Source organism: Streptomyces sp. NPDC006265 (assembly GCF_040613555.1).
GTDB lineage: Bacteria > Actinomycetota > Actinomycetes > Streptomycetales > Streptomycetaceae > Streptomyces.
Genome location: NZ_JBEXSH010000001.1, coordinates 1 through 55698, shown reverse-complemented (window position 1 = coordinate 55698; position 55698 = coordinate 1). Strand labels below are relative to the sequence as shown.

Sequence of the window (55698 nt, the reverse complement as noted above, 5' to 3'; positions counted from 1 at the left end):
CCTGATGCCCGGCGGATACCTCACTCAGCTCGCTGCGCGGGCAACGCTCCAGTACCTGGCGTGCTCGTCCAGCGCCTCCCTCGTGCCGTCTACCACCCTGCTCAGGGCGTACATGATCAAGCTGTACCAGCAGCAGGGCCTATCGGGCTTGGCTGGCTACCTGCCGGTCGGGTTCCTGAACTCCTTCGCGACCCAGGCCAAGGCGGACACCAGCGGCACCTGGCTGACCGGGCTGACCAGTGGCCGCACGGACGGCACAGGGTCGATGTATCTGGCCCTGTTGACCAGCGATCCGGGGCGGCAGGCGACGAATGCCGACATGGCCGCCGTGGAGATCACGGCTACGGGCTACAGCCGTCAGGCCCTGCCCTTCTCGCTGGCTACATCCCCAGCCGGCGGAGGTTCGGGCGTCAGCAACACTGCTCCGGTCTTCTTCGGTCCCTTCACGGCTAACGGCGGAATGGGGGCGGTGGCGACTCACGCAGCTCTGGTCACTGTCCCGACCGGTACGAGTGGGGGCGTGATCGCGGTCTGGCAGCTGGATGAGCCCGTTTCCGCAGCGCAGAACGAGAACCTGATGCTGAGCACTTCGGGCTTGGCAGTGGGGCTGGACGCATGGCAGAGCTGACCCGAATCCTCACCCGGATGCGGTCCGAACTCGGCGACTTCGGAAGCGCCTTCCGCGACGTACTCGCCGGCACAGGCGAGTTGACCGACTACGACCTCAGCTCGGTCAACGTGACACTCTCGCGCGCAAGCCTCCTCAACGGCGCCGTCCTCACCGACCTGGACGCCGGCACCGACTACCAGGTCGACGGCCGTGAGGGGCGCATCACCCTTCTCGGCGAGCACGCCCCCCTCCCACTGGGCCAAACGCTGATTGTCGAGGGATCGGCCGCCGGCATGTTCACCGACGAGGAACTGACCCAGCACCTGCGGGACGCCGTCCTCCAGCATTGCCACAACCGTCACGTGACCGTGCGCTACCGCTCGGCCCACGGCTTCATACGTTACGCAGACGAGCCCCTGACGCTGGAGAACCTGCCGGATGTAGAGGAGCTGCCAATGGTGCTCCTTGCCGTGATCAACGCGCTCTGGGCGCTCGCTACCGACGCCTCCTCCGACGTCGATATCTCCACGGGCGAAGGCACTCACGTCAACCGCGGGCAGCGCTACACCCAGGTTCTGCACCAGATCTCGGTCATGACGGACCGGTACGAGGAACTGTGTCGACAGCTCAACATCGGCCTCTTCCGTATCGAGATGGCCACCCTGCGCCGGGTATCCCGTACCACCGGAAAGTTCGTGCCCATCTACGTGGATCGCGAGTACGACGACAACGCCTACCCCGAGCGCGTCCTGCCGCAGATCGACAAGCACGACGTTGACCCGTCCGGCATCCCGAACCCCACCTACAACGGGTGGGCCGCGTGAGCCGCGCCGACTGGAAGCGCGGTCGCTTCAGCGCCATCGAAGAAACCGAGCGCATCGACCAGGGGCTACGGGCCTGGCAGCGCCACGCGGGAGACGTCATCGCCTGGTGGCGCTTCAGCCACTCACGCTCCGCCGTCAACGACATCTACGACGAAGGGGACGAGGGCGGTCTGGCCTACGACGGGCCGTGGTCGGTCCCCTGCCTGCACGCCACCCACGTCGAGATGGGCGACCAGGAAGGCGACCGCGGCTTCTACACCGTCGACACGCTGGAGATCAGCGCCAGCTTCGCCCAGGTGCAGACGGCCGGCCTAACCCAGGCCGACATCCACAACGACCGCTACCTGCGGGACCGCATCGCCTACGACGGCCGGCTCTACCGCATCACCCAAATGTCCATCCTCGGGCAGATCCGCAGGCAGGACGTGATCGTGTCCATCACCGCCGTCGAGGTCAAGCCTGACGAGCTGACTGCGGACAGCGTCTTCGCCCAGTACATCCCCGCGCCAGGGGCCGGCAAGCGCTGAGCGGGACAGCACAGCAAGGAGCACCATGGTTGCCTACGCACGCCCCGACGCCTACGTCGAAGAGAGCCTGTCCACTTACGCCGAGCCCACCGGCACTCTGGCCGGTACGGACACGCTCACGGTCGAGCAGGCCGACGCGCGCTACGTCCCGATCGGTCGGCCGATCAGTCTGTCCATACCGCTCACGAGCGTTCCAGCGTTCTCCGTCCAGGTAGACAGCGACGCCACCGCCCGTCTTTCGATCACTCCTGACGCACTGATCGGCTTCGGCTCTGGAGCAGACGCGGCAGACGTGACCGTTCAACGTCTCGGGCCGGGAACACTTGGTGTCGGTGGTGCACTGGCCGTATCCAACGGTGCCCATATCACGGGGGACTTGGACGTCAGCGGGACGCTGAGTGTTGGGACGCTGAGCGTTGGGACCGGCGGCTCCCTGACCGCCCTCGGCTGGTTCAACGTACGGGATTACGGAGCCAAGGGGGACGGGGCAGCGGATGACCGGGCAGCCATCCAGGCAGCCATCAACGCTGCGTCGGCGGCGGGCGGGGGGACCGTCTACATTCCCGTGGGCACATACCTGCTTGGCGGGACGCTGAGCATCCCCGCAGGTGAAGGTCTCCAGATCATCGGCTCAGGCTGGAAGTCATCCCTCAAGGTCAAGGACGGGGCGAACAGCTACGCCCTCACTTTCCCCGGTGCCGATACGCGGATCAGCGTCCGCGATCTGACGATCGACGGTAACTGCACGGGACAGACCGCCGCTTCAGGAGGCATCTACGGCGCCGGGGCGGTTGCCTGCCACTTCGAGTACCTCCACTTCACCGCCTGCCGGGACGACGCTCTGTATCTCGGACCGCAGGCCGGTGGAGCATTCGGTCACAACAACAGGATCATCGGCTGTCTGTTCGACCAGTCCATGGCTGCAACCGGCCCCGGTCGCGGCATCCACATGGACAGCAGCGATGAAAATCAGGTTCTGGGTTGCGACTTTGAATACCTCGGCGGCGCCGGGGGTTCCGGAGCGACTGCCGCGGCGATGATTCTCGACCAGGCAGGTACGCAGTTCATCTCGGACTGCAACTTCGTGAACGGAGCCAACAACGCGGTCGGTGTCAGGGTCCAGGACGCTAAGTCCACGAAGATCATCGGCTGCAACTTCGACGGCCTTGCCGGCACCGCGATCTTCCTTGCAGCGCAGCGGTGCATCGTCGCGAGCAACACCATCTTCTCGCCGGGCATCGCAGGTACAGCGGGGCAGGCGTCCGGCATCCAGCTTGAGTACGGCACCGCTGACAACATCATCACCGATAACGTCATCACGTCCGCACCGGCCGCAGGCGTGTCACGAGGCGCCGTCCGTGAGGCGGCAGACGGCGGTTCTGGCCGCAACAACATCAGCCTCAACACCATCGTCACGGATGGCGCCTGGTCGTACGGTGCACTCGATCTCAGCGGAACGGGTTCGCAGGTTTTCGGGAACATCGGCGGCGGCGCCGGCTCGACGCTGCCCGGAGACCTGGCGGCGAGCGGTCACCTCATTGCGAACGTGGCTGGAAAGGGTGTCAGGGTCAAAGAAGGCGCCAACGCGACGATGGGGACGGTCACCCTTAACGGCACAACGGCGGTGACCATCGTCAACGGGTCGGTTACCGCGAACACCCGCATCTTCCTGACGATTCAGACGCCTGGCGGTACGCCCGCCTCCTCGTACGTCTCGGGCCGTACACCCGGCACGAACTTCCAGGTCAAGTCCACCGGGGCTGGCGATACGTCGATCGTCGCATGGCTGCTGGTAGAGCCCGCTTAAAATGGCTGGCCCATTCTCATGCCGTGTGGAACTCGCGTCAGGGGCTGTAACAGGTTTTCGTAATTCCTGTCATTCTGATCGCGGAGGAGCCATGACGTATTGATCGGAAGGCCAGCAATGCCCTGGATAGCGAATGAGGACGCTGCCATCAAAGCGAAGCTACAGGGCATAGTTGTCAACGACACAAACGCCCCTGTGGATGGCCTCCCGGTCGACGTTCGCTTTCGGCTTCCCGAAAATGAACTGGCGACCGCCACCTTCCCGCTCATCGTGATCGAACGCACGCGCGTCGAACCTGATCACCAAGCGGAACACCGAGGAACTGTCCAACTCGTCTACACACCTGAAGGCTACGACAGTGCCTCCTCCTACCTGGCGACCGACCCCATCCCGTACGTGTTCGAGTACCAGGTCACCGTCTACGCACGAAAGCAGCGGCACGCAGCGAACATCGTCCAAATGCTTTCCACAAGGGACTATCTACACCCGCGCTGGGCCTACCTGGAAGTACCTCAGGACGGAACAGTCCGGCGTCTCGAAGTCGCCGGCGGACCCGAATTCAACGAGGGTCGCGACTCGCAGGGAAAGCGTCTGTGGCAAGTCGATTACCTGCTCCATGTGAGCGCGGAGTTGCTCGACGAGATCGGCGTAATCCAGCCCGTTCAGACGGTCGAACTCACTACTCATCCCCTCGGCCAGTAGGCCCTGAAGGAGCTTCTCTCTATGGCGACTTTCCTGCGCCCCGGCATCTACGTGGACGAGACACTGGATGCAATAGCCAACCCGGTCTCCACCAATCCCGGTGAGGCCATCGCCGCGTTCGTCGGCGCCCATAACTTCGGTCCGGCCGTGCCCACGCTGATCACGTCCTGGTCCCAGTTCCAGCTCGTCTATGGCGGCTGGGGCACCGGCACCGACCTGCTGCCCTACGCGGTGTACTCCTTCTTCAACAACGGCGGGGCGAGGACGTACATCTGCCGGGCCATCCCGTCCGACTCGATCGCCGCGGCCGTCACGCTCAACGACCGCCAGAGCACTCCCGAGCCAGTCCTCACTCTCACGGCCAAGGCAGCTGGTGCGTTCGGCAACGAGGTCTACATCAGCGTCACCGACGCCAACACCGGCTCCGGTCGCTTCAACCTGCACGTCAAGGTCGGCGGCACCACCGACGCCTACATCGCCGACCGGTACAACGACGTCAGTCTCGACCCGGCGGATTCTCGCAACCTGGTCGCGATGATCAACTCACCGGTCAACGGATCCGCGTTCATCACCGCCGCCTACGTGGCCGCCGACGCCTACAGCGCGTCCATCAGCCCGGCCGTGCAGACCAACACGCCGCTGACGGGCGGCATCGACGGAACCGCCACCCCCGACTTGGTCGCCGCCACCAAGCAGCTTGAGGCGACCGGTGAGATCGTCAACATCAACCTGCCAGGCATCACCGACACCACGATCCTCAACAGCGTGATCACGTGGGCAGAGGACTACGGCTACGCCTTCGTCGTCGTGGACGTACCGCAGACCCCGTCCCTCGACGCGGCCACGGCTGTCACCAACTACGCCAAGCTCAGCCCGGCCGCCAGCTCCAGCACCAGCCCGCCGCCGCTGAAGTCCAGCTCGTATGTCGGCGTCTACGGTCCTTGGCTGGTCTCCGCCGACCCGGCCTCGGTCGCGGCCGGCGCCACCCGCATCCTGCCGCCCGGCGGCGCCGTATTGGGGCAGTTCGCCAAGACGGACACTCTCTACGGACCGCACCAATCGGCGGCCGGCACTCTCAGCCGCATAGGCGGCGTCTACTCCGCCGAGCTGCGTTTCACCAACGCCCAACTCGACAACCTCAACGCCTGGGGCATCAACATCGTGAGGCAGATTCCCCAGGCCGGCCTTTGCATCATGGGCGCGCGGACGCTCAAGAGTGGCTACCCCGACCGGTACGTCGCCGTTCGCCGGTTGCTCACCTACACCCGCAAGATCCTCGTCGATCTCACCCGCAGCGCTGTCTTCGCCCCCAACACCCCCGAGCTGTGGCATTCCATCGCTGCCACCATCACTCAGCAGCTCACCGCCCAGGCCCAGGCGGGCATGTTCGCCAGCGCGACCCCGGACGCGGCGTTCCAGGTGATCTGCGACGAGTCGAACAACACCTCGACCACGGTCGACAACGGTGAGGTGCACATCGACGTCGGAGTAGCCGTGGCACGGCCGGCCGAGTACATCGCGATCCACATCAGCCAGTACGACGGCGGCGCCACGGTGACCGAGGCCGCATAAGCAAGCCGAGGCCGGAACTTGGTCCGGCGCCCGCAATCCGCTGAATCACCACTCGGTCCCGACACGGTGCACTACCCGGCACTCCTCGTGCTACGGGAGTAGTGAATGGCAACCCTCAAGACGGTGTCGCAGAGCCAGAGCCTGGCCACGCGACAGACCGACCCATTGAGGTCGTTCAAGTTCCACGTTCAGATCAGCCAGGTCGGCAAGCTCTCTGCTGCCTATCCGAAGCTCGGCTTCATGAGCGTTTCGGGTCTCTCCGTGACCACGGACGTCATCGCCTACAGGGCTGGCGGGATGAACACGACCACTCAGAAGATGCCTCGAATTGACTGGGCCCTCACTGCGTAAGTAGTGAGTGAAAATCCCGAGAATTGCTGGAACGTCCTGATAGACCTCAGCGCCACAGCGTGGGGCGAAAGCCCGAGTGCGACGGCTCGAAAAGACTGAGGGTAGGGAAAATCAGCAGCCGAGCCCGCCTGGGAAACCGACGGGAAGGTTCAGAGACTATGTACGGGACACCCCTCAGGGGTGAAGATAGAGTCCGAACTGCGGTGAGAATCGCAGAGGCTGGCAGAAATGACCAGCCCGCTCCGGGAAACCGGAGAGGTAACAGAACTGGGTCAGAGCGACTTCAGCCCCGTAACCCTCTCCAAGGGAATGATGCCGGGCGACCAGAACCTCGTGAACTGGATGTACCAGCTCTTCGACGTCATGCAGGGCAACGGCTCCGGCAGCGATACCGGCACCGAATTCCGGGCGACGATCGACATCATGCTGATCGACCATCCGGTCACCAAGAACAAGGCCGCAGTGAAGGCGGTTTGGCGGCTGTACAACGCCTGGCCCACGTCGGTTGCCTTTGGTGACCTCGACGCCGGCAGCAATACATTCGCCGTTTCTCAGCTCACATTCGCGCACGAGGGCTGGGACTTCAAGATCGCCGATTCCTACGGCCCGAACAGCTACGCGCAAATCAAGTAATCCGCGATACGAGGAAACAACTCATGACCGAAATGCAGTACGACTGGACCTTCGACTCTCCCGCTGGTGGCCGGCAGGTCGACGTTCTCGGCGACACCGAGGCCGCGACCGCCGCCGTCCAGTCTCTTCTCACCGGCTCCACCGGGGAGCCGCCGGCCATCCCGGTACCCGCGGACTGCTTGGTGACCCTCCCCGCCGGCCTGTACCGGGACGACCAGATCATCACCGAAGCTGAGGTCCGTGAACTGACCGGTGCCGACGAGGAGGCGCTGGCCCGCGTCCGGTCCAATCCTCTGCGGATGCTGGAGACGCTCCTGGAGCTGGGCACCGTGCGCGTCGGTGATGTGCCGGCCACCTCCGACGTGCTCCCGCAGCTCCTGCTCGGTGACCGCGACGCCCTCGTCGTCGCCATCCGCCGCATAACGTTCGGCGACGAGATGGAGTTCTCCGGGATCGTCTGTGACCACTGCGGCGACGACTTCGCGGCGACCATCTCTCTCGGCGACCTCAAGTCCCAGACCGCAACATCCAGCCGGCTAACGGTCCCACTCCGCAAGGGCGGCTGCGCCATCGTCCGATACCCGACCGGCGCCGACCAGGCGGCCATGCTCGCCGACCCCAAGGCCACCGACGCCGAGCACAACTCCGTCCTCCTGTCGCGGTGCCTGATCGAGGTGCGCGACACGCAGGGCAACGTGACGCCCGGCAGCGCGAACCTGGTCAAGTCCCTCGGCATCGGCGACCTCCGCAGCATCCTCAGGCAACTCGCCGCAGCCCAGCCCGGCCCCCGCCTGCTGCAAACCACGATCGAGCACGAGGCGTGCGGTGGGGAGGTTCCGCTGCCGCTTTCGGTGGCGGACCTGTTTCGCGATTTCTGACGCCCGAGCTGCGCGGGCTGACTACACGACGCTCGCCTACGCCCACCCCGAGTGGCAACTCAGCGAGATCAAGCACCTGACCGTCCAGGAGCGCGAGTACTGGCGCGACCTGGCGGTCTGGGTCAAGGAACGAAGGGAGGCGGCGGCTGCCAGTGGCTGAAGACGAGATCAACCGGGGAGAGCCCAACTTCGGGGGCCGCCTCCTCGGCACCAACGGAATGCAGCGCGCAGCCGACAAGGTCGAGCGCGACATAGACAAGCTCGGCGCCAACGTCGCTGCCCTCAACCGCGCCCTCCAAGGCGCCATCAACTCGGCCACCCGAGGGGCGGCATTCCGGGGAATGCCCACGCAGGCATTCCCGGCGGCGAACCAGATCGCCCGTATCAACCCGGCCCCGATCTCCCACCCGCCAGCCAACACCGTCACTGCGGCCGGGGGAACCTTCACCCACCCCACGACAGGCCGGGTTTACTCAGGTCCCCTCGCCGAGCGACTTGCGTCCCGGTACCAGGCACAGGTGGAGGCCAACCAGAGCCTGTCAGCGGCGCGGGTGGTCCGGCAGGAGATGTTCAGCCAGCAGGCGAGGGCAGCCGCTCAGAGCTGGGGCTATCAGGACTACGGCCTATCGCAGCACATGTCCGCCACGCTGGCAGCGGCTCAGGCTCGGGAGGCTGGCCGACAGCAGCGCGCGAAGATGCGCGCCCAGATGCAGCAGCATTCCGCACAGCAACGCGCTGATCGCCAGCAGATGCTGCACCAGCAGGGCCTCGACGCACAGCAGAACTTCGCAGCCACCTACGGCGCGCAGGCGAACCAGCAATACCAGCAGAATATGTCCGCGTCGCAGGCTGCTGCTCAGGCTCGCGCGGCGGCGCGGCAGACTCGTCAGCAGAGCCGTGCCCCAGGCATCAACCCGGCCCTACTCGCGCGCGTGACACCTCAACGGGTGCAGCAGGCCCGGCAGGCGAACGCCGACGCCTACTACGGCAGCCTGTTCGACGATGCGATACACCAGCAGGACATCGCCAACAACGCGACCTGGGGTCTACGCGTCGGCCAGAGGATGTGGGCCTACAACCGCGTCACGGGTCTTTCCATCGCCAGGGTTGCCGGCAGCGGTGTCTACGCCTCGCGCAACGGCACGCTCATCAATATGGGACGGCAGCAGCGGAGCTACAGCACACCCCCGGCGGGCGGCTTCCCCAACCGCGTGTCCTTTGACGACCGCGGTTCCGTCACTCTGGGCGGCTCCGGCAACCCCTCCGCGACCGTGCCAGCCGACGAGAGCAGCAACGCAACAGACAACACACCTGCCGCCAAGCTCGGCAAGGGGGCGGTCAACGCCGTCTACCAGCAGGCCGTCAAATACGGCGACCGTATGAAGCCGCAGATGGAGGAGATGGACCGGTACACCAACTGGGCTTCCATCGCCTCTGGTGGCGCACCTTCCGGCTACGACAAGTGGGGCTGGAAGAACAAGATCCGCGACAACAGCTACGGCATGGTCGTCGCGAAGTCCACGGAAGACGCGAGTAACGCGAACTTCCTGCTGGACAAGAACTTCGGCCTGACGTACGGCACAACAGCCCAGACCGCCGCCCGCGGTAGCGCCTTCGGTGCCTCCTACGTCGCCGGCTTGGACGCTGAGACTGGCGCCAAGCTGTACTCCAGCCTCTACAACCCGCAGGCTTCACTGGCCGCACAGCGGCTGGGCTACGGCCGCACCATCGGCTCGGGCGGCAAGGCCGTCGGCATCGGAACGCTCGCCGACAGCGTCATGAAGCGCACTTTCGGGACGACTTCGATCTCGGCCAAGAAGTTCGCGGCTGCCACCGCCAGCGGCCAGGCGCTCGACTACAACATCGACCAGCTCGGGCAGGCGTCCGGCTGGGACGCCGACACGATCGACAACCTCAAGGAGTACATGAGGGGCCGCAACACCCTCTTGAAGAACTCCGGAATGACCTCAGGTGCGGCCGACAAGCTCATCGCGCAGGCGTCCCAGACCGGCAGCAAGGGTGACGCAGGCCGAAAGAAGCTCACCAAGTACGGCGTCTCGGAGAGCCTGGGGCAGACGAGGAAGACGTTCGAGGCTCAGGAGCGGCAGCATGACGCCGTCATGGGCGACTCGTTCGCCCACAACTTGGAGACCGCCACCAAGGCTGTGCAGAAGTTCGAGGGGGCCATCAACAGCGTCCTCGAACTGCCGGGTGTTAAGCAGGTTGTTGGCGCGTCTGGCGCATGGGCAACAGCCACCAAGAAGCCGGTAAACCAGATCAAGAGCCTGTGGAACTTCGGCAAGAGCCTTCTGCCCATCAACGTCGGTGGCGGAGCTTCGGCGAGCACTGGATCCACAGGCGGTGGTAGCGACAAGCCGACTGCGGCCACCGCCGGCCACGTTGCCGGTGGCAACGCGTCCCAGGCGATTCAGGCCGCGATCGGCCAGGTCGGCGTCCCCTATGTGTGGGGCGCTGAAGACCCCAAGCACGGCTTCGACTGCTCCGGTCTGACCTCCTGGGCCTACCGACAGGCCGGCATCAATCTTCCGCGTACCTCACAGCAGCAGATGAAGGTCGGCGTCGAGGTCGACAGGCAGCACATTCAGCCGGGCGACCTGCTCTTCCCCGAGCCGGGTCACGTGATGATGGCCATCGGGGGCGGCAAGCTCGTCGAGGCACCGCGCACCGGTCTGGATGTGCGCGTGCGCTCCTTCACCCTGGGCGAGATCAAGGAAGTCCGCCGCGTTGCCAGTTCGGTGGGTGCCTTGTCCAGCTACAACACGGACACCAAGCAGACGGACGACGAGGCCGGTGCCGGTAACGCCGGCTGGCACGGCGGCAGTGGTACCAGCGTTAGCCAGAACGAGGTTGACGCCCTCGCCGCCGCCTTTGCCGGCGGCGCTGGCTACTCCATGGGAGCGCGCACCAGCGGCACAGGGGGGTCAGCCAATGCCGACAGCGCCACCGCCGTAGCCAGCGCGCCCTCGAACCCCAAGGGCAACGTCGCGCTGGGCAAGAAGCTCGCGGCAAAGCGCGGCTGGACGGGCAAGGAATGGAACGCCCTCTACGAACTCTGGCAGCACGAGTCGAACTGGAACGAAAGGGCAGACAACCCGACGTCGGACGCGTATGGCATCCCGCAGTCGCTGCCCGGATCGAAGATGGCGTCCAAGGGCAAGGACTGGAGGACCAACCCCGCCACGCAGATCGAGTGGGGCTTGGACTACATCGCCGGCCGGCCGGACTACGGCAAGCCGTCCAAGGCTTGGGCACTGTGGCAGAAGCGCAACCCACACTGGTACGCCTCGGGTGCCTGGGAGATTCCTGCGGACCTGGACGCTCGCGTCCACAAGGGCGAGATGATCATTCCGGCTGCCAAGGCCGAAACGATCCGCCAGGCGCTCATCAAGGACTCTGTCAACGTCGTTTCGCCAGCCGGGGCCGCAGCCTCGGTCGCTTCCGGCAGTACTCGCGCTGGAGGCGGGGTCTCCCTGTCCTTCGCCCAGGGCGCCATTCAGGTCAACGTCAACGGTTCGATGTCGGAACGCGCTGCGTCCGATGCCGCCAAGAAGGTCGTCGACTACATCGCCGCGGACAACAGGATCAAGCAGTTGGGGGTTGGCGTCTGATGGCAGTCAAGGGAAACCCGAAGTTCGACAGCCGCATGACGTCCATTCCGCGGCTGGGAATTCAGCGCGGCGCGCAGACGTATTGGCGTGGAGCTATTGTGCGCGATACGCAACTCGTGGGCCCTTCAACCGGCACTGGATACCGCGTGGACTTCCTGTTCAACCCGGCCACGATCAGTATCAGTCACAGTGCCAGTCCAATGCTCACCGCGGACCAGCGCTCGACAGACGGAAACTACGTCGGAACATCTGGAATCGGTCAGCTCTCGTTCAGCTTGCTCTACGACCGTACGTACGAACTCACAGGCGGTTTCGGGAAGAGCGGTGTATCCACCGAAAGCGCAGAAGCTCGCGGTGTCCTCGCCGATGTGGACGCGCTCTACTACGTCACGGGCGTGTACGACGACACAGCAAAGGGCGCGAACGCTAAGCAGATCCAACCGATGCAGTCGAACCCCTGCACGTTCTACTTCGGCGGGCCAACGTCGAATGCGGCACTTTCGTACTACGGGTACGTATCGACCCTGAACATCGAATACACACATTTCACGAGCCAGATGGTTCCACAGCGCTGTGCAGTAGTTGTGGCGGTAGAGCTCATGCTCAAGGAGGGCTCATGATTTCGGCGAATTCACGGCACACCTCCAGCGCGACGGCCATCGTTACCGGAAGTGACGGGAAATCCCGTAATGTGATTCTCCCAGGAAGCTCAGGCGTGCTTTCCGTGACCGTGCGAATTTATACTTGGGCGGAGGGTGATCGGGCAGATCTGTTGGCTTATCGCAACTATGGGGACGCCTCCCAATGGTGGCGTATAGCGGACGTCAATCCGCAGATCATGGACTGGACGGAAGTCCCGACCGGAACGAGGATTAGGATCCCGAGTGTCTAGCAAGCAGCCGCTGCTCTCCCTGGAGACACCCGTCCTGACGGGGCGGAAGTGGGTGACGGACACCGTCATCAGGCAGGGAGAGGCGCTGCACGAAGTCGCCCAGATAACCGTCATCCACGAGGTCGCGCGCGGCTCCGCAAGCGGATCCGGATGGGCACTCGACGCCGCAGGCGTTCTGCCAGAGGGCGCACCTATTGCCCTCCGGTACGGAAACGCGTCGGTCACGAAGGTGTTCCACGGGTACGTGACGGCAGTGTCTGTGCATGGCGACGCGCTACCCCAGACAGCCGCCAGGACCATACAGGTGCCCGTCGTCTACACCTGCGTTGGCCCAACGTCGCTGATGCAGTCCCAGACCAACCGCATCTGGTCGTCAGCCACCGCCTCGTACATGGCTCGGACACTTGTGCGCGGGGCTGGGCTCCGGCCTCAGGTCCAGCGTGAGAGTCGCCTGTTCGACACCGTCCCGCAGCAGGCCACTTCGGACTTCACGTTCCTGCGGAACCTCGCCGACGAGGTTGGCTACCGACTCGCCCTGACCGGCGTCACCGTCGCCTTCACCGATCCCCTCGTCTCCCTACGCGAGAGTGGCGAGGAACGCCCGACCTTGCTATTCGCCAAGGGCAGCACTGACACAGTGAAGACCTGGGAGTCCACCGCGGGTCAACTCGATCCGCTCGGAGGGGTCCGAGCTCGTCGGGAGGGATATTCCTTCAACCGGGCCACAGGCGCCCTCGTTCGCGTCGTGTCCTCCGACACCCAGGACGCACCAGTTACCCAGTACAGCACCGGTAAGCCGTTCGCATCGCAGGCCGAGGCTGCCGAGATCCTGAGCGCGGAGACGCGCAAGGACACTCTGTGGGTGCACGCCAAGGCCACGGTCCTCGGGGATGCGCGGCTGCGCACAGGTACTGAGGTGGAGATGGACGGCGGCGCCCTCGGTCCCTCGGAAGGCGGTATCTGGATGATCCGCTCGGCGGTCCACCGCATATCCATCGCCCCCACCCGGCCAGCCAGCAGCGTCTACTGGACCGACGTCGAACTGGGGCGCAACCGAGTCGACGGCCTCGATCTGGTCGCCAAGTTGAACGTGGTCGACGCGGTCCAGGACGGAACTTCGCTGATCGACGGGCGCTGGCGCGCTCAACACGTAGGAGGGGTGTGACCGTGGCGCTGACCGCATCGAGCAGCGACGTTTACGCTGCCGTCATCACACATGCCCAGGACCCGCAGAATCTGGGGCGAGTACGTCTGCGCATTCCGCAGGTCTCAGGCGACTCCGTCACCGGCTGGGCCTACCCCACGGGGCCCGTCAGCAGGCAGTCAGCCGTTGGGGAGCGGGTCTGGGCAGCGTTCGATGGCGGCGGGACACGACTGGTGTACTGGACGGCTGAGCCCGGACTGGTTACGGGGGCTCAAATCGCCACAGGCGCCATCACTGGGGCGCACCTCGCCAATGGCGCTCTCGATGGTCTGACCGTCTCGGCGGACAACCCACTCCGCAGCAGCGACACCTGGGAAAATCCATCCCTCACCGCCGGCTGGGCTACCACGACCTCCTTCGGAGGAGTCACAGGAGTCCAGCCCCTTCAGTACCGGCGGGACGCCGACGGCAACCTTCACCTGTGTGGCGCCGTCATGCTCACCACCTCTGATGCTTCAGCATCGGCGTTCGAGGTGCCGGACGGCTACTACAACCCCAACTACCGCGTCGGTTATCCGGTCGTGGAGATGAAGGCTGACGGCACCTTCGCCACCGGCTGGGGCTACGTCAACGCCGCTGGAGTTGTGCACTTCGACAAGCCCGCTGGGTTCACCCGCAACGTGGGAGACGCCTTCTATGTGAACGCGCGGGTACACCTCGGCATCATCACCTAAGGACGGGGTCCCTTGGCCGACACATACTCCAACTACGCCGACCTCGCCGCGCATAAAACCATCGGCACGGACTACCTCATCTCCTCGCGCGCCGTCACCGGGGCACGAGGCGCTCACCTTGCCATCCACGGCGGCGCGATCGAGCCCCCCACCACCCAGCTCGCCGACTACTGTTCCTCCACTACCAACTCGTCCTTCTACTCATTCCAGGGCACCATGAGCAGCGGCAACTCGACGTTGCACATCCGCAGCACCCGCTTCGACGAGCCGACTGTCTTCCAGGTCCTGCGAACTGCGGAGTGGACCGTCTCCTGGCACGGCACCAGCGGCAGCGACCCCGTGACCTACCTCGGGGGCCTCGACACCGAACTCGGGGCCGCAGTCGAGGCTCGACTCACCGCAGCTGGCTTCACCGTCTCCGCACCGCCCCAGGCGATCGACGGCAACGACCCGCTAAACATCGCCAACCGCAACCTCCGCAGCCAGGGGGTACAACTCGAACTGAGCCGAGGACTGCGGGAGAGCTTTTACCTCGGCGCCGACTTGACACTGACTTCGATCGCCGACGCCTCCCGACGTACCGGTGTCTTCTATGCCTACGCAACTGCGGTAATGGCGGCCATAGCCCAGACGTGGCCACAGGGTCGTGCCGAAAGCGGGGCGACTCGTCAGCCAGTGGCTGGCACTGAGACCGTCACCAGCGTCGCGGGCTACCCCGGCGCCGGCACCGTCCAGATGCGCCTCCCTTTCCAACTCGACGCCATGGGCAGGGTGGCCGTCCTCACCGCCCCCGACAAGATGCTCGTCCAACGTACTCGTGCCGTGGTTGCCACAGTTCCCGGCGAGTACGTCGGCGAGCCGGCATTCGGTTCCGGCATCTCCGACGCGCTGTTCCGGCCCAGCGATCCGATCGCTCCCGCCATCATCAGCGACGCGGTACGCACGGCCATGGCGCGGTGGGAGCCCGACGCCGTCATCACCGCCATCAACCCTGTCGTCAACGACGACCAAGAGGGCATCGTGGATGTCGAGGTCGACGTTGCCCTCAGCAACACACCAGCCGTCGAGGCGGAGCAAACGGAGAGCGTCCGCATCATGCCCGGCGGACGTGTGCTCGGTGGCGCCCTCTAACACTCAGGCTTCGCCGCCTCATAAACTGACCTCCATACGGTGCACGAATTGGGACCCCTTCCGCTGTCCCATTTCAGGAGTAACGCACCGTGGCGGATCTGACTTCCAGCGCGCCGGCTATCGACTACACCTCGAAGGACTTTGAGGGCTTCCGGCAGTCCATGCTCGACCATGCCGCACGTGTCTACCCAGAGTGGTCCGGACGCAACACGGCGGACTTCGGTGTCCTGCTGGTGAACCTATTCGCCTACATGGGCGACATCCTGAGTTACTACCAGGATGCCGCGGCGAAGGAAGCGTTCCTCGAAACCGCGACCCAGCGGTCGTCAGTGCTCGCCCACGCGGCCACCCTTGGCTACACGCCGGCCGCAGCGGATTCAGCAACCGGAACGGTCACTTTCGTCACCGAGGCCACCCAGACAACCGATGTCATCATCCCTACCGGGACGCAGGTGACGACTGCGTTCATCACTTCCCTCGACGCACCACTGACGTTCGAGTTGGACGAAGCCGTCACAGTGCCAGCACAGGGTGGCAGCGTTACAGCCCGTGTCACAGAGGGCGCCACCGCGGGCTCTCAGAGCCTCACAATGAACGCCGGCACAGCGACCGAGACGCTCATCCTCGTCGACAGTCTGGGCACCTCAACGGGCACGGAAAATCAGGCACTCAGCCTGCCCTCCTCCCCGGCGTTGGTCGACAGCGTCCGTGTCTTCGTCGGCAGTGAGCCGCCTGTGGAGTGGCACGTCACCGAGAATCTTCTGACCGCGGGCCCTACCGACCATGTCTTCACCCTCAGCAGCTCCGACACGGGCGTGGTCACCATCACGTTCGGGGACGGCACCCTTGGAGCCATCCCCGACCTCGACGTACCCATCTCCGCCGCATACCGCGTTGGTGGGGGCGCACGTGGCAACATCGACGCCAACCAGATCATCGACATCTCGGTCGGCATAGCCGGCGTTTACATCGCCAGCTCCTCCGCCATGACGGGCGGCAGAGAAGTCGAAAGCACCGAGTCCATCCGTACGAACGCACCCAAGGCGTTTCGTGCACAGGACCGAGCGGTCACCCTGAGGGACTTCGAGGACCTGGCGCTGGCCGTCCCCGGCAACGCCAAGGCGAAGGCAGTCGGCGCCCATTACAGCTCCATCACCATCGCCGTCGTCGGAGCGGACAACGCCGTCCCCTCCGACGACCAGTTGACCGCCACGGCCCGCTACGTCCAGGACCGCACCCTGACGGGGGTCTACGTCGATGTCGTCCCCGGCACGCTGGTCGGCGTCAACATCGGCCTCAGCGCCGCCCCAGTGGTTCTCGGCATCTACAGCAACTTCCGGGCCTCGGAGGTCGTCCTCGCCGCGCAGAAAGCCTTGCAGGACCTGCTGTCCAGCCAGCGCAGCACTTTCGGACAGCGAATCCCGGCCTCCAAAATCTACGCCCTTCTCGACGCGATCCCCGGAGTGGAGTACGTGACCATCCCGCTCCTGGCCCGAGCCGATGGGCAACAGACCGGCGCCCAGGACATCATCTGCCGCGACTGGGAGATCCCTGTGGCCGGTCAGATCTACATCACCGCAGACGGCGGCCAGTGAGGACACCATGAGCAACGTCTACCCCAATGCGATTCGGACTTTCCCGACCCACCAAGACGGTCGGGACTTCGTGCTTGCTGCCGACGTCAACGAAATCCAGGACGAGCTGACGGGCGTCGAAACGGCCATCGGAACCAAGCCGCAGGTCTACACCAACGCCGCGGGCAAGCGCTTCGAGTACAAGGACGTCTCAGCCCGGCTCGACACCATGCAGCGCAACGGTGACGCCACCAGCGCCACGGTCAGCACACTGGTCGATGCCTCGAAGACGGGTTGGGCACTGCCCGTCTCCAGCTTCCGGGGAACTGGAACATCGATCCGTCCCACCGATGACCAGGTCCACCCCAACGACCCCAAGTCGGACTGGCATCCGGTCACCTGGAACCTGCCGCTCACGGACCCGCTCAAGCTATGCAAGAACAGTCCGCTGATCTCCTGCCCTCAGACCGGTTGGTGGATCATCGTCATCCGAGTGCTCGGGCAGATCGCCTCCGGGCCTACGAGCCTGGACCACTTCATGTGGTCGTCCATTCACCTGGAGGATCACGACAACTCGGTGGCCACGGCCTCCTCCACGTTGCCGCGTGGCACCAAGGGATACCACCGACACTCCCTCACCTACGCCGGCGAATGGTTTCAGGGTGAGCGACTTTCGCTGAACATCCGCCATGGCGACAGCCTGCGCGTTGACAACCGCAGCAAGTTCCCCAACCCGATACCCAACGTCACCGTCTGGGGCTGGGCAGGGCTGACGTACATCAGGGCGCTCCCCACAGGCTACGACGCCAGTCGCGTGGCCTGGGACATCGATCCCGTCTGACCGATCGACCAGCGAGGAGCACCCTGTGGCCACGTACGGCTACGACTACTACGGCAAGTCGCTCTATGGCGCGGACACCGCAGTCCAATACAGCGTCGAGCCCGTCACCGCGACGTCTGTCGCTCCGGGCCACATCCAGCTCACCTGGAGTGCCGCGTCCCAGAACGCGTGGAGCAGCCTGCGAATCGTCCGCAATGCCTTCGGCGTGCCCGCACATGGTGAGGACGGCACCACCATCGCGGAAATCCCTCAGAGCGCACCTGCACGGACTTGGAACGACATAGGACTGCCACCGGGGCGGGTCTTCTACTACGGCATCTTTCTCGGCGTGACGGACTGGTCGAGTACCACCACCTACACGACCGGCGACGTCGCCAACTACAACGGCATCAACTATGCGGCCGTCGCCAGTAGCACGGGCATCACGCCGGGAAGCAGCAGCGACTACTGGCAGCACGCCACCCTCGCGGAGCCGTGGGTACGGGCCGGCGCCACCGCAGGCTTGTCCGTCGCTGATCACGGCTACACCCTGCGGCTCTACCAGTCGATCCCACGGCCGTACCGCCTCGACACCAGTGAAGTCACCGGATACGAGGACGGCGTAACCAACCCCGACCTCTACAAGTTCCTGACCATCTTCGGCCACGAGCTCAACACCGTCTCCACCGAGATGCGGATCCTGCAAGACCTGCGCAGCATTGCGACGGCCCCAAACAGTTCCGTCAGTAGCCTTGCCCACCAGTTCGGCGTGACGACGGAGGTGAGCGACGAGCCCATCCGGCGCCGGTTGCACACCAGCAAAGCTGTCCGGCTGGCCAGAGAGCGGGGAACTGAGGACGGGATCGCCGACCTCATCAACACGCTCACCGGCTGGGACGTTGAAATCGGCGACAGCAGCAACCTGATGCTCAACCAGGATCAGGCGAACTGGGCCAATCCCAAGTACCCAGACTGGGACAAGGACCTCACCTACCAGGGTGGCGAGATCGTCGACCACGAGGGAGCCCTGTGGGCGGCCACCAAGTCGGTCAGCGCCTCGACCCGAGCCGACACCATGACGGTCGCCGCCAGCTCCGGCACCGTAACCAAGAACCCGCCCGGCACCTCCACCTCGACCGGTACGTGGATGTACAGCATCACCCCGTACCTGGTGCTCAGTGGAACGGTGAACAGCTACGTGACCGTCAACTTCACGGTCGGCGCAGACGGCACCTATGACCTGTCAGTCACCGGGATCGACGGCACGTCGTACGGACAGACCAAGTACTACATCGACAGCGCCGAAAGCAGCATCGGCACGGTCGACCACTACCTGGGAACATGGGCCGGCAAGCCGCGCGTGTGGCCCTCCACTCGGTATCTAGGCCGCTACACCCTTACGGCCGGCACACACACCTTCATGATCAAGGTCGTCGGCAAGAACGCCGCGGCCACCGGCTACAACGCTGGATTCAACTTCCTCACCCTTACCGGCACGGCCGACCCCTCACGAGGCCAGGAGCCCGTCGCTGCCAGCGGCTGGTGGACCAAGGTCACCGAGGCGTCCCGCATCGACGTCGGCAGCACCCTGACCAACCCCGTCACGCTGTCCCCGTCGACCTGGAGCCTGGTCAACCTCTCGACAGGCGCCTACCCAGCCGGCCTGAGCGTGGCCGCTGGCCTCGCCGCCGTGACCGGTACCACCACAGACAACAACGCCGGCACGATCACCAACCAGGGCACCGCGGCGGCCAATCTGGGCGTTCGCTCGATCGGCACCCCCGTGGCCAGGACCTGGTCGTCGAGCACCATCTACGTTCTCGACAACCTCGTCCGGGACTCCGGCGGAACGGTCTGGCGGGCGCTCGGCAAAAACCAGAACGTCCGGCCCGGCACCGATCGCAACACGTGGGAAATCGCCGACACCCAGGGCAACAGCCCCCTGCCGATGACGGACATGGTGCGCCAGTGGGGCGTCCCGCTGAAGCGGATTCCCCAATGGAGCCCGCAGGTCGGCTACGTAGCCGGCGACCGAGTCGCCTACAACAACTTCGCCTACGTGGCCCGCGTCGACTGCCAGAACAAGAAGCCGGACGGCGACGCCGCAGACAACACCTACTGGTCATTCGCCGGCTCGGCGCAACAGAGCTGGACCGTATCCGCATACACCAAGCTGCTCGCTGGGACCACCAGCAGCACTGCACGCGCCTATGTCGACTGGTACGACGCCCAGGGCCACCTGATCACGACCATCTCGGACGGCTCCCCGTACTCCCAGGGATTCTTCCAGCGCTTCAACGAACCGAACTCCAGCCTCAACGGAGACCGCAGCTACTCCACCAACTGGTCAGACACCAGCGCTTGGACCACGAGCGGGACCTGGGTCGTCTCCGACGGCATGCTGTCTCCGATCACGCCGAGCACCACGCCATACAAGGTGTGGGCACTGACCTCGATCCCGTGGGGCACGCCCATCGGCGATCTGCGCTTCTACCTGACCTTCATGAGCAGGCCGCGCCTCGGCACGGGAGCGGAGCACGGAGTCATCTTCCGCTCGGACAGCGCAGCCACCAGTTTCTGGATGGCCTCGCGCACCCGGCTGACGAAGACGGTCAACGGCACCGTCACCGTCATGGCGACCTGGCCAGAGATCCCGGACGGCGGTCGCATCTACGTCCACCACGCCGCCAGCCTCATTGAGGTCTACCAGTACACCGCTCCTGGTGTCGCGCCCAAGAAGCTCGCCTCGGTCGCCCAGGCCACCCCGGACGGCGCCCTCTTCGGCCTTCTCGAAAGGAGCCTGTGATGGCCCCAGCCCTGTCCAGCCAGCCGATTCAGGCGACCACTTCGACCACGGGCAGCGACCCCGTCACCCAGTACTCCACCCACATCAGCGGTACAGCCACCAGCGAATCCAGCGGTAGGGCGAGCATCACCACCCTCAAGCCGGCCGGCGGCTTCGCCGACCTCGGCGTCGCCAACCCGTCCTCGGTAGACCCAGGAATGTCCTGGGTCGGCGGTTCGGACATGCCGTCCACCCTGAACACAAGCTGGCAGCGGATGAGCATCACGGCAACTGCGCCCATCGACTACAACCGCGGTGAGGCCGGGAAGCTCTGGAACGGGGCCGCCTACGCGAGCGTCGGATTGCGCTACGACAACCTGTCGGCCTCCAGCATCGTCGCCTTCGACCGGGTCCAGTTCGGGAAGGCCCCCTCGGGCAACCTGCTGGACCGCTCGGCCGCTTTCCACGACGACCACATGTGCTACGAGTCGTACAACGGCACCATCGCCACCCGCACTCGGGAACGGGCCATGGTCGGCGACTTCTCCGCCAAGTCGACCATCCTCTACATTCCCAGCAGCTCAACAGGCTGGGCGCTGGACCCGCACACCGATGCCCTCGCCCCGCTGAAGGCCGGCGGTGGAAGGATCACCGCCCGCGTCTCGGTGTCCACTGACGTCTCCCGAACCTGGCGCGTTTGGGTGCGCTGCTACGACGCCAACTACAGCCTGGTCTACGACGGGCTGTCCTCGGCACCCGACAACACGAGCCAGCCAAACGGCATCTGGTCCACCGCCCAGCTCAGCGTCACCGCACCCAGCACGGCTCGGTACGTGTGCGTAACTCCGTTCGTGTACTACGGGAATTCCGCGCCGCAGATCGGCTGGTACTTCTACTCCGACGCGCACTACATTTCCTACGAATCCCGAGATCCGGCCTACCGAGTACCTGACTGGCAGGCCCCGAGAAATCTGAACATCCGGGTCAAGCCCAAACGCGTCAACCTCGTCAGCAACCCTGGATTCAATTCCGCAGGCTCGCGCTGGGGATATCACGGCGCATCTGGGGTCACGAACACATTCGCCAGGGACAGTGCCACGGGAAGAACTAAAGCGGGCTCGCTGAAGTTCCAGTGTCCCAATGGGGGCACGCCCCCTTCGCAGGTAGGTATTGCCACACTCGGTGGCATCAATCCCAGCAGCAAGGGCGGAGACCTGCTGAAGACGGGAGTGCCCCACACGATCTCGGCGTGGGTCAACGTTCCATCAGGCTATCCGCCCGTCAGCGTTGCTGCCTGGGATCCACTGGCGGCTGTGTTCCGCTATGGCCCTGACACCGACTGGGTCAAGGCAAACCGCCCCGAGCTGGTCGACGGTGACTGGGTGCGCGTCTACTACACGTGGACCCCGCCGGCTACCAGCACCCGCCAGATCTATGCCGGCGTCCTGGTTCCCAAGGCGGCATACCTGGCCAGCAGCAACGGAATCGCTTTCTGGATGGATGACGTACTGGTGGAAGAGGGCACGGAACTGGGCGACTACTTCGACGGATCCGACCCTTCCGCCGATTACCTGTGGCAGGGAACTGCCGATTCTTCGAAAAGTCTTTACTTTCCCGGAAGAGCGCGCCACGCGCAGCGCCTAACGGAAGTTCTCCGGGACAATGTTCCGTGGGGCACAACGTTCAGTCTCCTCTTCTCCTAGAAATTCCGGAGTGTCAATGGACAAGGTAAATCTCGTCAACCTCATGGTCGGCGGTGTTCTTCCGCTGCTGGTCGCTTTCGTCTCGAAGGAGACCTGGGCCGGCTGGGTCAAGGGCGCCATCCTCGCCGCGCTGTCCGCGGTCGGAGGTCTGGGCACCGAGTACGTGTCGGAACCCTCGGCCTTCGACCTGAACATCGCCGGCTGGAGTGCTGCGACGGCCTTCGTGTTCGGTGTCGCCGCGCACTACGGCATCTACAAGGGCACCACGCTTCAGGAGCTGCTCGCCAAGGCCCTCTACAAGGCGCCGATCCCGGCGGGCGCCGACGGCTGATTCACCGCACGCTCCTCCGAGCCCGTCCCGCATCCGGGGCGGGCTCGATCCATGTTGGCCAACTTGTTGTTCAACTTGTACGTTAAGATGTTCCACAAGTCATGATCTTCGGCGCGTCCGCCCGGACGGCGCGACGTGCCCGTACAAGGAGCACACTTGGCCACCATTCACATCGCTGTCGCCGGGGCCGGTCCCGTCGAGCGGGGCACCATCGACGAACTCCTCGACGACTGGCTCGGGATCGACGCCAACGGCAAACCCACCACCGACGAAGAAGTTGCCCTCGTCATCCCAGCCGCCGCCGAGCACGTCACCCCCGCGGTAAAGGCCGTCTACAACTGGTCCGGGAACGTCGACCCCGAGATCCCATACACCGCAGTCGTCGCCCAGACCCTTGACAAGGCGTCCAAGGTCATCCGCGACAACGCTGAGAGCGCAGTCGCCGCACGAGACGAAGACGTCTACACCGTCCTCGGCCGCACCCTCGCCGAGCGCGACGGAGACCGGTACCTGCTCGTGGCCGGCGACGAGGGCGACGACGAACTGAGCGACCTGGTCGGCTACGCACTCGACGAGGACATCACCGTCCTCGACCTGCGCGACGCGCTGAAGCAGATCACCCCGCCGGAGGCCGAGGAATCGGACGAGACCGACGCCGCTGAGGACTCCCAGGAGGAGGCGGAGCCGGAGGCCGACGAGGAGCCGTGCAAGGGCGGCACCCAGACCCTCGTCCCCCTCCCCGAGCAGCCGTCGGCCGCCGAACCGGAGGAGACGCTGGAAGAGGACGTCGCTGCGGCGCACCGGGAGACCACGGTCGCCGCGCCCGTCGGTACGGGGGACGTGGTCGACGTCCTGGAGGCGATCGTCAAGCACCTCCGCCTGATCGACGAGTCCAACGCCGCCGCCAACCTCGCCGAGGTCCGCTACCGCCCCATCACCGCGCTGGCCATGAAGGGGCTGGAGAAGGCCAAACTCACGGCCGTGCGCGGGGCCGAGCCGACCAACGCGGCGCCGGACGGCGATCCGGCCGCCCCGGAGGCGGAGAAGCCGGCGAAGGGCTCCTCCGGCAGGGTCCGCAAGGAGTGGCTCAACCCCAAGACCAACGAGTGGGAGCCCCTGCGCGGCCGGCCGCGCAAGAACGTCGAGATCCGCGAAGTCGCGGCCTGACCCAGCCAGCCAGCGGGGCGGTGCCAGCCGCCCCGCTTTCCCACGTCCACTTCCTGCGAGGTGACCAGATGAGCCACGACGACTACCCGGACGGGACGCTCCAGGGCTGGGCCAACACCCCCGTGAGCATCCCGCGTGAGGTCGCCACCACCACGCGCATCTCCTGCGGAGCGCGCGGCCTGTACGTCTACCTGCTGACCCGCGAGGACGGAGCGGAGATGACGCCCGCGGCCGTCGCAGGAGAGCTGAACGAGAGCCTGCCCAAGGTCAACGGCTGGTGGGTCGAGCTGAAGTCCGCCGGCCTGATCACCTCTGCGGGTGGCCGGTGACCCAGGATCAGCAGCAGGACCGTCTCAAGGCCCACGAGCTGTGGGTGCAGACCCCGCACGTCTTCATCCTCGACCACAGCATCTCCGACGCCGCGTTCCGGCTCGGCTGCCTGCTGGCCAAGTACGCCGGCAGGAACGGGTGCGCCTTCCCCAAGCAGGAGACGTTGGCGAAGGACCTCGGGTGGTCCCTGCGTACCGTCTCCCGGCGCGTCACCGAGCTGCGCGAGAGCGGCTGGCTGCGCACCGAGCGGCGCTGGCCTGGGGGCCCTTGCAACTACTACCTGGCCAGCCCCGAGGAGATGGGTTACGCCAAATCTGGCGTAGGGGTCACGCCAAAAGTGGCGCAACAAGAAGGAGATTCAAAGAATCTCCTTCCTTCGGAAGGGCCGAACGCTCCGCGCACGGCGCCGCGTAAGCCGTCCCGGCGAGCCGAGGAGCAGCGGCGGGCGGCCGAGGAGGACGCGTACGACCCGGCCAAGGCAATGGGCCTGTGGGACGACGAGAGCGACCCGGAGCAGCCCCGCGTGGCTTGGGGTGCCGGCCGGCGCGAGAGGACGGGCGGGAGGCGCCAGCCCGGCCCTGACACCGGTCCTGGCCTCGCCCGGCACTGGCGGGAGACCGTCGGCGCCCAGCCGTGGGCCTTCGGTATCGAGAGCAACCTCAAGGCGCTGGCCAGCCACTTCGTGAAGCTGAAGGCCGCCGGCCTGACGCCCGAGGAGCTGCGCGACATGAGCGCGCTGTACGCCGCCACGGAGGGCCTGCGTAACCCGCGTGCGCTCGCCTGGCAGGACTTCATCGGCAAGCGTGCGCTGCTGATCGACATGGTCCGCAAGGCGCGCGAAGCGACGGCCATGCAGGAGCGGCCGGATGAGGTCTACGACGGCTGGGACAAGTCGGCCGACGTGAAGCCGGCTGACGACTGGAGCTGGTGACGAACAACTTGTTATTCAAGTTGTTCCACAAGATGTGATTCAATGAGGTCCTCGCACCACCCCTGAGGAGGAGGACCGTGCAGACCGCCGAGGCACCGGCCAGGGACATGAGCCTGGTCTGGAAGACCGCCAAGATTCCCGTGCAGCACTGGGGCCTGGGCATCGACTCACTGACCCGGCTTCAACCCCGCGTCCGCCAGACCGTCGAGGACTTCGTCGCCACTTGGCGGGAGCGACACATCCCGGCCGACGCGACGATGGCCGACATCCCGGAAGACCGCAGCCGGATCGGCAAGGGGTTGCTTCTCTTCGGCAACGCCGGCACGGGCAAGACGACCACGGCGTGCGCGGTACTCGCGGCCATCCGCCAGCAGTACCCCGGCGCCGCCGGCCGCATCCTGTTCGTTCCGTTCGCCGACTACGTCCAGGCCCTGATCGAGCACCGCAACTGGCGCGACCTCTACCAGGCGACCGGCGACGAGTTCGCCCGCGAGAAGTTCATGGCCCTTCAGAAGATCCTGGACAAGGTCCTCACCTGGCCTCTGGTCGTCCTCGACGACATGGGCAAGGAACACCACACCGCCTCCGGCTACGCGGCCGACGTATTCGACGCCCTGATCCGCGGCCGCTACCGCAATGCCCTGCCGACGATCCTCACCAGCAACAACAAGCCCGGCGACTGGGACAAGGTCTACAACGCCTCCATGCAGAGCTTCCTGTCAGAGGCGTGCGAGGTCGTGCCCATGACTGGAGAGGACCTCCGCCGTGCATAAGCACGTGGTCATGTTCAGCAGCGGCGCTGGCTCCTGGGCAGCGGCCCGGCGCGTCGTCGAACAGCACGGCAACGAGAACCTCTACCTGGTCTTCTCCGACGTCAAGGGCAACAACTCCAGCCCGCACGCCGGCGAAGACAAGGACAACTACCGCTTCCTGCGACAATCCGCATGGGACCTCGGCGGTCAGCTCGTCTGGCTGACCGAAGGCCGCGACATCTGGCAGGTCTTCCGGGACGACCGCTTCCTCGGCAACACCCGCCTGGCCAATTGCTCCAAGTTCCTCAAGCAGCGGCCGGCGCGTGAGTGGCTCGACGCCAACTGCGACCCAGAAGAGACCACGGTCTACGTCGGCATCGACTGGAGCGAGGCGCACCGCCTTCCGGCCATCGTGCGCTCCTACCAGCCCTACGCGGCCGTTGCCCCGCTCTGCGAGCCGCCCTACCTGGACAAGGACGAAATCCTGGAGCAGCTCCGGGAGCGCGGGATCAAGCCGCCCCGGCTCTACGACATGAACTTCGCTCACGCCAACTGCGGAGGCTTCTGCGTCCGTTCCGGCCAGGCCCAGTTCAAGAACCTCCTGAAGGTCATGCCCGAGCGCTACGCCTACCACGAGCAGCAAGAGCAGGACCTTCGGAACTACCTCGGCAAGGACGTCGCGATCCTCCGGGACCGGCGAGGCGGCACGACCAAGCCCCTGACGCTCCAGGAGTTCCGCGAGCGCGTCGAGACCGCGCAGATCAACGTCGATCCGTACGACATCGGCGGCTGCGGCTGCTTCGTCGAGGAAGAGAGCGCCGCGTGACACACGCCTGCACCTACGAGCACAGCTTCGAACTGCCGGCCTGGCTGCCGCGCCGCCAGGTGCGCCACATCGAACGCTCCGGCCTCGCGGTGATCCTCACCCAGATGCGCCTGGACGGCGTCGAGCCGGACTGGTCGACCTTCCGACTTCACGTCGAGTGGCCGAGACGCACCGGAAAGACGGTCCTGATCAACACCATCATCGCGGCCCTGAAGGGGGAAAACCAGTGACGACGGCGGTCCTGTCGCACGAGCACAAGCTGCTGTGCAAGGTCATCCAGACCGGTGACATCACGTCGGTCCTCAACGCCAAGATCAAGCCTCGGCACATCACCAACGGTGAGATCCGGCGCGTGTTCGAGGACATGATCGCCTTCAACGCCGAGTACGGCATGACGCCCACACTCGACGCGGTCCTCGCTGACCACCCCACCTTCGAGGTATCCCAGGTCGACGAGCCGCTCGACTACCTCATCGACCGCATCCGCGACCGTCGCCGCACCGCTCTGACCGAGCGCGGTCTCAACGCGGCCGTCGAGGCGCTGGTGTCCCAGGGCGACACCGACCACGCGCTCGACATCGTGCGCGCCCTGATCAGCAAGGTCGCCGAAGACACCCCCATCGGCAACGACTTCAACTGGGCGAAGACTGTTGACGACCGACTCGCCACCTACCGCTCCTACGCCGAGCGGGAGGAAGGGGAGCTGATAGGTCTTCCGACCGGATTCCCGTCGCTCGACAGGCTCACCCTCGGCCTCCAGGCCGGCCAGATGGTCACCCTTACCGGTCTGGAGAAGAGCAACAAGACCACGACCCTTCTGGCCATCACCCGAGCCATGCACGCCGTCGGTGCCCGCCCGCTGCTCTTCTCCTTCGAAATGTCCGCCATGGAAATCTCCGAGCGACTGGACGCCTTCCTCGCCGGCATCAGCCAGCGCAAGCTCCGAGCCGGCGAACTCAACGAACTGGAGTGGAAGAAGCTGGAGAAGGCGCTGAAGAAGCTGGAAGGGATGGGCGACTACATCATCGCCGAGGACCCCTCAGCCCGAATGACCCTCGACAACGTCCAGGCCAAGATCGACGAGTACAAGCCCGACGCGGTCATCATCGACGGCGCCTACTTCTTCGTGGACTCCGTAAGCGGCGAGCAGCAGACCCCGCTCGCCATGACCAACATCAGCCGTGGCATCAAGAGGATGGCAGCTCGTAACGGCCTGCCGTTCGTCGTCACCACGCAGGCACTTCGCAGCAAGCTCGGCGCCAACGGCCTCAACTCCGGCTCCATGGGCTACACGTCCGCCTTCGCGCAGGACGCCACCCTCGCGCTCGGCGTCGAGCAGACCGACGACCCCATGTTCTACAAGCTCAAGGTCTTGGCCGGCCGCAACGTCCCCAAGGACGAGTGGTTCGTCAAGCTCGACTGGGACGCCGGCTCCCTAATCGAGCAGGACGGCGACCCCTTCGGCGAGGAGGTGGACGACGATGTCCCGGCGTACGCGGGCTGGTAACAACGACATCTTCGACGCTCCCATCCCTGGCGACGTCCTCTCGGCACTAGGCAAGCTGGGCATCGAGATCGTGGGGGAGGACTCGGAGAACTGGCGGATCCCCTGCCCGGCACATGAACGCCGGAAGGGGAAGGAAGACCAGAACCCTTCCTGCTACGTGCACAAGGACACGGGCGTCTTCCTGTGCTTCTCCTGCGACTTCCGCGGGCCCTTCGTCCGCCTGGTCGCCGAGGTTCGTGAGAAGGGGGAAGACGACGCCGGGCAGTGGGTGAGCGAACAGGGGGTCATCGACCGTGCCGTGCGTCTCCTGGCCGGCGAGACCTACGCCAAGAAGCGCGAGATCGAGGAGATCGGCGAGTCGCACCTGGCCCTGTTCACCGAGCCGCCGGACAAGTCCCTGGCGTCCAAGGGCATCACCGCTGAAGCAGCCCGCCGCTTTGAGATCCTCTGGGACCCCCAGCGGAAGTACTGGATCTTCCCAGTCCGCGACCAGCACGGAAAGCTCCTGGGGTGGCAGGAGAAGAGCAAGGGGTACTTCCGGAACTATCCAGACGGCATGCAGAAGGGCGACTCGCTCTTCGGCCTCCAGGCCCTCGACGGTGAAGAAGGCGTGCTCGTCGAGTCGCCCATCGACACCGCAGTGCTCTGGACCGCCGGCATCCCCGGAGGACTCGCGAGCTATGGCGCCATCCTCACGCCCCGTCAGTTCCGCATCATCGGCGGTCGCCTCAGCCGCCTGGTCGACGCTCACGACAACGACCACGACGGCAAGCGAGAGCGTCGCACGGTCTTCAACCACTTCCACGGCACCGGCCTGCTGGTCAGGTACTTCGACTACGGCGACCTGGCCGTCAAAGACCCCGGCGAGATGACACCCGAGCAGAACAGGGCCGCGTACGAGGGCTCCTACCACCCGATGATGCGCCGCCTGTCCAGCTTCGGGAGGCGCTGATGTTCACCGGATTGCTGCACCCCTACCAAGCCGACGACGTCGACCGCATCGTCGAGCGCGGATCCATGCTCGCCGCCTACGGCATGGGCACCGGCAAGACCGTGATGGCCATCGCCGCGGCCGAGATGCTCATGGACACCGACAAGCACATCACGTGCATGGTCGTCGTGCCGGCCGCCCTGAAGTGGCAGTGGGCTGAGCGCATCGCCCAGTTCACCGACGTCGACACCAAGAAGCGCGCCGTGGGCAAGGCACACATCGTCGTGCCGGCCGACCACCACTGCACTGTGATCGACGGAACACCGGAACAGAAGAAGCGCCAGTTCGCGTACATCAGGGAACACCAGCCGGACTACGTCGTCACCGCCTACGAGAACCTCGTCCACGACTGGACGGACATGCGGAAGATCAAGCCCGGCATCGTCGTCGCCGACGAGGCGTCCCTGATCAAGACCTTCAACGCCGAGCGCACCCGGAAGATCAAGCGCATCAAGTCCGAGCACCGCATCGGCCTGACCGGAACGGTCATGGACAACGGCAACCCGGAAGAGCTGTTCAGCATCTTCGAGTGGGTCGATCGGGAAGTGCTGGGGCCCTGGGAGTACTTCGACCCCGCCTTCATCGTCCGCAGCAAGGGGAAGGGAAGGACAGGCTTCCCCGTGGCATACAAGAACCTTCCCCTTCTGCACCAGAAGGCATCCACCGCCATGGTCCGGAAGACCCGTGAGGACCCCGACGTAGCGAAGTACATGCCGAAGGTCGAGCGCAGCAGCGTGCTCGTCGACCTGGACCAGGTCACCGCGAGGGTCTATCGACGCATCGCCAAAGACACCCTGTTCGAGCTGTCCAAGGCGGCTGGCCATGGCTCTGGCAGCATCGACCTGGCCGCGCTGTACTCAGGCAAGGCCAAGCCCACCGAGGACACCGCGCAGGGGCGCGTGATGGGTCGCCTGCTGTCCCTGCACATGCTGGTGAACCACCCCGGCCTCATCCGCGACAGCGCCGCGCGCTACGTGGCCGGCAAGGGCGGCAGCAGGTACTGCCTCAGCCTTGTGGACTCGGGGGCGCTCGACGGCCTGGACCACTCACCCAAGCTGGAGGAACTGACCCGCCTTCTGCGGAAGGAACTGATGCGGGACGGCGAACTGAAGATCGTCGTCTTCTCGTTCTTCAAGGGGATGCTCAAGCTGATCGCCGAGGCGATGTCGCAGTACCGGTCGGTGATGTTCACGGGAGACCACAGCACCATCAAGAAGGCAGAAGCCAAGGCGCTCTTCTCCTACCAGGAAGACGTACGGCTCTTCCTGGCTTCCGGTGCCGGCGGGTACGGGCTCGACCTTCCGGAAGCCCGCATCCTGATCAACTACGACCAGCGAGACTCGGCCGGCGCGCAGGACCAGCAAGACACCCGCCACGTCCGCGCCTCAAGCCGGCACGAGACGGTCCAGGTGATCGACTTCATGGCGACCGACACGGTGGAGGAACGGCGCAGCCAGCGCCGCCAGTTCAAGACCCGCACCACCTCGGCCATCCTCGACGGCCGTGGGGCCGACGCAGACGGCCGGGTGGTCAACGACGTGGAGACGCTCCGGGAGAACCTGGAGCGATCACTGCGTCAGCTTTCGCCGGCTGCCTGACCCTGCGCCTCCAGGGCAGCCAGAGCCCGCTGGTACCACTCGTCGGGCACCAATGCGGCCACACGCTTGCCGTGCCGGGTGATGACGGTGACCTGCCCGTCCTGCACGGCGGCGTCGATGTGGTCACGCAGATTGTCGCGCGCCTGCTGCACGCCAACGGTCTCGGTCTTCCCCATGTCGGTAGCGTACCGGTCTGGCAGTTCTGTAAGGTCTGTAAGGTCTGGTAGTCGATCAGCCTTCAGACGACACATTCACGCACACGAAAGACGGCCCTGGGCGCGCACCCAGAGCCGTCGAGTCAGGAGATCAGACCTCCCATGCGAAACCCTATCCGTCGCAAGTGGGCTGCCGCGAGCAAGCCGACAAAGCCAGCCGCGGACCACACCGGCCGCATCCCCGGTGAGCGCTTCACCGTCTACTTCGTCATGACCGGTGCCGTGGCCGCCATCCTCCTGGCCTTCGGCTTCGACTTCGGTAACGTGTGGGCGCTCGCCGACCGTCTCGGTGTGCCGGCCGAGGTGCAGCCTCTGACCGCGCCGGCCGTGACCATCAGCTACCTGGCCCTCATGGTCGGCCAGCAGTACCTCGCCCTGCGAGGCTGGACTCACCGGGAGCTGCTCAAGCCCCGCCTCTGGCTGCTGCTGATCGGCGTCATGACCTACGCCCTCAACTGCGGTGACGCCCTCCTCGGTGGCGCCTACGGGGAGGCTGCCTTCGACGCCGTCATGCCGACTCTGCTGCTGATGTGGGGCGAACTGGCTCCCTGGATGATGCGCCAGGTCCACACGGCTCGCGAACGCGCCGCCGCGGTGCTCGGGCCCACCGTGCCGGCCGCGCCCGAGGGTGGGATCTCCGTGGACGACCTCCAGCGGATGGTCGAGGAGCTCCAGGGCGAGTTGTGGGCCAAGGACTTCGAGCAGGGCCCCCGTTCGAAGCGGGGGCGGCGCGAGTCGAAGCTGCGGCCCACCGCTCGCGAGTTCATCTGGAAGTGGCTGGACGACGGCAAGACCTACGAGAACCACCCCGCCGCCGCGTGGCACAAGGCGCTGGTGGCCGAGATGGGGGAGGAGGACTCGCCGACCGTCGAGCGCTGCCGGCAGATCATGCGGGATGAGTTCCCGAAGGTCCAGGAGAAGTGGGTCGCCACGCAGGACGCGAAGGCCCATGCCGACGAGCGGTTCGAGGAGATCGAGGAGTCCCTCGCCGGCTGACGCACAGTGGAAGTGGGAGCCCCGGTGGTGTGACGGCCGCCGGGGCTCTCTGCTGCCGTGATCAGACTGTGGCACAACTTGTTGTTCAACTTGTTCCTCAAGTGTTAGTCTGTGATCAGTCGCCAGGGCGAGTCCAGATCTGCGGCGGTCTGCTTTACCGCGCAGTCGGCAGCCCTGGCGACTGTTCCCTACACGTACTTGAGGAGACGGCGTGGAGTTCTCTGACGCCCCAGCAGAGTCGGTTCTGACCGCGAACACGCCGGAATCCGCATTCGAACGCAAGGCAGCCCAGTGGGCGGTCATCAAGAGCCGCGTCGACACGCAGACCAGCCTGCTGAACAAGCTGCGCGACGACATGTCGCTGGACCTGCGCGAATTCGGGATCCAGGACGACAAGGGCAGCTACATCATCGAGCTGCCACGCCCGCTTCGCGTCGGCGACAAGCAGTTCAAGGGCATGAAGCTGGAGCGCTACACGACCCAGGGCCTGGACGAAGACGCTGCCGAGGACATCGCCCGTGACCTCGACACGGCCGCCGTCGAGGGCGGAAACGATGCCGTCCTGTACGACCGACTCTTCCCCATGGTCCGTCAGTTCGACCCCCAGGAGGCATACGTCCTCTACCAGGAGGGACTCCTGGCGGAAGAGCACCTGGAGCGAATCTTCCCGGAGAAGGAAGCCTTCCGCTTCAAGCGGGTGGACGCATGAGGGACTGGGACAGCGAGTTCGCCGGCATCGCCGGCCAACCGCCGACGCACTTCTACCCCGGATCCACCCGCCGCATCTCACGCCGGCCCGTACGCACGCAGACCGACCTACGGACCACAGCGCAGGACGTCTACGAGGACCCGGACCGGTGGGACGCCAAGCCCCAGGTCAAGCCCTTCAACGGCGGCTACAAGGAGTTCTTCGGCATCGGAGCGGTCGCCAAGGCCCTGCGGCGCGACTCCGTGACCCTCCGGAAGTGGGAGGCCGGCGGCGTCATCCCCAAGGCCACCTACGTCATCAGCGGGAAGACCGCGAACGGCAACCGCCGCCTCTACACCCGAGAGCAGATCGAGGTCATGGTCCGCATCGCGGGAGAGGAAGGGCTGTTCGACGGCGACCCCCGCGGCATCCGCATCACCGACACCCGGTTCACCGAGCGGGTGAAGGAAGCGTTCGAGGCGCTCAGGCAGAAGGAGGCGGCGGCGTGAAGCCGGTCGTAGTGGAGTACGAGAAGACGGTCACGGAACGCTTCAACCTCGGCTCCTACGAGCACATCGAGGTCACCGCCCGGGTCAAGTCGACCGACCCGCGGGTGCTGGATGACGCCATCGACGAACTCCTGCGACGCGAGCGCGAGATGGCCGCGGACATCACCACCGAGAAGAACTCCTTCGCGCTCATCCACCCCGCCACCACCGACGACGAGGACTGATATGGCCCGAGGCAACATCGACGACATCTTCGACGAGGAGAAATCCCCCTCCCGCCAGCCCGGACCCAGCCGGCGAAGCGCGCTCGACGAGGACGACGCCCCGAAGACGCGACGCGGTCGAAGGGCTCAGGGCCGCGACGTGTTCGACGAGGATGACGCCCCCCGCAAGGGACGAGAACGCACCAACTCCGCCCGGAAGCAGCAGGGCGCGGCATCCGGCTGGGGCGCCTTCGACGAGGTGGCCGGCAGCGGCGGCCAGGACTTCGAGGCCAAGAACGAGATGCGGCTGGAGATCACCAAGGATCCCAAGCTCATCAAGCTCATGCAGCCGGAGCCCTTCGACTCCTACGAGTACCACTACGTCAAGGAGATCACCTCCGGCAAGCGGTCCTTCCGGGGCCTGGCACCCAAGGACGACTGCCCGCTCTGCGACGACCTCGACCACTACGGCCGCAAGGTCGCCGCCTTCAACGTGGCCCTCTGGGACGAGGACGACGAGAAGTGGGTCCACAAGGTCTGGGAGGTCGGCGTCCGCGCCGCACGCACCCTCCAGACCATCGCCAAGGATCCCAAGAAGGTCGGCAAGGAACACGTCGGCGACCTCACCTCCCCGCAGCTCTACCTCGCGGTCCACAAGACCGGCAAGGGGACCAAGACGGAGTACCACGTCGAGTCGGTCAAGTCGCGCGACGTTGAGCCCGACTGGGACGCCGACGAGTTGAGCGACGAGGACGTCAACCGTCTCTCCGAGTCCCTCTACAACGACGCTTGGGAGCGCCACTGCACCCGCGCCGAGCTGGAGGCCGTGGTGGACAAGATCCTCAACGGCGTGGACGAGGACGACGAGGACGACGACTAGACCACCTGAATAGGCCGCTCCCCACCTGTACCCTTCCCTCTCCTCCAGGTGGGGAGCGGCCACCCCGCTCGTGAAGGAACATGCATGCCGATTCTCGGCCTGTGCGCGGGATTCGGCGGCCTGGAAATCGCGGTCGAGGAGCTGACGGGCGAGCGTGTCGCCTACATGGCAGAGATCGACCGCTACGCCGCGCAGATCCTGGCGCACCACCACCCCGACATTCCCAACCTCGGGGACATCACCACCATCGACTGGACCGAACTCATCGGCCTGGTCGACGTCATCTGCGCGGGCTTCCCGTGCACCGACATATCCAACGCAGGACACAGGAAGGGCATCGATGGCGAGAAGTCGCGCGTCTGGTACAACGTCGCCGAAGCCATTCGCGTACTTCGACCGCGACTCGTCTTCTTGGAGAACGTCTCCGCCATCGCCCGACGAGGACTCGACCGAGTACTCGGGGACCTGGCCGCGATCGGGTACGACGCGCGGTGGATGTGCTTTCGAGCTTCCGAAGTTGGAGCAGCCCACCACCGAGATCGGTGGTTCTGCGTCGCCTTCCCTTCTGCCGACGCCCCTGGCGCGGGACTGGAAGGCGGGGACGGGCAGCCCGCACGGGAAGATGAGCCGGCCGCTGAGCGAGGTGGCTCTTCTCCTTCCAGCCGAGCCCCTGCCAGCCCGGATGCTTCCGACGCCGACGGCATCGAACCCCAACGACGGCGAGTCCTTGGCCTCGTGGGAGGAACGCCGGCAGAAGAACCTGGCCAAGAAGATCAACGGCAACGGTCAGGGGATGCCGTTGGGGATTGCGGTGAAGCTCCTGCCGACCCCGAGGGCCAGCGATGGTCCGAAGGGGGCGCCGAACCAACGGGACAGCGCGGGAAACTACACGCACTTGCCGGCGGCCGTAGTGCATCTGCTGCCGACACCTATCGCTGGGGACAGCAAGAACACGGGAAACCTCAAGCAGGACGGGACACCCTACGGGAACCGTCCCCGCCCCACGCTCACGGATGCTGTACGCCACCTCCTCCCGACGCCCACAGCGTCCGACGGCAAGGGCGGCGCGGGACACGCCCCCAGCTCGACTGGGGCGATGAACCTGCGCACCCTCGTCACTCACCTTCCGAATGGTGGGGAGAGTACGCGCCGGCAATCCACCGCTGGGAGTCCATCATCGGCGTCCCGGCGCCGTACCCGACCGAAGTTGGGCCCAGAGGCGGACGCCGCCTGACCGCGGTATTCGCCGAGTGGCTGATGGGCATCCCCGGCCGCGTCACCTTTGTTCCCGGTATCAGCCGCTCCCAGCAGCTCCACAAGGTGGGTAACGGCGTCGTGCCTCACCAGGCGTACACCGCGTACCGCCTGATCCTCCTTGAGCTGTTGCTCACCGAACGGCTCCAACTCGCCGCCTGATCTGGAAGGACCACGAGACGTGCGCGACGTCATCCTGACGATGGCAGACCTCGAAGAGGCTGTCGCGTACTTCTCGCGGTACGACGAGTTCGTCATCGACATCGAGACCGTTGGCGACCACCGAGGCGTCCCGGTAGCCAACGAGATCCTGTGGGTGGCGCTGGCCACCTACGGCCGCGCGGTAGTCATCCCGATGGGCCACCCCAACGGCGACCGCCTCATCTCGAAGGCGACCTGGCGCAAGAACAAGGTGAGCGGGGAGCGGGAGACCGTCCCCGCGGTGTGGAGCAGCCCGCCGAAGCAACTCCGCCCCAGCCAGGTCTTCAAGGCTCTGGAGCCCCTGCTCTTCTCCAGCCGGCGAAAGGTAGCCCACAGCGCGACGTTTGACCTCGGCAGCCTCGCGAAGTACTACGGCGGCCGGATCCCGCCCAAGCCATACGGCTGCACGCTGGTCGGCTCATGGCTTCTCGACGAGAACCGCCTCAACGGCCTGAAGAGCCTCGTGGAGAAGCGCTACAAGCACAAGTACGACATCGAGAACGTCGGCAGGGAAGTCGAGAAGCACGGCTTCACCAAGGTCGCGAGGTACGCCTACCTCGACGCCAAGTACACCTGGCTGCTGTGGCGGGCGATGTGCGGCGACCTGGTCGAGCAGGACCTCTCACGCATTATGGCGCTCGAACTGGGTGTCACCGAGGTCCTGCTCGACATGCACCCCACGGGCGCCCACATCGACGAGGACCGCCTCCTTGAACTGGAGCACGAACTCGTCATCAAGCTGGAGGAGATCAAGGCCCGGCTCTTCCGGGCCGCCGGCAAAGTCTTCAACGTCAACAGCCCCCAGCAGCGCCAGGACATCCTCTTCCTCCCCAAGTCCAAGGGGGGCCAGGGCCTCAAGCCCCTCAAGCTCACCGACGGCGGCAAGAAGCTCAAGCGCGACGGCGAGAAGACCACCTTCCGCCACTACAGCACCGACGCTGAGACGCTGGAGACGTACCCCGAGAACGAGGTCTGCCGGATCCTTCTGGAGTACGCCGAGGTCGACAAGCTCCTCTCGACCTACGTCTACGGCTACCTCGGGAAAGCCGACCAGCCGCGCCGCATCTTCGGCGGGCGCATCCACCCCATCTTCAAGCAGTACGGCGCCCGTACCGGCCGCTTCTCGTGCTCGGCACCCAACTTGCAGAACGTACCCCGGCCGGGCACCGAGCTGGGCACCAAGGTCAGATCCCTGTTCATCGCGCCTCAGGGCCACAAGCTCCTGGTCGCTGACTGGGGCCAGATCGAGCTGCGCGTCCTTGCCCACTACCTCGGCCGCGGCGCCCTGTACGAGGGTTTCCTGGCCGGCGTCGACGCCCACACCGCCACCGCTGCCCTCGTGTTCGGGGTCTCCTGGGACGAAGTCACCAAGGAGATGCGCCAGGTCGCCAAGGGTCTCAACTTCGCAATCGTGTATGGCGCAGGACCTGAGACGGTCGCAGCCATGGCCGGCATCACGGTGCGCGAGGCCGAGCGCATCATGCACATCCACGAGCAGCAGTTCCCGGAGATCTACGAGTTCAAGCGGTCGGTCGTCAACACCGTCCGCAAGCGCAAGACTCACGACCTCACCACGCTCCTCGGCCGCAAGCGCAGGCTGCCGGAGATCGTCGCTAGCAAGAACTGGCTCCGGGCAAAGGGCGAGCGCCGTGCCGTCAACTCGCTGATCCAGGGCTCTTCGGCAGACCTGATCAAGCTGGCCATGATCCGTCTGAACAAGGCCATCAAGGAGAGCGGTCACGACGGCATCAAGCTCTCTCTGACTGTGCACGACGAGCTCGTCGTCATCTGCCCGGAGGACCTGGTCGACGTGGGCTCCAAGATCCTCCAGGAGTCGATGATCGGCGAGGGAATCCAGCACCTCATCAATGTCCCTCTCACCGCCGATGTGGTCGTGTGCGACCGCTGGTCCGATGCCAAGGATTGACGAAATGAGAACGATCCCCTTCGAGGTCCTCAAGGCCGAACTGGCTCAGGACCTCAACGCCGGTCGAGCCGAAAACGAATTGCTCGTCAAGGCTGGCCAAGTCGGGCGCAGCAGCGACGTCCTCGAAATGGAGCAGCTCGAATCGGCCGAGCGCCTGGCCGCAGTTGAGCCGCTGGTACCGCTGGTGGCCGTGTACGGAGCACTCACCACCGATGTTCTTTTCGGAGGTATCCTTGACACCTCTGATTTGGAAGACGACCCGGCTGGTTATTCGGCGTTCCGCACGGACTATGAGGCCATTCTGACCGCCTCCGTCATTGCGGTGCTTTCCAACCTCGTCGACAAGGGTCTCATCCACAGCGGAGTGGTGTAGTGAGCAACTTTTGGAGAAACAACCTCGGCACCCCGCCCGCGGCTTACCAGCCCCCGGCGCCGATGTACCCGCAGCCTGCCTATCAGTCTCAGGGCCCGCAGCATCAGCAGCAGTACGAGCAGCCGGCGCCACCGCCTCGACAGGCCGCGCACGCCAGGGACCCAGAGATGTGCCCGGAGTGCGGCGGCAGTAATTACTTCGCAGCCCCCACAGATCCACGGGCTGGCAAGCGCTGTTATGAGTGCGGCTTTCCGAAGCTCCACAGCACCTCCGGACTGACTGTCAAGTCGGAGGGCAAGGCAACCCCCGCGCGACAGACGGCGGCCAACAAAAGCGGCGGCTTCAGCATGACAGTCGTCGGCCGCATCGGATAACCGGAGAGTATGTGAGCACCATCCTGAACCCGGACGGAACCCTCCAGGACCCGTACCGGAATTACATTGCGCTGTCGCGATACGCGCGCTACCTGGAGGACGCCGAGCGCCGGGAAACCTGGCAGGAGACCGTCGACCGGTACTTCGCCTTCATGACCCAGCACCTGGCCGATACCTTCGACTACCGCCCGGACAAGGCCGAGTTGTACGCCCTGCGGGATGCGGTGCTCAACCACGACGTCATGCCGAGCATGCGCGCTGTCATGACAGCTGGCAAGGCGCTGGAGCTCTCCCACATCTCCGGGTTCAACTGCTCCTACTTGCCCTTGCAGGACATCCGCGCCTTCGCCGAGCTGCTCTACATCCTGATGAACGGAACCGGCGCTGGCTACAGCTGCGAAGGCCAGTACGTCGACCGGCTGCCGGCCGTCCACGCCGAGATCATCGAGATGCCGAGCATCTACGTCGACGTCGAGGACAGCAAGTTGGGCTGGGCCGAGGCGTTCTTGAGCCTGCTCGAAATGGTGTGGATGGACGGCGTCGTGCCGACCATCGATGTGTCGCGGGTGCGGCCGGCCGGCGCGCGTCTGAGGACGTTTGGCGGCCGAGCTTCTGGCCCTGAGCCGCTCCAGGACCTGTTCAACTTCACGATCAACCTGCTGAAGGGCGCCGCCGGTCGTCGGCTTCGCCCGATCGAGGCGCACGACCTCGCCTGCAAGATCGCTTCTGTGATCGTGGTTGGCGGCGTCCGGCGCAGCGCGATGATTTCCTTGTCCGACCTGGACGATCAGGAGATGGCCACTGCGAAGTCGGGGGAGTGGTGGGTCGAGCACCCCTACCGGCAGTTGGCCAACAACTCCGCCGTGTACTACGACGGCATGAGCCGCGAGAAGTTCGATGGCGAGTGGGCCAACCTCGTCGCTTCCGGATCCGGTGAGCGTGGGATCTTTCATCGGGGTGCAGCGCAGCGCCAGGCGGCGAAGTTCGGGCGACGAAGCGCGTCTGTCACGTATGGGACGAATCCGTGCTCGGAGATCATTCTCAAGCCGTTCAGCTTCTGCAATCTCAGCGAGGTCGTCGTACGCGAGGACGACACCGAGGAGACGCTGGCCCGCAAGGTGGAGTTGGCGACGATTCTGGGGACCTGGCAGAGCACGCTGACGGACTTCCCCTTCCTGAGGGAGGAGTGGCGCCAGAACGCGGAGGAGGAGCGCCTCCTGGGAGTCTCGCTCACCGGGTTTTTCGGCTCCGATCTGCTGGTCAGCCAGCCGGCGCAGAAGCGCAACGAGTTGCTCGACGCGCTGCGGGAACTGGCGACCTCGGTCAACGCGGCCTACGCCGACGAGTTGGGCGTCAACCACTCTCAGGCGATCACGTGCGTCAAGCCATCCGGGACGGTCAGCCAGCTCACCGGAGTCTCCTCGGGCCTGCACACGTGGCACAGCGAGTACTACATCCGCCGCGTCCGGGCCGACAAGAAAGACCCGCTGTCCCAGCTGATGCAGACGTACGGCGTGCCCTGCGAGGACGACGTCATGAGCACGAGCAACAGGGTCTTCTCCTTCCCGGTCAAGGCACCGGCCGGCTCCATCACGCGTGACCAGATCACCGCGGTCGAGCACCTGGCGCTGTGGCTGGACGTGCAGCGGCACTGGTGCGACCACAAGCCGTCGGTGACCATCTCGGTGCGCAACGAGGAGTGGGACGAGGTCGGGGCGTGGGTCTGGGAGCACCTGGACGAGATCTCGGGTGTCTCCTTCCTGCCGCACAGTGACCACACGTACCAGCAGGCGCCGTACGAGGAGTGCACGCGCGAGCAGTACGAGGAGCTGCGGGCCCGCATGCCGGCGGACCTGCACTGGGAGGACCTGCCGTTCTGGGAGGTCGAGGACTCCACCGTGGGCAGCCAGGAACTGGCGTGCTCGGCCGGCGCCTGCGAGGTTGTCGACCTAGTCGCCGCTTGACACCCGCGGGTCCGAGCGTTCGGCCGAGCGCCGCTTGAGCCAGCCGATAACGGACGGCACGGTGATCCCGCCAATGAGGGCGATGGAGGCAAGGCCCGCCAGCGTGGGTGAAACGCTCTCCTCCACCGTCAGGCTCCACGGCTGACCGACGCGGTAACTGACGAGGTAGCCGCCCTTGCTCACGGCGTAGGCGATGCCAAGGAGTCCACCGAGAGCAGCGAAGGCGAACCCGAGGCTCGCTCGGCGTCGCTCATCCCAGTTCATCTGGGTCAGCCGGATGCACATGAAGCAGATCTCTGAGCACGTAAAAGCGACGTAGCCGAGATAGATCAGCAGGTAGATGTAGATGGCGGTGCGGTCGGCGTACTGGGTGGTGAACTCCACTGCCGCGGTGCTGTGCCTGAAGAAGAGCAGGAGCATGGCTCCCAGCACCATGGCCGCCAGCACGATTCGGCCCAGGACACCGGGCATCAGGTAGTCCTCTGTGTAGGCCCAGTCGACAAGCATCAGTTGCAGGCACAGGCACCACAGCACAGCGCAGACGTGAGAAACGATCTTGCCGGTGTTGTTGGTGCCTGCCAGCGCGTCGGCGGTGTCAGCGACGGATGGGATGGCCATGAAGACGCCCAAGCTGAAGACCCCGATGGCTGCCGTGACTGCCCAAGCGGCAACCGTCCTCTGCGCGAGCGCTCGTCTCCAGGACCAGAGGGCACCCACAAGTCCGACGGCGGTGCATGTCACCCAGATGAGCGTGTCTCGCAAGGCAGTTACTCCATGAGATTAGCCGCCCGGCCCGCAACCTCATCCGGTGCTCGCTTCCGCCGAGATCGCGGTGCCGGCTCGGGGAGCGCCTGCCCTGTTGGCGGCTCCGGCATGCCTAGCTCATCTCTGCGGGCCCGGATCTGCGCGATCAGCTCCTCCTTGTAGTCGCCGGGGAGGTCGGCTACAAGCTCGATAAGCCTTCGCGTGTGAGGGTCTTCGAAGGCACTGAGCGCGGCCAGGTCGTCGTATGTCTCGTGCGGCAGCAGGTGGGCCGGCGGGACTCCGAGCGCCCGTGCCAGTGCCACGACGCTGTCCACACCAGGGCTCGGGGTGGCGCCCTTCGCGATCTTGTCCACGGCCTGGCGGGACAGTGGCTTGCCCAGGCCGGGTATGTCGGCGAGTCGCGAGGCGAGGCTGCTGGAGTTCTCCTGCCTGCTCGCCATCAGTCTTCGCAGCTTTTCGGCGAGTGATCGTGGCTTGCTCATGCAATCCTTCCCCCCTTGGTGCACGCGGAGTCGATCAGGGTGGTCAGCCCCTCTGACGTGCGGAGATGCCACTTTAGTTGACAAAGAGCCCTTGCATTGCGGAACATTATCGCGTTAGGCCAGCTTGTGTCTCCTGTGACACAAGTCTGTAGGGCTATGCCACGCCTTGTCCTTTTTTCGGGGGTAGGGGTGGGGGGCGGCTGTGGGGCCGCTACATGGGGATGGAGCAGCTGTGGATTTCGCAAGGGGCTTCGGTGTCGGCGCACCCGAAGGTACGGGCACAGGCATCGGGTCGGTTCAAACGGGGGAGGGTGTCATCGATGAGGTCATCGCGGACGCGATAGAGGCCGGCTGGCTGCGGATGAGGGTGAACCTGTCGACGGGGGAGGTCCGTCTGGGTACAGCCTGCCCACGTCCCGCCGTGTAGTCCTCCCCAGCTCCCCCCCCAAGGGCCCCCGCAAGGGGGCCCTTCTTTGTTGCCCACGACTCGTGATCGATCCGTGATCGTGAGGAGCAACTCCACTCCCTGTGCCTCCTGAGCGCATGCGCATAGTCTCCTTCTTGAACAACAAGTTGAACCACAAGTTGTATAACAAGAAGGAGGCTGGTTATGGGGCTGACGGCCGAGGCCCTCGCGCTCGTGGCGCAAGTGAACAAGAAGTTCGGGCCTGAGACCATGATCACAGCCGCCGACATGCGGCACGTGCCGCCGTTCGCCAGCGGCAACCTGCCGCTCGACATCATCCTCGGCGGCGGATTCCCGGCGAACAAGTGGACCGAGATCATCGGGTTCGAGAGCAGCGGCAAGACGACCGTGGTCCACAAAACGATCGCCAACCAGCAGGCCAAGAACCCGGACTTCTCGACACTGTGGGTCGCGGCCGAGGACTACGACATCGACTGGGCGCAGCAACTCGGCGTCAACACCAACCAGGTCATCGTCGCGGAGACCAACGCGATGGAAGAGGCGTACGAGATCATGCTCGACTTCGCCGGCTCCCGCTCGGTCGACGCCATCGTTCTCGACAGCTACCCGGCCCTGGTCCCGGACGAGGAAGCCGCGAAGAGCATGGACGAACTGTCCGTCTCCCTCGGCGCCCGAGTCACCAACAAGTTCTTCAGGAAGGCCGGCAAGGCGAGCAAGCGCAGCCACCTGGTCGAGGAGCGCCCCACGATGGGCATCGTCATCAACCAGTGGCGTGAGAAGGTCGGTGCCTTCAGCCCCCAGGGCACCCCCAAGACCACGCCCGGCGGGCTCGGCAAGAACTTCGCGTACTACACACGTCTCGAAGTCAGCCGGGCGGAGTTCCTCGACGAGCCGATTCCCGGCAAGGGCAAGGTCCGCGCGGGGCAGGCGATGAAGTTCAAAACGATCAAGAACAAGCAAGCTGGCCCGCAGAAGACCGCCGAGACGCACTTCTACTGGGCGGACTCCCCGTCCCGCGGTATCACCGCCGGCAACTTCGACATCGTCCGTGACCTCATGACCTGGGGCGTCTACTACGACGTCATCCAGCGCCGCGGCAGGTACTTCGACTTCGGTGACCGCACCTGGGACCTCAAGGACGCGATCATCGACTCCTTGCGCGCCGAACTCGACCTCCAGGACGACGTGGCAGCAGCGGTCCTCCAAGCCGCTTTCAACCCCGAAGAGGCAGCCGCGTGACCGCAGCTCTCGCCGCCCTCGCCCTGGCCGAAGCGGTCTACATCATTTTCGTTTCCTGGCGGGCGAGCCGCTATCTCCGGCGCAAGTCCGACGAAATCGACGAGCTCCTGGAGCTGATCCGAAAGAGGCTCACGGGTGACGAACCGAGGACTTAGGAGGTCCCAACGCCAGGAAAAGGATCTCGCCAAGAAGTACGACGGAAAAGTCAGCCCCGGCTCCGGGAACGGCTGGATCCACAAGAACGACGTCCGCAACGACGAGTTCAGCTTCGAAGCCAAAACCACCGAGAAGAGCCAGTACACGCTCAAGCTCGCCGACCTGAAAACCGCCGAACGCAACGCCCTGCTCTCCGGGAGAGAAATGGTCTTCGTCATCGAGATGGGAGGGAGGAACTGGATGGTGCTCTCCCAGGAAACCTTCGACACCATCCTGGAGACCTGAGTGGCGCTGTACTCCCGATGCTCGGCCCCCGACTGGACTGGCGGCGACGACCCCGAATTCGAAGCCAAATGCCGTAAGTACCAGACCCCTTCCCGTGCCAACGACCCGTGGTTCGACGACATGCGGGAAGCCGCAGCGATCTGCAACGGGGACACGGACGGAAACGTCTGCCCGATGCGGCAACGCTGCCTCAACTGGGCCATGAAGAACTGCGAACGCTACGGCGTCTGGGGAGGAATGCTCCCCAACGACCGAGCCAAACTCCGCAAGACGTACAGGAACCAGAAGAAACCGGAGACGTGGCCATGGCAGCCCCCAAGCGAAAGGCTCCCCGAGCCGTAAAGCGACGGGCCCCCATCCCCACCTCCCTGTCCGACTTCCTCGCCGAGAAGCGCGGGGCCGGCGAGGAGAACTTCCTCGGCACCGTCCGCACTCACATCGTCGAGAAGAACAAGGCGGACGACTCGCGCCGGCAGGACATCATCCACCCCTCGGAGATGGTCAAGTCCGACTGGTGCCCCAAAGCCACGTTCCTGCGCATCACCACCGGCATCCACCACAAGCAGAGCTTCGGGTTCCAGTCGCTGAACATCTTCGACACGGGGCACGAGAGCCACCGCAAGTGGCAGAACCGGGCCTGGGCCATCGGTTGGCTCGAAGGCAAGTTCCGCTGCCTGCACTGCACGCACAGCTGGTGGGACAAGTCGCCAGCCAGTTGCGCAACTTGCGGTTCGCCGGCTCTGGAGTACGCCGAAGTCCCGCTGTCCTGCGAGACAAGCCACCTCATCGCCGGCCACAGCGACGGGATGCTCACCCCGGCCCACAGCCTGCTGGAGATCAAGACGGTGGGGGAGGGCACGGTCCGCTTCGAGGAGCCCGAGCGGCTCGCGAAGTACAAGGTGACCCTTCCGGACGGCAGCCACATGGTCGACCTGGCGGCCATGTGGTCGAGCATCAAGGTTCCGTTCCCCAGCCACATCCGCCAGGGCCAGATCTACCTATGGATGGCCAGGGAACGCCAGCTCGACGTCGACCGGATGACCTTCGTCTACGAGTCGAAATTCAACCAGGACGTCAAGCAATTCACCGTCCGGTACAACCCCGCCATCATCGGCGAGCTCCTGGACGCGGCCCTGGACATCAAGGACCGAATCCACGCCAAGAAGGACGCCCCCGGGTGCGTCAACGGCGATGTCTGCAAGCAGTGCAAGCCCTACCAGGAGACCACCGATGGCGAGGAAGCCCCTCGACGAGGACGACGAGAAGCTCTCGTCGAGGACGATGCAGAAGCTCAGCCGGAAAGGGCTGAAGGCGAGAAGCCGTCCCGAGGACGATCTCCCCGACCTGCCGGCCAAGCTGACAGAACTCGGCGACGACAGCCTGATGGAGCTGTTCGTCGAGCTGACCAGGTGGGCGGAGTACGCCGGAACACAGCTCGCGGCAGCGGCAGTCGACGAGAAGGACGCTGAAGCAGTCCTCGAACACTGCAAGGCACTCGCCGCGGTCAAGGCGAAGAACGAAAAGAGCGTGACCGCACAGAAGGCCGCAGCCGCTTCCGACGAAGACGTGAAGGAAGCCGACGCCGAGTACCGCAAGGCGTACGCCGTCCGGAAGCTCACCGAAGCCATCTACAGCGGCGCCGACCGGAAATCCGCAGTCGTCTCCCGAGAACTTACCCGGCGCATCGGCCGGAGCGACCGAGAAGGCAGGGCATCACGATGGGCCGCCTGACCCGCCGACGCCGACTCATATCCGCCGTACTGACCGTCATCGCCTACGGCAGTGCGGCCGGCGCCGGAGCACTCCTCGCGCTCATCACCGTCGGCGCCCTCAAGTGGTCACCCATCCTCCTCGCGGTCCTCGCCACCACCGCCTTCTCCTTCATCATCGCCGCCGAAGTCGTCGAGTCCCCGCAGAAAGGGCCCAAGCATGCAGCCCGTTGACCAGGGCCAACTCTGGCTCGACAAGCAGTCCAAGGGCGAGCGCGTCGTCTACATCCAGTCCGTCACCAACAACTTCGGCGGCTACGCGAACTGCATCTCCTACAACTTCGCGAAGAACACGCGCCGATACACGCAGATCAAGCTCACCGGCTTCCACAACCAGTTCCGCTGCCTCGCCACATGACAACCACCGGAGACAACTACACATGGCCATCACGCCAGCCAAGATGGAGGACGACGGCGAGGCACTAGCCTCACTCACTCTCGACCAGGCCATCGAGCGGTCCCACACCATCATCGACCGCGCCATCGCCGAGACCGAAGCCGACGGCAAGGAAGTCACCGCCGTCTGCGCCCTGTTCTCAGGCGGCAACGACTCCACCACGATGCTGCACCTGGTGGCCGACCGCGTCACCCACGCCGTCCACGTCAACACCACCATCGGCATCGAAAAGACCCGCGAGTTCGTCCGAACCACCACAGCCGACATGGGCGTCCCGCTCATCGAAGCCTTCCCACCGCACACCTACGACGAACTCGTCCGCGGCGAGGTCATAGCCACCAAGGGCAAGCACGAAGGCGAGCCCGTCTGGAAGGGCTTCCCCGGCCCCGCCGGACACCAGATGATGTACACCCGGCTGAAGGAACGGGCGCTGCGGACAGTGCGTCGGCAGTTCGTGACCAACCCCTTCCGCCAGCGCGTCATCTTCCTCGCCGGCATGCGCGTCTTCGAGTCCTCACGCCGCTGGCGCAACGCCAACGAGATCGACCGCGAAGGCAGCATCGTCTGGGCTTCGCCCATCGTGCACTGGACCAACGACCACATGCGCGACTACCGCGCACTGCACCAGGTCCCCCGCAACGAAGTCTCCGACCTGATCCACATGTCAGGCGAGTGTCTGTGCGGCGCCTTTGCCAAGCCCGGCGAACTCGACGAGATCGCCTTCTGGTTCCCCGAGACCGCCCAGCACATCCGGGCCCTGGAAGAGCAAGTCAAGGCCCGCGGCATCGCCGCCTGTAAGTGGGGCGAGCGCCCGCCCAAGCAGCGCGCCACCACCGCCGGCCGTCTGTGCACCACTTGCGAGTGGGCCGAGGAAGGCGCCGACCCTGGCCCCTCGATCCAAGAGTGGGCAGCCAACCCGTCCATCACCCGCCGAGCCGCCTGAACACGGACACCTACACGTGACAACACCCTCCTTCCGCTCCGACATCACCGTCGAGCTGGTCACGCACAACGCCGCCGACGCCGACGTCCTCTTCGCCGCCCGCGTCTCCACCGGAGCCGTAACAACCGTCAGCGAAGCCGGCGAACTCACCGTCCGAGATCAGGGGCTCATCAACTACCTGATGCGGGACAAGCACGGCAGCCCCTTCGAGCACAACTCCATGACCTTCCGGATCGAAGCGCCGATCTTCGTCTTCCGCGAGTGGCTGCGGCACCGCGTGGGCTGGTCGTACAACGAGGCCAGCGGACGCTACATGGAGCTGAAACCAGTCTTCTACACGCCGTCCGCAGACCGCCCCCTCGTACAGACCGGCAAGCCCGGCGCCTACCTGTTCACAGGCGGCACCGTCGCGCAGCACGAGGCCGTCCAGGCACACATCTTCCACGCCTGCGACGAGGCGTACGAGCGGTACCAGGAGATCCTCGCCGCCGGCATCGCACGTGAAGTGGCCCGAACGGTCCTCCCGGTCGGCACCTACAGCTCCATGTACGCCACCTGCAACGCCCGCTCCCTCATGCACTTCCTCGGACTGCGCACCCGCGACGAGCGGGCCACTTTCCCCTCTGCGCCGCAGCGGGAAATCGAAATGGCGGCCGAGCAGATGGAGCAGCTCTGGGCCCAACTCATGCCCGCCACCCATGCGGCATTCAACACCCACGGCCGCGTCGCTCCCTGACGCCCGACGAAAGGAACACCTTGCCCGGCCTCTTCGACGCCATCACCGACATGCTGCCCACCAAGGCGCGCGTCGTCTCGGACCTGCGCAGTAACCGCTACAACGTGCACTTCGCCAAGGTCGAACCCGGCGGCAGCGGCGCAGCCACCCACCAGGGTCGCCTCAACTCCCTCCGACGGAGCGTCGAGTACAGCGGTCCGCACTTCTCGCAGGAGCCCGTTCTCAGCCTCACGCGACCGGAGTGCGCCACCCTCTACGACGCACTGGGCAGCGTGCTCGGCAAGACACCGGACCAGACCCTCAAGGACCAGCTCAAGACCGCCAGCGACGACCTGGCCAGCGAGAAGCAGGGCCGCGAGGACGCCGTCAAGGTCAACACCCGCCTGACCAACGAGGCGGGCCGACACAAGAACGACCTGCGCGACACCCAGGCCCGTCTCGCCCAGATGACCGAGATCTACAACGGTCTGCTGGACCGGCTGAGCAGCAAGTGACCCTCAGGCCCGCCCCGCACGCGACCCGATGCGCCTGCGGCCGGCTGATCGAAGCCGACGAATACGCAGGCCAGGTCGACGGACACACCGTCTGCGAAGTCTGTGCCGCTCCCGAGTGGGACGACGACCACGCCACCACCTTCGACTACCTCTGACACTCACCCGGAGCACCAACTTGACCAACGTCACCGACTTCCGCCCGTGGCCGAAGATCCCGCGCTTCAACAGGGAGTTCGTCCTCACGGAGAAGATCGACGGCACCAACGCGCAGGTCGCCATCAAGCGTCTACCCGACGACGAGAACGCCTCCCGCTACCTCAACCAGCACGGCTACTCGGTCGTGTCCAAGGAGGACGGCCTGTACATCCTGCGCGCCGGCAGCCGCAAGCGGTGGATCGCACCGAACCGACAGAAGATGGACGGCACCCAGGTCCAGGACAACTACAACTTCGCCGCCTGGGTCGCCGACAACTCCACCACCCTGGCCAACCTCGGAGAGGGCACGCACTACGGCGAGTGGTACGGCCGCGGCATCCAGCACGGCTACGGCATGGCCGGCCGCAAGTTCGCCCTCTTCAACACCACCCGCTGGGGCGCCCACGGCCAGGGCCTGCCCGACAGCTCGCCGGCTGAACTGACCGTCGTCCCCGAACTCGCCCGCGTCCGCGGCCACCTTCTCAACGAGACCATCCGCGACTCCATGCGCCTGCTACGCACCCTCGGCTCCGTCGCCGAACCGGGCGCCAAGGCCGAAGGCATCGTCGTCTTCAGCGTCGAGGCCAACCAGTGCTACAAGGTGCTGCTGGAGAACGACGACCTCCCCAAGGGGCTGGTCGCGTGAACTCCTGGTACCACGCCAAGTCGGCGTCCCGGAAGTGGGGCGGGAGCCCAGACGACTACCTGCCCATCAGCGAGTTCATCGACTCCAGCAAGCAGGTCATCGGCGACGTCCGCCACCGCGCCATGTACCACCACACCCTCGGTGTCTACCTCTGCGAGCGCATCTTCGGCAAGACGCTGAAGGTCGGCCGCAAGGAAATCCCCGTCCGCCTCATAGCCGAGCGCCACATCATCGAGGACCTCGGCTGGCTCCCGAGCCCCAAGGACTACATAGACGGCATGCCCATCGCGCCGTGGATGTCCGGGGCCAAGCGCAAGGAACTCTCCCTTTCTCACCTCCTCGGAGTAGCAGCCCAGTGACCGACATGACCAAGACCGACCAGAAGAACTTCCTCGGCATCCCGATCATCGGCGAGGGCCAGGCAGGCTCCACCCGAGTCGCGCAGATCAGCAAGGAGGAGTTCGCCGCCCTGGTCAAGCCCCTCCTCGACCACCCCGAAGTCCACCTCTTCGGCTGGAAGCAGTACACGCCCTACTTCAGCGACGGCGACATCTGCGAGTTCTCCGCCAAGGGCTTCTACCTGGTCACCGAGGCCGACGTCGAGAGGTACGAGGACCTCCACGAGAACGACCCGTACATCGTCGAAGAGGTCTTCGACCCCCACGCCGACCACCCCACCCTCGGCGGCCGGCCGTACCACTGGGACTCGGAGGCGCGCAGGGGCCACTACGGCGACTACGAGGGCCCCGACAAGGCGCTGTACGAGGCCGCCATGGAACTGTCCGGCGCCATCAACAACGGATCCGCGGACTCCGTCCTGCTCGGGCTGTTCGGCGACCACTGCGAAATCCAGGTCACCAAGTCGAAGATCGAGGTCGAGGAGTACTCGCATGACTGAGGACTCCAAGAGAGCCCTCGGCTACCTGGGCGCCGCCGCCTACATGGCCACCATCCCCGCGGCCAACATCGCACTCCATCGCTACGGCGTCGTCTCCGTGGGGTTCGGCTTTATGGCCCCGGCCGCCGTCTTCCTCGCCGGGCCCGCCCTGATACTGCGGGACGTCGTGCAGTGGGCGCTCGGCCGCCGGGCCGCCATCATCGCCCTGGTTTTCGGTGTAGTCCTGTCCTTCGTCGCCGCTGACCCGGCAGTCGCTCTGGCCAGCGCCGTGGCGTTCGGCGTCTCCGAGGCTGCCGACATGGCCGTATTCAGCCGGCTGGCCCCGCGCTGGGTGCGAGCCGTCTTCATCGGGGGAGTCGTCGGCATCCTGCTCGACTCGCTCCTGTTCCTCTCGATCGCCTTCGGCTCGCTCGAATTCCTCGGCGGACAGCTCGTCGGCAAGCTCTACGGAGTCCTCCTCGGCTCCCTCGTCGTGGCGCTGCGCCGCCGCGCCGCTAGGTGACGTTCTTCCTCGGAACGCACATCCCCTCCTGGCTCAGCAACGCAGGCGTCCCGCTGTTCGTCTCGCACCGCCGCCTCATCGGCCGCAAGACCTTCCCCAGAGCCCTCACCACCTGGGCTCTGGACAGCGGAGGCTTCACCGAGATCTCCATGCACGGCGAGTGGACCATCAGCCCCGCCACATACATAGCAGCGGTACGCCGCTACAGCGAAGAGATCGGCCGGCTCCAGTGGGCAAGCCCGCAGGACTGGATGTGCGAGCCGTGGATCATCCAAAAGACCGGGCTGACCGTCACCGAACACCAGCACCGCACCATCCACAACTACCTCGAACTCAAGGCAGCAGCTCCCGACCTCCCCTTCATCCCAGTGCTACAAGGTTGGGAACGCGCCGACTACCAGCGCTGCGCCGACCTGTACGAGGACGCCGGCATCGACCTGGCCGCCGAACCCATCGTCGGAATCGGCTCCGTCTGCCGGCGCCAGCACATGAAAGAAGCCGCCGACATCATCGCGGACGCCGTTCAGCGAGGCATCCGCGTCCACGGCTTCGGATTCAAGATCACCGGCCTGAGGCGCGTGGGCCACCTGCTCACCTCGTCGGACTCCATGGCCTGGTCCTTCCACGCACGACACCGCCCCCCGCTGCCCGGCTGCACGCACAAGACCTGCGCCAACTGCCGCAGATATGCGCTGCGTTGGAGGGCAAAGCCCCTCGCGGCCATCGACGAAGCCCACGCCAACAACCCCTCCCACCACCGCTTGGAGCACGCAGCATGAACCGCCGTAAGACCGCCACCATTGCCATCGGCACCGCCCTGCTCGGCGCCAGCCTCACCGCCTGCGGCATGGAGAAGTACACCGAACCCTTCCGGGACGCCCCCCGATCCGGCACCGACAACAGCCCCGCCGTCGTGTTCACCATGCCGGACGGCTTCGGCAACGGCGCGACCAAGTGCCTCGAAGGTACGGGCGTCCGCGTCACCACGCTGTACCACCAGGACGGCGCCTACGGCAGCGTCTCCACGATCCTCGACCCCGCCTGCGAGTAGTGGACGGCCCCGATCTCGGGGCGATCGAAGAGCGGTGGGCCAAGGCACTCCCCGGACCGTATGAGTTCTGGCTCGACGAGGGGTCCATGGCCCACGTCGTCACCGACGACGGCCGGCGCATCGCCCTCGTGCACGGCGCCTACTCGCTCACCGCTCACGCCCTGGCCCACGCGCCCACCGACATCCGTGCCCTGCTGGACGAAGTCCGGCGACTCAGAAGGAACGACCATGACTCAGCGAGTTGAGCCCGGCCAGATCTGGGCCGACAACGACCCCCGCCGCGCAGGCCGCAAGCTTCGCATCGACGAGGTCAAGGCGAACTTCGCGTTCTGTACCGTCATGCAGAACACCTACGACGTCCAGGCGAAGATCGACACCTTCGGCTTCGGTGCCGCCGTCGACCGACGCGGCTCCACCACCCGCATCGGCCTGGCGCGCTTCTACGACGAGAAGTACCGACTGTGCGACCCCACCGAATTCCAGGCCATGAACGTCGCCCACTACGGCAACGTCAGCCGGCTGCCGAGCGCTTGCACCGACCTCACCAAGCACCGATGGGTACCGGTCACCGTCACCTACAAGCGCGGCACGCATCCGTTCATCGTCCGGCCATCCAGTGAAGACCTGGTCGTCGCTGTCTGCCCCAAGTGCTGGGCCCACACCGAGTTCGACTCCCAGCGCATCCCCACACCGACGACACCCGGAGACGTTGCCGCATGACCGTCTGCCTCGGCATCGATCAGTCCTACTCCGGCCTGGCGATGGTGGCATACCACAGAGAGACGAAAGTGTGGAAGGACAGCCTCACCGCCTTCCCCGCCGACCGGTACGTCACCCAGTCTGACCGCCTCGACGCCATCCAGGCCCGTGTCGCCCTCAACGTCCGCGACATCGAGGACACCCTCGGCCGCATCGACGTGGTCGCCATGGAGGGCTACGCGGCCGGCGCCAAGTTCGGGCGGGAGTTGGCCGGCGAACTCGGCGGAGTGGTGAAGCTCGCGCTCCTGGACGTCCTGAACAAGCCAGCCTGCTACCCGCTCATCATTGCCCCGACCAAGCTCAAGAAGTACACCACCGGCAAGGGCACCGCAGCCAAGGCCGAGATGCTGCTGGCGGTCTACAAGAAGTGGGGCGTCACCTACGCCGACGACAACCTGGCCGACGCCCACAGCCTCGCCCGAGCAGCCAACACCTGGCTCACCCGGACCGGCACCAAGGCCGAGATGGACACCCTCAAGGAACTCAAGCGATTCAAAGGCGAGACGCACCTCGTCTGACGAAAGCCCCGTCATTCCGGCGGGGCTTTTCGCGCGCTAACACAATGCGGAAATATCCCCTTAGCCTTGCGAAGGAGATCAATTCGAGGAGAAACGAATATGGACAACAAGAAGGAGACCGGCGCCGACGACGCCGTGTTTTTCGTCAAGAGCTCGACCAGCGCCACCGACCTGGGTGCCGCAGTCGCTCACGCCATCTACGCCCGCAAGAACATCACCCTCCGCGCCATCGGTGCAGGCGCCATCAACCAGGCCGTCAAGTCCGTGCCCATCGCCCAGGGATACGCCGGCTCCCGAGGTCACCGCCTCGCCATGCGTCCGGCATTCTTCACCGCCACCGTCCCCGAGGGTGAAGTGTCCGGCCTTTCCTTCGTCGTCTTCGACGAAGCCGCATAACACCCGGCACGAAATCGCCCATAAACTGGTGAAGCAGTTCCACCACTTGTAGCTCACTCGCACTCTGCCCGGACTGCGTCACACGGCATTTCGCGAGGAGCACAGTGTCTGAGAACGTCCTCTCCAGCGGAGAATTCCCGACCATGGGAACCTCTGCCGCGACCACTTTCCGAGTCCGCAAGCCCGAGTCCGGCACGCTCGTGAGCAAGTCGGGAAACTCCAAGGGCGGGTCGGGCGAGCCCGCCACCGCCAACCACCGCAGCAATGTCCAGGACCGCGACGCACTCGGCGGCCGTGGCGTGAAGGTCTACCGCGACTACACCAACGCCGCCCAGGCCACCGCCACCGGCCGCAACGTCAAGACCCTGCCGTCGAAGTTCACCACGGACGGGCGGTAAGCCCATGGCGTTCGCGTTCGCCGCCCCACTGCTCGAAGCCGTCGCGGGTGGAGCCGCTGCCGCGGGTGCCGCTGAAGGCGCTGCTGTCGGCGGAGCTGCCGCCGCGAGCGGTGGTGCCGCGGCGGGAGGCACGGCCGCCGCAGAGACTGCCGCACGCACCTTCACCACCGGCTTCGCCTCGCACTTCGCCGGCGGCCACGGTGAGTCCCGAGGTGACGCACCAGCCGCCCCCGACGCGGCCACCCCGACCAACCCCGTCTTCAACTAACCCCACCGGGACGCGAAGTGAGCAACGTACAGTACGTCGCGCCCATGGGCGTCCCGCAGCCGGGCACGCCCACCTACGGCGGAGGCGGACGCACCGACCTCGTCGGCGCCCGCAGCATCCTCGACGCCAAGCGCATGATGACCACCGGCCGGACACCGACCGCCGAATACCCCGACGGATACATCGGCACCCTCAACACCCGCCGCAGTAACCGCCTCGGCGACAAGGCCCTCAACAGCCGGCCGATGCGCAGCGCGCAGAAGAACTACACCCGCGGCGTCCACAAAGGCGAGCGCGTCGATTCCAGCGACTACCTGTGGCCCGCCGACTTCAACCCGATGACCGCCCTGGAGCACCAGGCGCGCGGCAAGAAGTGGACACAGCACGGCGAGCAGCCGGCCGACACCCGCCTCGTGGGATCCGGGGCGATGCAGAAGACCGACCCCGACCGCCTGGCCGCCCTGCGCAATCTCCGCCCCCAGTGGAAGTGACATGCAGCACCAGGACGGTGTCTACGACCGCACCAAGCCATGGGCCAGCCTCCCCGAGCGCCAGGTCAGCGACACTCTCGCCTTCCTCGCCAACCAGGCACCCGCCTGCTGGACACCACCCAGGCCGGCCCCGAAGACACGCAAGCACGAGCCGACCATCTACGACGTGCTCGGCATGAGCAAGGGAGACCAGCGTGGCTGACAAGGCACCCATGTCACTGTTCGACCGGCGACGCGCCGGACGCGGCGACAACGTCAAGTTCACTGTTCAGAGTGGCGGCAACATGGCCGGCGCCTCCGCGGAAGACCGCTTCGCGTCGCTCTTCAACGACCGCAGCTCGAAGCTCGGCGGCAAGGCCGTCAAGCTCGGCGGAAAGGCGCTGATCTGACATGGGCTTGCCCACCCAGCGCAGCCTCAACGGCGACCTCGACTCCGGCCTCGGCGACGGCCGCACCCGTCGTACCAACCCCGGTTGGGGCGGAGCCCGCATCAGCGAGCAGGACCTCGACCGCGCCTGGAGCGCTCTCTTCGGCCAAGCGCCCGTCCAGGGCCGCCAGGACAGCGTCCGTGACGGCTTCTGCTACTGACCACAACCCACCCGCGTAACACCACACGAACCCCTAACCCGGCGCCACCACTCGGAGCACCCACCTGCACGGGAGAGCACTCCGATGGCAAGCACCGCTGCCGCCCTGCTGACCGAAGCCAAGAAATGGCTCGGCTACAAGGAAGGGGCGCGCAACCACACCAAGTTCGGCGAGTGGTACGCCACCCTCGTCAAGGACAACTCCTTCGCCTACGCCGCCTGGTGCGACGAGTACGTCTCGTACTGCGGCCACGCGTCCGGCAACTCCGATGTCGTCGGCCAGTACGCCTACTGCCCCAGCCACGTCAACTTCTTCAAGAAGCGCGGCCAGTGGCACGGCGCGAACGAGGCGATCAAGACCGGCGACATCATCTTCTTCGACTGGGACAACGACGGCATCGCCGACCACGTCGAGATCGCCCGAGCCAACGCCGCTGCCGGCGCCGCCGTCCTCACCATCGGCGGCAACACCAGCTCCGGCACAGCCGGTTCGCAGTCCAACGGCGATGGCGTCTACGAGCGCACGCGCTACCGCTCCGACATCCTCGGCTTCGGCCGGCCGGCCTACAAGAGCACGTCGGCCTCCACGGGAACCTCGGGCTCGAAGACGCCGACGGCGCCGGCCAAGACGTACAAGCCACCGACCTTCCCCAAGGGCCTGGCCCCCAACAAGTCCACGCCCTCGGCGAAGTCTCTCCAGAAGGCACTGAAGGCCACCGGCTGGATGGGCAAGGACGTCGAACTCGCTGACAACTACGGCCCCCGCACCCAGAAGGGCGTCGCCGGCTTCAATGCCAAGCACGGCCTGAACGACGCCGGGAAGACCTACGACCCGGCAATCGGCCCCAAGGGCTGGGCCCTTCTCTTCACCCTGGCCTACGGCTAATAGCGAAGGCCCCGAGAATTCCCCCTCGGGGCCTTCGTGTTACCATTCACGAAACGTCTGAATGGCCTGCGAGGAAC

70 protein-coding genes and 2 pseudogenes (1 of these 72 only partly in view) are annotated in these 55698 nt (G+C 65.5%); 69 read left to right on the top strand and 3 right to left on the bottom strand.

All coding sequences use genetic code 11. The features are described from left to right. From ABZ281_RS00360 to ABZ281_RS00210, 31 genes and pseudogenes are all read left to right on the top strand, one after another. A protein-coding gene (locus ABZ281_RS00360) for a hypothetical protein (protein ID WP_356650568.1) crosses the window boundary here: on the top strand, positions 1-5 show its end. Its footprint begins 628 nt before the window's first position; only the last 5 of its 633 coding nucleotides appear in the window; its start codon lies off the left edge, out of view; the stop codon is at positions 3-5. Between the two features lie 107 nt (positions 6-112). Continuing rightward, positions 113-628 (top strand): hypothetical protein, encoded by a 516-nt coding sequence (locus tag ABZ281_RS00355; RefSeq protein WP_356650566.1) that lies wholly within the window; start codon positions 113-115, stop codon positions 626-628. Further along, complete coding sequence (locus ABZ281_RS00350; RefSeq protein WP_356650564.1) at positions 616-1434, top strand: hypothetical protein; 819 nt, start codon at positions 616-618, stop codon at positions 1432-1434. The genes ABZ281_RS00355 and ABZ281_RS00350 overlap by 13 nt, the downstream gene beginning before the upstream one ends. Beyond that, positions 1431-1961, top strand: coding sequence for a hypothetical protein (locus tag ABZ281_RS00345; protein ID WP_356650562.1), 531 nt, complete (start codon positions 1431-1433; stop codon positions 1959-1961). Before ABZ281_RS00350 ends, ABZ281_RS00345 begins: the two co-directional genes overlap by 4 nt. 25 nt (positions 1962-1986) lie before the next feature. Continuing rightward, positions 1987-3768, top strand: coding sequence for a glycosyl hydrolase family 28-related protein (locus ABZ281_RS00340; RefSeq protein ID WP_356650560.1), 1782 nt, complete (start codon positions 1987-1989; stop codon positions 3766-3768). 117 nt (positions 3769-3885) lie between these two features. Next, positions 3886-4470, top strand: a complete 585-nt coding sequence (locus ABZ281_RS00335) for a hypothetical protein (protein ID WP_356650558.1) — start codon at positions 3886-3888, stop codon at positions 4468-4470. Between the two features lie 21 nt (positions 4471-4491). Beyond that, the gene (locus ABZ281_RS00330; RefSeq protein ID WP_356650556.1) at positions 4492-6042 is read left to right on the top strand and encodes a hypothetical protein; all 1551 of its coding nucleotides are present in this window, start codon (positions 4492-4494) and stop codon (positions 6040-6042) included. Between the two features lie 105 nt (positions 6043-6147). Next, positions 6148-6393, top strand: coding sequence for a phage tail protein (locus tag ABZ281_RS00325; RefSeq protein ID WP_356650554.1), 246 nt, complete (start codon positions 6148-6150; stop codon positions 6391-6393). Positions 6394-6621: 228 nt separating this feature from the next. Further along, entirely contained in the window at positions 6622-7026 is a 405-nt protein-coding gene (locus tag ABZ281_RS00320) for a phage tail protein (protein WP_356650552.1), read from the top strand. Between the two features lie 23 nt (positions 7027-7049). Continuing rightward, complete coding sequence (locus tag ABZ281_RS00315; protein WP_356650550.1) at positions 7050-7904, top strand: hypothetical protein; 855 nt, start codon at positions 7050-7052, stop codon at positions 7902-7904. A gap of 218 nt (positions 7905-8122) precedes the next feature. Next, a pseudogene (locus ABZ281_RS00310) lies at positions 8123-10606 on the top strand (C40 family peptidase); the annotation flags it as partial. A gap of 378 nt (positions 10607-10984) precedes the next feature. Beyond that, positions 10985-11185, top strand: a pseudogene (locus tag ABZ281_RS00305) (lytic transglycosylase domain-containing protein); the annotation flags it as partial. Positions 11186-11532: 347 nt separating this feature from the next. After that, positions 11533-12153 (top strand): hypothetical protein, encoded by a 621-nt coding sequence (locus ABZ281_RS00300; protein ID WP_356650548.1) that lies wholly within the window; start codon positions 11533-11535, stop codon positions 12151-12153. Next, positions 12150-12425, top strand: a complete 276-nt coding sequence (locus ABZ281_RS00295) for a tail protein X (RefSeq protein ID WP_356650546.1) — start codon at positions 12150-12152, stop codon at positions 12423-12425. The genes ABZ281_RS00300 and ABZ281_RS00295 overlap by 4 nt, the downstream gene beginning before the upstream one ends. Continuing rightward, positions 12418-13590 carry a hypothetical protein gene (locus ABZ281_RS00290; protein WP_356650544.1) on the top strand — a complete coding sequence of 391 codons (1173 nt, stop codon included), beginning with the start codon at positions 12418-12420 and terminating at the stop codon, positions 13588-13590. The genes ABZ281_RS00295 and ABZ281_RS00290 overlap by 8 nt, the downstream gene beginning before the upstream one ends. Next, positions 13587-14303 carry a phage baseplate assembly protein V gene (locus ABZ281_RS00285; protein ID WP_356650542.1) on the top strand — a complete coding sequence of 239 codons (717 nt, stop codon included), beginning with the start codon at positions 13587-13589 and terminating at the stop codon, positions 14301-14303. Before ABZ281_RS00290 ends, ABZ281_RS00285 begins: the two co-directional genes overlap by 4 nt. Before the next feature lie 12 nt (positions 14304-14315). Then, the gene (locus ABZ281_RS00280; RefSeq protein WP_356650540.1) at positions 14316-15434 is read left to right on the top strand and encodes a poly-gamma-glutamate hydrolase family protein; all 1119 of its coding nucleotides are present in this window, start codon (positions 14316-14318) and stop codon (positions 15432-15434) included. 89 nt (positions 15435-15523) lie between these two features. Next, positions 15524-17029 carry a baseplate J/gp47 family protein gene (locus ABZ281_RS00275; RefSeq protein ID WP_356650538.1) on the top strand — a complete coding sequence of 502 codons (1506 nt, stop codon included), beginning with the start codon at positions 15524-15526 and terminating at the stop codon, positions 17027-17029. 7 nt (positions 17030-17036) lie between these two features. After that, positions 17037-17849, top strand: a complete 813-nt coding sequence (locus tag ABZ281_RS00270; RefSeq protein ID WP_356650536.1) for a hypothetical protein — start codon at positions 17037-17039, stop codon at positions 17847-17849. Positions 17850-17874: 25 nt separating this feature from the next. Then, the gene (locus ABZ281_RS00265; RefSeq protein WP_356650534.1) at positions 17875-20634 is read left to right on the top strand and encodes a phage tail protein; all 2760 of its coding nucleotides are present in this window, start codon (positions 17875-17877) and stop codon (positions 20632-20634) included. Beyond that, positions 20634-22316 carry a hypothetical protein gene (locus tag ABZ281_RS00260; RefSeq protein WP_356650532.1) on the top strand — a complete coding sequence of 561 codons (1683 nt, stop codon included), beginning with the start codon at positions 20634-20636 and terminating at the stop codon, positions 22314-22316. The genes ABZ281_RS00265 and ABZ281_RS00260 overlap by 1 nt, the downstream gene beginning before the upstream one ends. Positions 22317-22332: 16 nt before the next feature. Beyond that, a complete protein-coding gene (locus tag ABZ281_RS00255; protein WP_356650530.1) occupies positions 22333-22647 on the top strand; it encodes a hypothetical protein in 315 nt (104 codons plus the stop codon). 156 nt (positions 22648-22803) lie between these two features. Next, positions 22804-23814: a hypothetical protein gene (locus ABZ281_RS00250; RefSeq protein ID WP_356650528.1), complete on the top strand. Its 1011-nt coding sequence runs from the start codon at positions 22804-22806 to the stop codon at positions 23812-23814. Positions 23815-23882: 68 nt separating this feature from the next. Then, entirely contained in the window at positions 23883-24143 is a 261-nt protein-coding gene (locus tag ABZ281_RS00245) for a hypothetical protein (protein ID WP_356650526.1), read from the top strand. Further along, positions 24140-25075 carry a helix-turn-helix domain-containing protein gene (locus ABZ281_RS00240; RefSeq protein ID WP_356650524.1) on the top strand — a complete coding sequence of 312 codons (936 nt, stop codon included), beginning with the start codon at positions 24140-24142 and terminating at the stop codon, positions 25073-25075. Before ABZ281_RS00245 ends, ABZ281_RS00240 begins: the two co-directional genes overlap by 4 nt. 77 nt (positions 25076-25152) lie before the next feature. Beyond that, positions 25153-25848, top strand: coding sequence for an ATP-binding protein (locus tag ABZ281_RS00235; protein WP_356650522.1), 696 nt, complete (start codon positions 25153-25155; stop codon positions 25846-25848). Next, positions 25841-26653, top strand: a complete 813-nt coding sequence (locus ABZ281_RS00230) for a hypothetical protein (protein ID WP_356650520.1) — start codon at positions 25841-25843, stop codon at positions 26651-26653. Before ABZ281_RS00235 ends, ABZ281_RS00230 begins: the two co-directional genes overlap by 8 nt. Next, positions 26650-26883, top strand: a complete 234-nt coding sequence (locus ABZ281_RS00225) for a hypothetical protein (RefSeq protein ID WP_356650518.1) — start codon at positions 26650-26652, stop codon at positions 26881-26883. Before ABZ281_RS00230 ends, ABZ281_RS00225 begins: the two co-directional genes overlap by 4 nt. Continuing rightward, a complete protein-coding gene (locus ABZ281_RS00220; RefSeq protein ID WP_356650516.1) occupies positions 26880-28160 on the top strand; it encodes a DnaB-like helicase C-terminal domain-containing protein in 1281 nt (426 codons plus the stop codon). The genes ABZ281_RS00225 and ABZ281_RS00220 overlap by 4 nt, the downstream gene beginning before the upstream one ends. After that, a complete protein-coding gene (locus ABZ281_RS00215; RefSeq protein WP_356650514.1) occupies positions 28135-29112 on the top strand; it encodes a toprim domain-containing protein in 978 nt (325 codons plus the stop codon). The genes ABZ281_RS00220 and ABZ281_RS00215 overlap by 26 nt, the downstream gene beginning before the upstream one ends. After that, positions 29112-30749, top strand: a complete 1638-nt coding sequence (locus ABZ281_RS00210; RefSeq protein WP_356650512.1) for a DEAD/DEAH box helicase — start codon at positions 29112-29114, stop codon at positions 30747-30749. Before ABZ281_RS00215 ends, ABZ281_RS00210 begins: the two co-directional genes overlap by 1 nt. Here the strand turns inward: ABZ281_RS00210 and ABZ281_RS00205 are convergent. Continuing rightward, positions 30728-30925, bottom strand: a complete 198-nt coding sequence (locus tag ABZ281_RS00205; RefSeq protein WP_356650510.1) for a type II toxin-antitoxin system Phd/YefM family antitoxin — start codon at positions 30923-30925, stop codon at positions 30728-30730. The two genes, ABZ281_RS00210 and ABZ281_RS00205, sit on opposite strands and share 22 nt — an antisense overlap. A gap of 141 nt (positions 30926-31066) precedes the next feature. Between ABZ281_RS00205 and ABZ281_RS00200 the strand changes: the two genes are divergently transcribed. The 9 genes from ABZ281_RS00200 (at position 31067) to ABZ281_RS00160 (ending at position 40333) form a co-directional block, all read left to right on the top strand. Further along, positions 31067-31960, top strand: a complete 894-nt coding sequence (locus tag ABZ281_RS00200; protein WP_356650508.1) for a hypothetical protein — start codon at positions 31067-31069, stop codon at positions 31958-31960. Between the two features lie 211 nt (positions 31961-32171). Continuing rightward, positions 32172-32669 (top strand): hypothetical protein, encoded by a 498-nt coding sequence (locus ABZ281_RS00195; protein WP_356650506.1) that lies wholly within the window; start codon positions 32172-32174, stop codon positions 32667-32669. Then, entirely contained in the window at positions 32666-33157 is a 492-nt protein-coding gene (locus ABZ281_RS00190) for a hypothetical protein (protein ID WP_356650504.1), read from the top strand. The genes ABZ281_RS00195 and ABZ281_RS00190 overlap by 4 nt, the downstream gene beginning before the upstream one ends. Then, positions 33154-33381 (top strand): hypothetical protein, encoded by a 228-nt coding sequence (locus ABZ281_RS00185; protein ID WP_356650502.1) that lies wholly within the window; start codon positions 33154-33156, stop codon positions 33379-33381. The genes ABZ281_RS00190 and ABZ281_RS00185 overlap by 4 nt, the downstream gene beginning before the upstream one ends. A 1-nt stretch (position 33382) precedes the next feature. Continuing rightward, entirely contained in the window at positions 33383-34240 is an 858-nt protein-coding gene (locus ABZ281_RS00180) for a hypothetical protein (protein WP_356650500.1), read from the top strand. Positions 34241-34324: 84 nt separating this feature from the next. Next, complete coding sequence (locus ABZ281_RS00175) at positions 34325-35656, top strand: DNA cytosine methyltransferase (RefSeq protein ID WP_356650498.1); 1332 nt, start codon at positions 34325-34327, stop codon at positions 35654-35656. 19 nt (positions 35657-35675) lie between these two features. Beyond that, a complete protein-coding gene (locus ABZ281_RS00170; protein WP_356650496.1) occupies positions 35676-37622 on the top strand; it encodes a DNA polymerase in 1947 nt (648 codons plus the stop codon). A gap of 4 nt (positions 37623-37626) precedes the next feature. Next, entirely contained in the window at positions 37627-37995 is a 369-nt protein-coding gene (locus tag ABZ281_RS00165) for a hypothetical protein (RefSeq protein WP_356650494.1), read from the top strand. A gap of 385 nt (positions 37996-38380) precedes the next feature. After that, positions 38381-40333 (top strand): hypothetical protein, encoded by a 1953-nt coding sequence (locus ABZ281_RS00160; protein ID WP_356650492.1) that lies wholly within the window; start codon positions 38381-38383, stop codon positions 40331-40333. Here ABZ281_RS00160 and ABZ281_RS00155 read toward each other — a convergent pair. Both ABZ281_RS00155 and ABZ281_RS00150 read right to left on the bottom strand, forming a co-directional pair. After that, entirely contained in the window at positions 40319-40963 is a 645-nt protein-coding gene (locus ABZ281_RS00155) for a hypothetical protein (protein WP_356650490.1), read from the bottom strand. The genes ABZ281_RS00160 and ABZ281_RS00155 overlap by 15 nt on opposite strands. Before the next feature lie 137 nt (positions 40964-41100). Then, on the bottom strand, positions 41101-41580 hold the full coding sequence (locus ABZ281_RS00150) for a helix-turn-helix transcriptional regulator (RefSeq protein ID WP_356650488.1): 480 nt from the start codon (positions 41578-41580) through the stop codon (positions 41101-41103). Positions 41581-42190: 610 nt separating this feature from the next. On the opposite strand from ABZ281_RS00150, the gene ABZ281_RS00145 reads away from it, so the two are divergent. The 29 genes from ABZ281_RS00145 to ABZ281_RS00005 all read left to right on the top strand — a co-directional run bounded on the left by ABZ281_RS00145 (position 42191) and on the right by ABZ281_RS00005 (position 55621). After that, positions 42191-43246: a hypothetical protein gene (locus ABZ281_RS00145; RefSeq protein WP_356650486.1), complete on the top strand. Its 1056-nt coding sequence runs from the start codon at positions 42191-42193 to the stop codon at positions 43244-43246. Continuing rightward, positions 43243-43401, top strand: a complete 159-nt coding sequence (locus ABZ281_RS00140) for a hypothetical protein (RefSeq protein ID WP_356650484.1) — start codon at positions 43243-43245, stop codon at positions 43399-43401. The genes ABZ281_RS00145 and ABZ281_RS00140 overlap by 4 nt, the downstream gene beginning before the upstream one ends. Next, entirely contained in the window at positions 43382-43687 is a 306-nt protein-coding gene (locus ABZ281_RS00135; protein ID WP_356650482.1) for a hypothetical protein, read from the top strand. The genes ABZ281_RS00140 and ABZ281_RS00135 overlap by 20 nt, the downstream gene beginning before the upstream one ends. Continuing rightward, positions 43688-44029 (top strand): WhiB family transcriptional regulator, encoded by a 342-nt coding sequence (locus ABZ281_RS00130; RefSeq protein WP_356650480.1) that lies wholly within the window; start codon positions 43688-43690, stop codon positions 44027-44029. It abuts the gene before it with no gap. Further along, complete coding sequence (locus ABZ281_RS00125; protein ID WP_356650478.1) at positions 43993-45156, top strand: hypothetical protein; 1164 nt, start codon at positions 43993-43995, stop codon at positions 45154-45156. The genes ABZ281_RS00130 and ABZ281_RS00125 overlap by 37 nt, the downstream gene beginning before the upstream one ends. After that, on the top strand, positions 45071-45418 hold the full coding sequence (locus tag ABZ281_RS00120; protein WP_356650476.1) for a hypothetical protein: 348 nt from the start codon (positions 45071-45073) through the stop codon (positions 45416-45418). Before ABZ281_RS00125 ends, ABZ281_RS00120 begins: the two co-directional genes overlap by 86 nt. After that, positions 45406-45630: a hypothetical protein gene (locus ABZ281_RS00115; protein ID WP_356650473.1), complete on the top strand. Its 225-nt coding sequence runs from the start codon at positions 45406-45408 to the stop codon at positions 45628-45630. The genes ABZ281_RS00120 and ABZ281_RS00115 overlap by 13 nt, the downstream gene beginning before the upstream one ends. Then, on the top strand, positions 45617-45814 hold the full coding sequence (locus tag ABZ281_RS00110; protein WP_356650471.1) for a hypothetical protein: 198 nt from the start codon (positions 45617-45619) through the stop codon (positions 45812-45814). Before ABZ281_RS00115 ends, ABZ281_RS00110 begins: the two co-directional genes overlap by 14 nt. Before the next feature lie 22 nt (positions 45815-45836). After that, on the top strand, positions 45837-46796 hold the full coding sequence (locus ABZ281_RS00105) for a phosphoadenosine phosphosulfate reductase family protein (protein WP_356650469.1): 960 nt from the start codon (positions 45837-45839) through the stop codon (positions 46794-46796). A 16-nt stretch (positions 46797-46812) separates the two neighbouring features. Beyond that, a complete protein-coding gene (thyX, locus tag ABZ281_RS00100; protein WP_356650467.1) occupies positions 46813-47532 on the top strand; it encodes an FAD-dependent thymidylate synthase in 720 nt (239 codons plus the stop codon). Between the two features lie 20 nt (positions 47533-47552). Continuing rightward, entirely contained in the window at positions 47553-48026 is a 474-nt protein-coding gene (locus ABZ281_RS00095) for a hypothetical protein (protein ID WP_356650465.1), read from the top strand. Further along, on the top strand, positions 48023-48181 hold the full coding sequence (locus tag ABZ281_RS00090) for a hypothetical protein (protein WP_356650463.1): 159 nt from the start codon (positions 48023-48025) through the stop codon (positions 48179-48181). The genes ABZ281_RS00095 and ABZ281_RS00090 overlap by 4 nt, the downstream gene beginning before the upstream one ends. Positions 48182-48201: 20 nt before the next feature. Continuing rightward, the gene (locus ABZ281_RS00085; protein ID WP_356650461.1) at positions 48202-48867 is read left to right on the top strand and encodes an RNA ligase family protein; all 666 of its coding nucleotides are present in this window, start codon (positions 48202-48204) and stop codon (positions 48865-48867) included. Next, the gene (locus tag ABZ281_RS00080; RefSeq protein WP_356650459.1) at positions 48864-49226 is read left to right on the top strand and encodes a hypothetical protein; all 363 of its coding nucleotides are present in this window, start codon (positions 48864-48866) and stop codon (positions 49224-49226) included. The genes ABZ281_RS00085 and ABZ281_RS00080 overlap by 4 nt, the downstream gene beginning before the upstream one ends. Before the next feature lie 5 nt (positions 49227-49231). Continuing rightward, entirely contained in the window at positions 49232-49765 is a 534-nt protein-coding gene (locus tag ABZ281_RS00075; RefSeq protein WP_356650457.1) for a hypothetical protein, read from the top strand. Next, positions 49758-50267, top strand: a complete 510-nt coding sequence (locus ABZ281_RS00070) for a VUT family protein (RefSeq protein WP_356650455.1) — start codon at positions 49758-49760, stop codon at positions 50265-50267. Before ABZ281_RS00075 ends, ABZ281_RS00070 begins: the two co-directional genes overlap by 8 nt. Continuing rightward, positions 50264-51046 carry a hypothetical protein gene (locus ABZ281_RS00065; RefSeq protein ID WP_356650453.1) on the top strand — a complete coding sequence of 261 codons (783 nt, stop codon included), beginning with the start codon at positions 50264-50266 and terminating at the stop codon, positions 51044-51046. The genes ABZ281_RS00070 and ABZ281_RS00065 overlap by 4 nt, the downstream gene beginning before the upstream one ends. Then, positions 51043-51318 (top strand): hypothetical protein, encoded by a 276-nt coding sequence (locus ABZ281_RS00060; protein WP_356650451.1) that lies wholly within the window; start codon positions 51043-51045, stop codon positions 51316-51318. The genes ABZ281_RS00065 and ABZ281_RS00060 overlap by 4 nt, the downstream gene beginning before the upstream one ends. Further along, positions 51318-51563: a hypothetical protein gene (locus tag ABZ281_RS00055; RefSeq protein WP_356650449.1), complete on the top strand. Its 246-nt coding sequence runs from the start codon at positions 51318-51320 to the stop codon at positions 51561-51563. Before ABZ281_RS00060 ends, ABZ281_RS00055 begins: the two co-directional genes overlap by 1 nt. Then, on the top strand, positions 51547-52038 hold the full coding sequence (locus tag ABZ281_RS00050; RefSeq protein WP_356650447.1) for a hypothetical protein: 492 nt from the start codon (positions 51547-51549) through the stop codon (positions 52036-52038). The genes ABZ281_RS00055 and ABZ281_RS00050 overlap by 17 nt, the downstream gene beginning before the upstream one ends. Then, positions 52035-52595, top strand: a complete 561-nt coding sequence (locus tag ABZ281_RS00045) for a hypothetical protein (RefSeq protein ID WP_356650445.1) — start codon at positions 52035-52037, stop codon at positions 52593-52595. The genes ABZ281_RS00050 and ABZ281_RS00045 overlap by 4 nt, the downstream gene beginning before the upstream one ends. Before the next feature lie 99 nt (positions 52596-52694). After that, on the top strand, positions 52695-52991 hold the full coding sequence (locus ABZ281_RS00040; RefSeq protein WP_356650443.1) for a stage V sporulation protein S: 297 nt from the start codon (positions 52695-52697) through the stop codon (positions 52989-52991). A gap of 143 nt (positions 52992-53134) precedes the next feature. Further along, the gene (locus tag ABZ281_RS00035; protein ID WP_356650441.1) at positions 53135-53389 is read left to right on the top strand and encodes a hypothetical protein; all 255 of its coding nucleotides are present in this window, start codon (positions 53135-53137) and stop codon (positions 53387-53389) included. Between the two features lie 4 nt (positions 53390-53393). Next, positions 53394-53657 carry a hypothetical protein gene (locus ABZ281_RS00030; protein ID WP_356650439.1) on the top strand — a complete coding sequence of 88 codons (264 nt, stop codon included), beginning with the start codon at positions 53394-53396 and terminating at the stop codon, positions 53655-53657. A gap of 17 nt (positions 53658-53674) precedes the next feature. Further along, positions 53675-54148 (top strand): hypothetical protein, encoded by a 474-nt coding sequence (locus ABZ281_RS00025; RefSeq protein WP_356650437.1) that lies wholly within the window; start codon positions 53675-53677, stop codon positions 54146-54148. Between the two features lies 1 nt (position 54149). Next, positions 54150-54350 carry a hypothetical protein gene (locus ABZ281_RS00020; protein WP_356650435.1) on the top strand — a complete coding sequence of 67 codons (201 nt, stop codon included), beginning with the start codon at positions 54150-54152 and terminating at the stop codon, positions 54348-54350. After that, positions 54343-54537 carry a hypothetical protein gene (locus ABZ281_RS00015; RefSeq protein ID WP_356650433.1) on the top strand — a complete coding sequence of 65 codons (195 nt, stop codon included), beginning with the start codon at positions 54343-54345 and terminating at the stop codon, positions 54535-54537. The genes ABZ281_RS00020 and ABZ281_RS00015 overlap by 8 nt, the downstream gene beginning before the upstream one ends. Position 54538: 1 nt before the next feature. Then, positions 54539-54736, top strand: a complete 198-nt coding sequence (locus ABZ281_RS00010; protein WP_356650431.1) for a hypothetical protein — start codon at positions 54539-54541, stop codon at positions 54734-54736. An 84-nt stretch (positions 54737-54820) separates the two neighbouring features. Then, positions 54821-55621 (top strand): hypothetical protein, encoded by an 801-nt coding sequence (locus ABZ281_RS00005; RefSeq protein ID WP_356650429.1) that lies wholly within the window; start codon positions 54821-54823, stop codon positions 55619-55621. Positions 55622-55698 lie beyond the last annotated feature (77 nt).

Coding starts and splice junctions, on each gene's coding strand:
- ABZ281_RS00205 (WP_356650510.1), bottom strand. CDS start 30,925: ATGGGGAAGACCGAGACCGTTGGCGTGCAGCAGGCGCGCGACAATCTG.
- ABZ281_RS00300 (WP_356650548.1), top strand. CDS start 11,533: ATGGCAGTCAAGGGAAACCCGAAGTTCGACAGCCGCATGACGTCCATT.
- ABZ281_RS00060 (WP_356650451.1), top strand. CDS start 51,043: ATGAACCGCCGTAAGACCGCCACCATTGCCATCGGCACCGCCCTGCTC.
- ABZ281_RS00125 (WP_356650478.1), top strand. CDS start 43,993: ATGGCAGCCCCCAAGCGAAAGGCTCCCCGAGCCGTAAAGCGACGGGCC.
- ABZ281_RS00270 (WP_356650536.1), top strand. CDS start 17,037: ATGAGCAACGTCTACCCCAATGCGATTCGGACTTTCCCGACCCACCAA.
- ABZ281_RS00200 (WP_356650508.1), top strand. CDS start 31,067: ATGCGAAACCCTATCCGTCGCAAGTGGGCTGCCGCGAGCAAGCCGACA.
- ABZ281_RS00010 (WP_356650431.1), top strand. CDS start 54,539: ATGGGCTTGCCCACCCAGCGCAGCCTCAACGGCGACCTCGACTCCGGC.
- ABZ281_RS00255 (WP_356650530.1), top strand. CDS start 22,333: ATGGACAAGGTAAATCTCGTCAACCTCATGGTCGGCGGTGTTCTTCCG.
- ABZ281_RS00335 (WP_356650558.1), top strand. CDS start 3,886: ATGCCCTGGATAGCGAATGAGGACGCTGCCATCAAAGCGAAGCTACAG.
- ABZ281_RS00040 (WP_356650443.1), top strand. CDS start 52,695: ATGGACAACAAGAAGGAGACCGGCGCCGACGACGCCGTGTTTTTCGTC.
- ABZ281_RS00245 (WP_356650526.1), top strand. CDS start 23,883: ATGAGCCACGACGACTACCCGGACGGGACGCTCCAGGGCTGGGCCAAC.
- ABZ281_RS00150 (WP_356650488.1), bottom strand. CDS start 41,580: ATGAGCAAGCCACGATCACTCGCCGAAAAGCTGCGAAGACTGATGGCG.
- ABZ281_RS00050 (WP_356650447.1), top strand. CDS start 51,547: ATGACTCAGCGAGTTGAGCCCGGCCAGATCTGGGCCGACAACGACCCC.
- ABZ281_RS00320 (WP_356650552.1), top strand. CDS start 6,622: ATGACCAGCCCGCTCCGGGAAACCGGAGAGGTAACAGAACTGGGTCAG.
- ABZ281_RS00075 (WP_356650457.1), top strand. CDS start 49,232: ATGACCAAGACCGACCAGAAGAACTTCCTCGGCATCCCGATCATCGGC.
- ABZ281_RS00260 (WP_356650532.1), top strand. CDS start 20,634: ATGGCCCCAGCCCTGTCCAGCCAGCCGATTCAGGCGACCACTTCGACC.
- ABZ281_RS00145 (WP_356650486.1), top strand. CDS start 42,191: ATGGGGCTGACGGCCGAGGCCCTCGCGCTCGTGGCGCAAGTGAACAAG.
- ABZ281_RS00045 (WP_356650445.1), top strand. CDS start 52,035: ATGACCGTCTGCCTCGGCATCGATCAGTCCTACTCCGGCCTGGCGATG.
- ABZ281_RS00210 (WP_356650512.1), top strand. CDS start 29,112: ATGTTCACCGGATTGCTGCACCCCTACCAAGCCGACGACGTCGACCGC.
- ABZ281_RS00325 (WP_356650554.1), top strand. CDS start 6,148: ATGGCAACCCTCAAGACGGTGTCGCAGAGCCAGAGCCTGGCCACGCGA.
- ABZ281_RS00035 (WP_356650441.1), top strand. CDS start 53,135: ATGGGAACCTCTGCCGCGACCACTTTCCGAGTCCGCAAGCCCGAGTCC.
- ABZ281_RS00115 (WP_356650473.1), top strand. CDS start 45,406: ATGGGCCGCCTGACCCGCCGACGCCGACTCATATCCGCCGTACTGACC.
- ABZ281_RS00165 (WP_356650494.1), top strand. CDS start 37,627: ATGAGAACGATCCCCTTCGAGGTCCTCAAGGCCGAACTGGCTCAGGAC.
- ABZ281_RS00340 (WP_356650560.1), top strand. CDS start 1,987: ATGGTTGCCTACGCACGCCCCGACGCCTACGTCGAAGAGAGCCTGTCC.
- ABZ281_RS00315 (WP_356650550.1), top strand. CDS start 7,050: ATGACCGAAATGCAGTACGACTGGACCTTCGACTCTCCCGCTGGTGGC.
- ABZ281_RS00005 (WP_356650429.1), top strand. CDS start 54,821: ATGGCAAGCACCGCTGCCGCCCTGCTGACCGAAGCCAAGAAATGGCTC.
- ABZ281_RS00105 (WP_356650469.1), top strand. CDS start 45,837: ATGGCCATCACGCCAGCCAAGATGGAGGACGACGGCGAGGCACTAGCC.
- ABZ281_RS00350 (WP_356650564.1), top strand. CDS start 616: ATGGCAGAGCTGACCCGAATCCTCACCCGGATGCGGTCCGAACTCGGC.
- ABZ281_RS00030 (WP_356650439.1), top strand. CDS start 53,394: ATGGCGTTCGCGTTCGCCGCCCCACTGCTCGAAGCCGTCGCGGGTGGA.
- ABZ281_RS00215 (WP_356650514.1), top strand. CDS start 28,135: ATGTCCCGGCGTACGCGGGCTGGTAACAACGACATCTTCGACGCTCCC.
- ABZ281_RS00120 (WP_356650476.1), top strand. CDS start 45,071: ATGGAGCTGTTCGTCGAGCTGACCAGGTGGGCGGAGTACGCCGGAACA.
- ABZ281_RS00180 (WP_356650500.1), top strand. CDS start 33,383: ATGGCCCGAGGCAACATCGACGACATCTTCGACGAGGAGAAATCCCCC.
- ABZ281_RS00190 (WP_356650504.1), top strand. CDS start 32,666: ATGAGGGACTGGGACAGCGAGTTCGCCGGCATCGCCGGCCAACCGCCG.
- ABZ281_RS00070 (WP_356650455.1), top strand. CDS start 49,758: ATGACTGAGGACTCCAAGAGAGCCCTCGGCTACCTGGGCGCCGCCGCC.
- ABZ281_RS00330 (WP_356650556.1), top strand. CDS start 4,492: ATGGCGACTTTCCTGCGCCCCGGCATCTACGTGGACGAGACACTGGAT.
- ABZ281_RS00355 (WP_356650566.1), top strand. CDS start 113: ATGATCAAGCTGTACCAGCAGCAGGGCCTATCGGGCTTGGCTGGCTAC.
- ABZ281_RS00295 (WP_356650546.1), top strand. CDS start 12,150: ATGATTTCGGCGAATTCACGGCACACCTCCAGCGCGACGGCCATCGTT.
- ABZ281_RS00110 (WP_356650471.1), top strand. CDS start 45,617: ATGCAGCCCGTTGACCAGGGCCAACTCTGGCTCGACAAGCAGTCCAAG.
- ABZ281_RS00175 (WP_356650498.1), top strand. CDS start 34,325: ATGCCGATTCTCGGCCTGTGCGCGGGATTCGGCGGCCTGGAAATCGCG.
- ABZ281_RS00020 (WP_356650435.1), top strand. CDS start 54,150: ATGCAGCACCAGGACGGTGTCTACGACCGCACCAAGCCATGGGCCAGC.